This window comes from Rubritalea profundi, assembly GCF_002954445.1.
GTDB lineage: Bacteria > Verrucomicrobiota > Verrucomicrobiia > Verrucomicrobiales > Akkermansiaceae > Rubritalea > Rubritalea profundi.
Genome location: NZ_MQWA01000001.1, coordinates 2558620 through 2611640, shown reverse-complemented (window position 1 = coordinate 2611640; position 53021 = coordinate 2558620). Strand labels below are relative to the sequence as shown.

General features: G+C 47.3%; 52 protein-coding genes (1 of these 52 running past the window's edge). 18 read left to right on the top strand and 34 right to left on the bottom strand.

Going from position 1 to position 53021, the window contains the following annotated elements; translation table 11 throughout:
- Positions 1–20 precede the first annotated feature (20 nt).
- The 14 genes from BSZ32_RS11455 to BSZ32_RS11390 form a co-directional block, all read right to left on the bottom strand.
- Positions 21–233, bottom strand: a complete 213-nt coding sequence (locus BSZ32_RS11455) for a hypothetical protein (protein ID WP_105043537.1) — start codon at positions 231–233, stop codon at positions 21–23.
- Between the two features lie 19 nt (positions 234–252).
- A complete protein-coding gene (locus BSZ32_RS11450) occupies positions 253–1086 on the bottom strand; it encodes an urease accessory protein UreD (protein ID WP_105043536.1) in 834 nt (277 codons plus the stop codon).
- A gap of 9 nt (positions 1087–1095) precedes the next feature.
- The gene (gene ureG, locus BSZ32_RS11445) at positions 1096–1731 is read right to left on the bottom strand and encodes an urease accessory protein UreG (protein ID WP_105043535.1); all 636 of its coding nucleotides are present in this window, start codon (positions 1729–1731) and stop codon (positions 1096–1098) included.
- Positions 1731–2423, bottom strand: a complete 693-nt coding sequence (locus tag BSZ32_RS11440) for an urease accessory protein UreF (RefSeq protein ID WP_165788803.1) — start codon at positions 2421–2423, stop codon at positions 1731–1733. The genes ureG and BSZ32_RS11440 overlap by 1 nt, the downstream gene beginning before the upstream one ends.
- 4 nt (positions 2424–2427) lie before the next feature.
- Positions 2428–2868, bottom strand: a complete 441-nt coding sequence (locus tag BSZ32_RS11435) for a UreE family protein (protein ID WP_105043533.1) — start codon at positions 2866–2868, stop codon at positions 2428–2430.
- Between the two features lie 3 nt (positions 2869–2871).
- The gene (gene ureC / locus BSZ32_RS11430; protein ID WP_105043532.1) at positions 2872–4638 is read right to left on the bottom strand and encodes an urease subunit alpha; all 1767 of its coding nucleotides are present in this window, start codon (positions 4636–4638) and stop codon (positions 2872–2874) included.
- A gap of 4 nt (positions 4639–4642) precedes the next feature.
- On the bottom strand, positions 4643–4957 hold the full coding sequence (locus BSZ32_RS11425) for an urease subunit beta (protein WP_105043531.1): 315 nt from the start codon (positions 4955–4957) through the stop codon (positions 4643–4645).
- 1 nt (position 4958) lies between these two features.
- Positions 4959–5261 (bottom strand): urease subunit gamma, encoded by a 303-nt coding sequence (locus tag BSZ32_RS11420; protein ID WP_105043530.1) that lies wholly within the window; start codon positions 5259–5261, stop codon positions 4959–4961.
- 4 nt (positions 5262–5265) lie between these two features.
- Entirely contained in the window at positions 5266–5970 is a 705-nt protein-coding gene (urtE, locus tag BSZ32_RS11415) for an urea ABC transporter ATP-binding subunit UrtE (protein ID WP_105043529.1), read from the bottom strand.
- A gap of 9 nt (positions 5971–5979) precedes the next feature.
- Entirely contained in the window at positions 5980–6768 is a 789-nt protein-coding gene (gene urtD / locus BSZ32_RS11410) for an urea ABC transporter ATP-binding protein UrtD (RefSeq protein ID WP_105043528.1), read from the bottom strand.
- A 7-nt stretch (positions 6769–6775) separates the two neighbouring features.
- Positions 6776–7909 (bottom strand): urea ABC transporter permease subunit UrtC, encoded by a 1134-nt coding sequence (urtC, locus tag BSZ32_RS11405; protein ID WP_105043527.1) that lies wholly within the window; start codon positions 7907–7909, stop codon positions 6776–6778.
- A gap of 20 nt (positions 7910–7929) precedes the next feature.
- Complete coding sequence (gene urtB, locus BSZ32_RS11400; protein ID WP_105043526.1) at positions 7930–9543, bottom strand: urea ABC transporter permease subunit UrtB; 1614 nt, start codon at positions 9541–9543, stop codon at positions 7930–7932.
- 191 nt (positions 9544–9734) lie between these two features.
- Complete coding sequence (locus BSZ32_RS11395; RefSeq protein ID WP_105043525.1) at positions 9735–10997, bottom strand: transporter substrate-binding protein; 1263 nt, start codon at positions 10995–10997, stop codon at positions 9735–9737.
- A 100-nt stretch (positions 10998–11097) separates the two neighbouring features.
- Positions 11098–11877 (bottom strand): hypothetical protein, encoded by a 780-nt coding sequence (locus tag BSZ32_RS11390; protein ID WP_105043524.1) that lies wholly within the window; start codon positions 11875–11877, stop codon positions 11098–11100.
- 220 nt (positions 11878–12097) lie between these two features.
- On the opposite strand from BSZ32_RS11390, the gene BSZ32_RS11385 reads away from it, so the two are divergent.
- The gene (locus BSZ32_RS11385; protein ID WP_105043523.1) at positions 12098–12616 is read left to right on the top strand and encodes an NlpC/P60 family protein; all 519 of its coding nucleotides are present in this window, start codon (positions 12098–12100) and stop codon (positions 12614–12616) included.
- A gap of 16 nt (positions 12617–12632) precedes the next feature.
- Complete coding sequence (locus tag BSZ32_RS11380) at positions 12633–13130, top strand: hypothetical protein (RefSeq protein WP_240610622.1); 498 nt, start codon at positions 12633–12635, stop codon at positions 13128–13130.
- Between the two features lie 8 nt (positions 13131–13138).
- On the opposite strand, the gene BSZ32_RS11375 is transcribed toward BSZ32_RS11380, so the two are convergent.
- The 3 genes from BSZ32_RS11375 to rplU all read right to left on the bottom strand — a co-directional run bounded on the left by BSZ32_RS11375 (position 13139) and on the right by rplU (position 15371).
- The gene (locus BSZ32_RS11375) at positions 13139–14329 is read right to left on the bottom strand and encodes a hypothetical protein (protein ID WP_129589726.1); all 1191 of its coding nucleotides are present in this window, start codon (positions 14327–14329) and stop codon (positions 13139–13141) included.
- Positions 14330–14784: 455 nt separating this feature from the next.
- A complete protein-coding gene (gene rpmA, locus BSZ32_RS11370; RefSeq protein WP_105043521.1) occupies positions 14785–15036 on the bottom strand; it encodes a 50S ribosomal protein L27 in 252 nt (83 codons plus the stop codon).
- A gap of 23 nt (positions 15037–15059) precedes the next feature.
- Positions 15060–15371, bottom strand: a complete 312-nt coding sequence (gene rplU, locus BSZ32_RS11365) for a 50S ribosomal protein L21 (protein WP_105043520.1) — start codon at positions 15369–15371, stop codon at positions 15060–15062.
- 133 nt (positions 15372–15504) lie between these two features.
- Here rplU and tsaE point away from each other — a divergent pair, with 133 nt between their 5' ends.
- Positions 15505–15930 carry a tRNA (adenosine(37)-N6)-threonylcarbamoyltransferase complex ATPase subunit type 1 TsaE gene (gene tsaE, locus BSZ32_RS11360; protein WP_105044839.1) on the top strand — a complete coding sequence of 142 codons (426 nt, stop codon included), beginning with the start codon at positions 15505–15507 and terminating at the stop codon, positions 15928–15930.
- A gap of 183 nt (positions 15931–16113) precedes the next feature.
- Here tsaE and BSZ32_RS11355 read toward each other — a convergent pair whose 3' ends face one another.
- On the bottom strand, positions 16114–16632 hold the full coding sequence (locus tag BSZ32_RS11355; protein WP_165788802.1) for a phytanoyl-CoA dioxygenase family protein: 519 nt from the start codon (positions 16630–16632) through the stop codon (positions 16114–16116).
- A gap of 97 nt (positions 16633–16729) precedes the next feature.
- Between BSZ32_RS11355 and BSZ32_RS11350 the strand changes: the two genes are divergently transcribed.
- The 3 genes from BSZ32_RS11350 to BSZ32_RS11340 all read left to right on the top strand — a co-directional run bounded on the left by BSZ32_RS11350 (position 16730) and on the right by BSZ32_RS11340 (position 19703).
- Positions 16730–16957 carry a hypothetical protein gene (locus tag BSZ32_RS11350; protein ID WP_105043518.1) on the top strand — a complete coding sequence of 76 codons (228 nt, stop codon included), beginning with the start codon at positions 16730–16732 and terminating at the stop codon, positions 16955–16957.
- 351 nt (positions 16958–17308) lie between these two features.
- Entirely contained in the window at positions 17309–18223 is a 915-nt protein-coding gene (locus BSZ32_RS11345) for a sugar phosphate nucleotidyltransferase (protein ID WP_165788801.1), read from the top strand.
- A 286-nt stretch (positions 18224–18509) separates the two neighbouring features.
- A complete protein-coding gene (locus BSZ32_RS11340; protein ID WP_129589725.1) occupies positions 18510–19703 on the top strand; it encodes a leucine-rich repeat domain-containing protein in 1194 nt (397 codons plus the stop codon).
- Here the strand turns inward: BSZ32_RS11340 and ruvA are convergent.
- Complete coding sequence (ruvA, locus tag BSZ32_RS11335) at positions 19700–20296, bottom strand: Holliday junction branch migration protein RuvA (RefSeq protein ID WP_105043516.1); 597 nt, start codon at positions 20294–20296, stop codon at positions 19700–19702. The two genes, BSZ32_RS11340 and ruvA, sit on opposite strands and share 4 nt — an antisense overlap.
- A gap of 270 nt (positions 20297–20566) precedes the next feature.
- Here ruvA and BSZ32_RS11330 point away from each other — a divergent pair, with 270 nt between their 5' ends.
- The 3 genes from BSZ32_RS11330 to BSZ32_RS11320 all read left to right on the top strand — a co-directional run bounded on the left by BSZ32_RS11330 (position 20567) and on the right by BSZ32_RS11320 (position 24328).
- Positions 20567–20863 (top strand): hypothetical protein, encoded by a 297-nt coding sequence (locus BSZ32_RS11330; RefSeq protein ID WP_240610621.1) that lies wholly within the window; start codon positions 20567–20569, stop codon positions 20861–20863.
- A 144-nt stretch (positions 20864–21007) separates the two neighbouring features.
- Positions 21008–21379: an NADH-quinone oxidoreductase subunit A gene (locus tag BSZ32_RS11325; RefSeq protein WP_105043514.1), complete on the top strand. Its 372-nt coding sequence runs from the start codon at positions 21008–21010 to the stop codon at positions 21377–21379.
- Between the two features lie 195 nt (positions 21380–21574).
- On the top strand, positions 21575–24328 hold the full coding sequence (locus tag BSZ32_RS11320; RefSeq protein WP_105043513.1) for a phosphoenolpyruvate carboxylase: 2754 nt from the start codon (positions 21575–21577) through the stop codon (positions 24326–24328).
- Between the two features lie 535 nt (positions 24329–24863).
- Here BSZ32_RS11320 and BSZ32_RS11310 read toward each other — a convergent pair.
- The 5 genes from BSZ32_RS11310 to BSZ32_RS11290 form a co-directional block, all read right to left on the bottom strand.
- Positions 24864–25586 (bottom strand): metallophosphoesterase family protein, encoded by a 723-nt coding sequence (locus BSZ32_RS11310; protein WP_105043511.1) that lies wholly within the window; start codon positions 25584–25586, stop codon positions 24864–24866.
- A gap of 137 nt (positions 25587–25723) precedes the next feature.
- Entirely contained in the window at positions 25724–26623 is a 900-nt protein-coding gene (locus BSZ32_RS11305) for a hypothetical protein (RefSeq protein WP_105043510.1), read from the bottom strand.
- A complete protein-coding gene (locus BSZ32_RS11300) occupies positions 26623–27531 on the bottom strand; it encodes an ABC transporter permease subunit (RefSeq protein ID WP_105043509.1) in 909 nt (302 codons plus the stop codon). Before BSZ32_RS11300 ends, BSZ32_RS11305 begins: the two co-directional genes overlap by 1 nt.
- A 1-nt stretch (position 27532) precedes the next feature.
- Positions 27533–28402 (bottom strand): ABC transporter ATP-binding protein, encoded by an 870-nt coding sequence (locus tag BSZ32_RS11295; RefSeq protein ID WP_105043508.1) that lies wholly within the window; start codon positions 28400–28402, stop codon positions 27533–27535.
- A gap of 104 nt (positions 28403–28506) precedes the next feature.
- Positions 28507–28701 (bottom strand): hypothetical protein, encoded by a 195-nt coding sequence (locus tag BSZ32_RS11290; protein ID WP_105043507.1) that lies wholly within the window; start codon positions 28699–28701, stop codon positions 28507–28509.
- Between the two features lie 262 nt (positions 28702–28963).
- Here BSZ32_RS11290 and BSZ32_RS11285 point away from each other — a divergent pair, with 262 nt between their 5' ends.
- Both BSZ32_RS11285 and BSZ32_RS11280 read left to right on the top strand, forming a co-directional pair.
- Positions 28964–30052, top strand: a complete 1089-nt coding sequence (locus BSZ32_RS11285; RefSeq protein ID WP_105043506.1) for an alkene reductase — start codon at positions 28964–28966, stop codon at positions 30050–30052.
- 346 nt (positions 30053–30398) lie between these two features.
- Positions 30399–31373: an IS5 family transposase gene (locus tag BSZ32_RS11280; protein WP_105043505.1), complete on the top strand. Its 975-nt coding sequence runs from the start codon at positions 30399–30401 to the stop codon at positions 31371–31373.
- Between the two features lie 189 nt (positions 31374–31562).
- Here BSZ32_RS11280 and BSZ32_RS11275 read toward each other — a convergent pair whose 3' ends face one another.
- Both BSZ32_RS11275 and BSZ32_RS11270 read right to left on the bottom strand, forming a co-directional pair.
- The gene (locus BSZ32_RS11275; RefSeq protein WP_165788800.1) at positions 31563–34061 is read right to left on the bottom strand and encodes an ABC transporter permease; all 2499 of its coding nucleotides are present in this window, start codon (positions 34059–34061) and stop codon (positions 31563–31565) included.
- A 58-nt stretch (positions 34062–34119) separates the two neighbouring features.
- Positions 34120–34857, bottom strand: a complete 738-nt coding sequence (locus BSZ32_RS11270; RefSeq protein WP_105044837.1) for an ABC transporter ATP-binding protein — start codon at positions 34855–34857, stop codon at positions 34120–34122.
- Here BSZ32_RS11270 and BSZ32_RS11265 point away from each other — a divergent pair.
- A complete protein-coding gene (locus BSZ32_RS11265; protein ID WP_105043503.1) occupies positions 34845–35501 on the top strand; it encodes an arylesterase in 657 nt (218 codons plus the stop codon). The genes BSZ32_RS11270 and BSZ32_RS11265 overlap by 13 nt on opposite strands.
- A 29-nt stretch (positions 35502–35530) precedes the next feature.
- On the opposite strand, the gene BSZ32_RS11260 is transcribed toward BSZ32_RS11265, so the two are convergent.
- The 5 genes from BSZ32_RS11260 to BSZ32_RS20365 all read right to left on the bottom strand — a co-directional run bounded on the left by BSZ32_RS11260 (position 35531) and on the right by BSZ32_RS20365 (position 40627).
- Entirely contained in the window at positions 35531–35926 is a 396-nt protein-coding gene (locus tag BSZ32_RS11260; RefSeq protein WP_105043502.1) for a hypothetical protein, read from the bottom strand.
- 1118 nt (positions 35927–37044) lie between these two features.
- Positions 37045–38265, bottom strand: coding sequence for a C39 family peptidase (locus tag BSZ32_RS11255; RefSeq protein WP_165788799.1), 1221 nt, complete (start codon positions 38263–38265; stop codon positions 37045–37047).
- Positions 38266–38819: 554 nt separating this feature from the next.
- Entirely contained in the window at positions 38820–39224 is a 405-nt protein-coding gene (locus BSZ32_RS11245) for a class I SAM-dependent methyltransferase (RefSeq protein ID WP_105043499.1), read from the bottom strand.
- A gap of 459 nt (positions 39225–39683) precedes the next feature.
- A complete protein-coding gene (locus BSZ32_RS11240; RefSeq protein ID WP_105043498.1) occupies positions 39684–40298 on the bottom strand; it encodes a DUF2071 domain-containing protein in 615 nt (204 codons plus the stop codon).
- Positions 40295–40627 carry a DoxX-like family protein gene (locus BSZ32_RS20365; RefSeq protein ID WP_343125945.1) on the bottom strand — a complete coding sequence of 111 codons (333 nt, stop codon included), beginning with the start codon at positions 40625–40627 and terminating at the stop codon, positions 40295–40297. Before BSZ32_RS20365 ends, BSZ32_RS11240 begins: the two co-directional genes overlap by 4 nt.
- Positions 40628–40912: 285 nt before the next feature.
- On the opposite strand from BSZ32_RS20365, the gene BSZ32_RS11230 reads away from it, so the two are divergent.
- From BSZ32_RS11230 to BSZ32_RS18875, 5 genes are all read left to right on the top strand, one after another.
- Entirely contained in the window at positions 40913–42031 is a 1119-nt protein-coding gene (locus tag BSZ32_RS11230; RefSeq protein WP_105043496.1) for a phosphoserine transaminase, read from the top strand.
- Between the two features lie 287 nt (positions 42032–42318).
- The gene (gene hemN / locus BSZ32_RS11225; RefSeq protein WP_105043495.1) at positions 42319–43674 is read left to right on the top strand and encodes an oxygen-independent coproporphyrinogen III oxidase; all 1356 of its coding nucleotides are present in this window, start codon (positions 42319–42321) and stop codon (positions 43672–43674) included.
- Between the two features lie 240 nt (positions 43675–43914).
- On the top strand, positions 43915–45318 hold the full coding sequence (gene hemG / locus BSZ32_RS11220; RefSeq protein ID WP_165788798.1) for a protoporphyrinogen oxidase: 1404 nt from the start codon (positions 43915–43917) through the stop codon (positions 45316–45318).
- 88 nt (positions 45319–45406) lie between these two features.
- Positions 45407–46426, top strand: coding sequence for a ferrochelatase (gene hemH, locus BSZ32_RS11215; protein WP_105043493.1), 1020 nt, complete (start codon positions 45407–45409; stop codon positions 46424–46426).
- 121 nt (positions 46427–46547) lie between these two features.
- On the top strand, positions 46548–46934 hold the full coding sequence (locus BSZ32_RS18875) for a hypothetical protein (protein WP_165788797.1): 387 nt from the start codon (positions 46548–46550) through the stop codon (positions 46932–46934).
- A 398-nt stretch (positions 46935–47332) separates the two neighbouring features.
- Here BSZ32_RS18875 and BSZ32_RS11205 read toward each other — a convergent pair whose 3' ends face one another.
- Both BSZ32_RS11205 and BSZ32_RS11200 read right to left on the bottom strand, forming a co-directional pair.
- Complete coding sequence (locus BSZ32_RS11205) at positions 47333–49603, bottom strand: DUF7133 domain-containing protein (protein ID WP_105043491.1); 2271 nt, start codon at positions 49601–49603, stop codon at positions 47333–47335.
- 6 nt (positions 49604–49609) lie between these two features.
- Positions 49610–50368: a 3-keto-disaccharide hydrolase gene (locus tag BSZ32_RS11200; protein ID WP_105043490.1), complete on the bottom strand. Its 759-nt coding sequence runs from the start codon at positions 50366–50368 to the stop codon at positions 49610–49612.
- 436 nt (positions 50369–50804) lie between these two features.
- Between BSZ32_RS11200 and BSZ32_RS11195 the strand changes: the two genes are divergently transcribed.
- Positions 50805–52286 (top strand): sulfatase family protein, encoded by a 1482-nt coding sequence (locus BSZ32_RS11195; RefSeq protein ID WP_105044836.1) that lies wholly within the window; start codon positions 50805–50807, stop codon positions 52284–52286.
- Positions 52287–52409: 123 nt separating this feature from the next.
- Here BSZ32_RS11195 and BSZ32_RS11190 read toward each other — a convergent pair whose 3' ends face one another.
- Positions 52410–53021, bottom strand: the 3' portion of a protein-coding gene (locus BSZ32_RS11190) for an endonuclease/exonuclease/phosphatase family protein (protein ID WP_105043489.1). Its footprint extends 423 nt past the window's final position; 612 of the gene's 1035 nt are visible here — the last part of the coding sequence; the start codon falls outside the window, past its right edge; it ends in the stop codon at positions 52410–52412.

The window sequence follows — 53021 nt, the reverse complement described above, 5'->3', positions numbered from 1 at the left end:
CACATAAACAGTTGCTTGTCTCATTTTTCTAGATTTTTCTTATAGGCTAATCCAGCAAAGGCCAGTAGGGCGCAAACGCTTCCCGCTATAACCATTGGCCAGCTAAAATCTGGAAATGGCCATTCTTCAGTGCCACTATGCGTGTGACCTGGTGCTCCTGGGTGAGCGAGAACTGAACTGGTGCAAGCAAAGAAACTCGCAGCTGCTGTTGATAGTATTGTCTGTTTTTTCATCTATTTATGTGTTTTAATTTTAGATTTTTCTGAAGTTTATTTGATGAGCGGCGAGGCTATCGTAGACGATCGAGCGTAGCCCCTTTGAAAGTTTTTGAAAAATAATAGCGTCGGGTGCCAGTAGTCGAAAGACGCCTAAGCCTTCACCTAAATCAGAAAAAGCACAGAGCCCTCCGAGCTCTTCCTCCAAAGCTGAAACAAGCCTTGAAACCTCTGCTTCTGTAGATGTTGAGTTCGCTGAGTAGACCCATAATGTTGCCAGGTAACACGCGTCCCAATCCGGGACAAGCTTCCCCCAACTGCCACGCTTAGGTTCTAGCTTTAACCGCTCTCTCGCCTTGAGAGCCCCTCCGACGTAGACATCTATCGAGTTGAGATAAGATCTGTAAGCATTCACCTCATTATGTGCGACTCTGCCTGGTGCCACTGCATCAAAAAATAGGACACTACCGCCTCCATGAATCTGCAGCACTGTCTCTTGGACTGTAGATGAGCCACGCTGCGGAATCACCATTTCAGGCCAATACTCGAGAAATGCCTTATCCCCAATAGTGATGGACTGAGATAAGCAGGCTGACTCAGCGTCCTTCATCGTGTGAAAACGAGTGGCACTAGGAGAAGTGATTGCAACTTGAGCTCGAGCATCTAGCTCAATAGAAAGCTCTAGAGAATCTCCAGCAAACATTCCTGCTGTCGGATTGACCAACTGCAACATCACCATGCCGCCATCCCAGTATCCTTTACTCAAGTGACAAAGCCCTCCCAACGAGCGCTCGATTAGCTTCGTCTTAGCTTCGGCCTCACCCCACGAAAAACGTAGCCTTGCCTCAGAATGAATACTATTTGCGAGCATATTAGAATTCTACGACTCGAAGTTTAAATCAGAAAATAGAACTTCACGCTCGAACCATTTGAAGAATACTTCGAGGCCAATTTTATCCTTCATGTCCATCATTTCAAATGGCTTGCCATTACGTTTGCTTTCACAGTCTTCACGCATCTGATCCACATTGGCATCAACGTAGGGAGCCAATGACACTTTATTTACCACCAAGAAGTCTGAATGTGCGATAGCGGGTCCCCCTTTCCGCGGGATGTCATCGCCCTCGGTCACATCGATCACATAGATAAAAGCATCTGCTAACTCAGGAGAAAATGTCGCAGTCAGGTTATCTCCGCCACTTTCTATCAAAATAAACTCCAAGCCGTCGTGTCGTGACTCTAACTCATCCACAGCATCCAAATTCATTGAAATATCATCGCGGATAGCAGTGTGGGGACACCCTCCAGTTTCAACTCCAATGATGCGATCTTCGGGTAAAGCAGACTCACGCAATAACATTTTAGCATCTTCCTTAGTGTAAATATCATTGGTGATAACTGCCATATTTCGTGATTCCCCGTAGCGCTTGCATAAGGTGAGACAGAGAGTCGACTTTCCAGACCCTACTGGCCCACCAATACCGACTCTAATAGCGTGATTTTTTTCCGTATTCATTATGATAAAAACATTCTAGCTTTTGAATATGTGTGCTGCATAGCGGCAATATCCCAGAGTGGATTAGACGTCCCAATCTGTTCAGTGCGGACACCCTTTGCATTAGCTATGATTCCGCTGCTTGCAGCCAAAGCCTCTTTGAGGAGAAGTTGGTTCGCTCTCGGTCCTATTGGTAGCAATTTTAATGCCGACTGTAGTAATGCTGAAAAAGTTTGGTATGCAATCGACCATAATGCTCCCTGTAAAGGCACCCCCTCCCTCTCGAAAATAAGCCCTAAAACGACAGGACTCTGGCTGAACTTCCAGCTGAAATCATCCCAATCAGAAGAACCTCGATCCCATGTGTCTCTATAGATTTTCCACTGCTGTCTCCCAATTTTTGAAACGGCCTCGCGTAACTGCCGGGCCGGTCGCAGAGCCACGGACAATTGATCTAGCTCCATCAAACGCTCTCGATCACCCTCGCGACAGGCTTGCCATGCGCATGCGATCAATGGCAGATCCATATGCTCTAAAGCATCTAACACGTCATTTAACAAAAACTGGCGTAAAGTCTGGTGGTCATGAATAGTTCCTAGCTGAACTAATCCCTCAAGCCCCATAGAATGAGCATAAGCTCCCACAGGAAGCACCCCATCACTATAGTGCATCAACACCCTCAACCACTGTAATTGCTCTTCTACCTCTTTCATTTTTCTAGTGTGTGTGGCTGGAGTGTAACGCGCATAAAAAGACCTCATTCTTAATTTGGTAAGGGATTCCAATGCGATCTAAGGAACGCGTCAGCGTGTGGACTGACTCAAGTACGATTTCTTTCTCACGCACCTCTACAGCGAGGTGTTGGTTACCTAGATACCAACCAAGCTTAGCAGCCATGCCATAAGAACTAGGCATGGGGATCGTGACAACTTCTTCCTCGCCCTGCCGCACTTGGTAGCAATGTCCATCGGAGCCCAACCATAAACCTAAATGCTTGGTCGCAGCGCTTGACGCATAAACCAATTCCAAGTCAGCTGAAATACGAACTCTCCATCTGCGCTTCACTAACACATGACGGTCGACAAGTACCGAGCGCAGCTCCTCTGGTTCCTCTGCTGGCCATTCTCGCTCCAGTATCACTGTAATAGGCTCGGCCATCGATTAGAAAAGGAAATAGCGCTGAGCCAATGGGAGCTCACTAAGTGGCTCGCATGTAATCACCTCACCATCGACGGTTACCGTGTATGTCTCAGGGTCGATCTCAATCTCAGGCATCACATCATTATACAGCAAATCGGTTTTCGAGATCGAGCGCGTATTCTCAACGGGAGTTAAGGTCTTTTGAACTTTGAGTTTTGATTGTAGTCCATTTTCTAAGGATCGTTTACTGACGAATGTCAGTGATGTCGCGTACTTTGCCGCACCATATGAGCCGAACATCGGTCGATAATAGCAAGGCTGGGGAGTTGGGATAGAAGCATTCGGGTCTCCCATATTAGCCAGAGCTATCATTCCCCCCTTGATCACCATCTCAGGTTTCACCCCGAAAAACATCGGCTTCCACATGACTATGTCTGCCAGTTTCCCAACCATCAAAGACCCCACATCTTTCGAAATTCCATGGGCAATAGCTGGGTTGATCGTGTACTTCGAAATATAGCGGAGTGCTCTGAAATTATCTTCTGCTTGATGACTCTCAGACTCTAGCTTGCCTAATTGCAACTTCATCTTGTGAGCAGTCTGCCAAGTTCGCATTACCACTTCACCTACTCGCCCCATTGCTTGACTGTCCGACGAAATCATCGAAATGGCACCCATGTCATGCAGGATGTCCTCCGCCGCGATTGTTTGCGGCCGAATACGTGACTCAGCAAACGCCACGTCTTCAGGGATTTTAGAATCTAAATGATGACACACCATCAGCATATCCAAATGTTCATCAATCGTATTAGTCGTAAACGGACGCGTTGGATTCGTCGAAGAAGGTAGGACATTAGGGTGAGAGCACACTTTCATGATATCTGGTGCGTGCCCACCACCAGCACCTTCAGAATGGTAGGTATGAATAGTCCTTCCATCGAAGGCCTTCAAAGTATCTTCAAGATAACCAGCCTCATTCAAGGTGTCAGTATGGATAGCAACTTGTACATCCATCTCATCTGCAACACTCAAACAGGTATCAATAGCTGCTGGAGTAGTCCCCCAATCTTCATGAAGCTTCAAGCCAATTGCTCCAGCTAGAACCTGCTCTCTTAAAGGCTCCTTAGTTGCACAATTCCCTTTACCCATAAACCCTAAATTCATTGGGAATGCATCTGCGGCCTCTAACATCCTATGGATATTCCATGCTCCTGGAGTACACGTTGTGGCATTTGTCCCAGTAGCTGGACCAGTCCCTCCGCCTAACATAGTAGTCACACCACTACTCAGCGCTTCGTCAATTTGCTGAGGGCAAATGAAATGAATATGAGAGTCAATCCCACCTGCTGTAATAATATTCCCCTCACCAGCGAGCACCTCGGTGCCTGCACCAATCACCATCGAATCATATTCCCCACTTACTGGGTCAGCAACCAAAGAACCAATTCCATCTTGAATATCTGGGTTCCCTGCGTGGCCAACACCGACTATACGTCCAGATTTCACACCTAAGTCTGCCTTTATAACTCCCAGTTCGGCATCCAGAATCACAGCATTCGTGATCACTAAGTCTAAACATTCAGCATCCAATGCTTGGGATGATTGGCCCATGCCATCACGGATCACCTTTCCTCCACCAAATTTCACTTCGTTACCGTAGCCTCCGACCTGAGTCACATAATCTTCCTCAATCTCAATGAATAATTCGGTATCTCCCAACCTAACTTTATCACCCAAAGTCGGTCCATAATGCTCTGCGTATTGTTTTCTTGTTAAATTCAATGACATGATCCTAGCGTTGTAACTTTCCGTTTATTTTCCCCTGCAATCCCCACACACTTCGCTCACCCGCAAGAGCCACTAGATCTACCTCTCTAGTATCTCCGGGTTCAAACCGCACCGCAGTTCCCGCTGGAATATTTAGCCGGAAACCCAATGCGCTATCACGTTCAAAATGAAGAGCGTCATTTACCTCGTAAAAATGATAATGGCTACCTACTTGGATAGGCCTATCTCCCACATTACTCACAGTAATTGTCAGCACATCCAAGCCAGTGTTTGCCATCAATATTTCCCCCTCAGGGCATATAATTTCTCCAGGTATCATATTACTGTATTGGGTGATGCACTGTGACTAGTTTCGTTCCATCGGGGAAAGTTGCCTCCACCTGAACATCGTGAATCATTTCAGGGATTCCTGTCATTACATCATCTCGCGTGAGTATTCGGGTCCCTTCGTCCATCAATTGAGCCACAGTTTTGCCATCTCTAGCCCCCTCAACCACCTCGTAGGTGATGATCGCTATAGACTCCGGGTAATTGAGCTTTAACCCCCTCGATTGCCTTCTACGCGCTAGGTCAGCGGCCACAACGACCATTAGTTTATCTATTTCTCTCGGTGTTAAATGCATTATTTTAAACGGCTAAATACTGAGCTATCAATTCATCACTTAAATCAGAAATCTTTCCTGATTGCACTACTGAACCACGCTCCATGATACAAAAATAGTCCGAACACGCCTTTGCAAAATCCAAATACTGCTCCACTAGCAGGATACTAATCTGGTGATTTTTCTTAATATAAGTAATAGCATCCTCGATTTGATCAATGATAGAAGGTTGAATTCCTTCCGTTGGTTCATCTAACAAAAGCACCTTAGGATTAGTCAGCAATGCACGGCCAATAGCCAGCTGTTGTTGTTGGCCTCCAGAAAGGACCCCCCCCTTACGATCTTTCATGTCCTTAAGGACTGGGAACAAAGTATAGACCTCATCTAACTTTTCCCAAGCCTCCTTACCATGGACACTCAAACTCACTTTAAGATTCTCCCAGACCGTGAGATTTGCAAAAATATCTCGCCCTTGAGGCACGTAGCCAATTCCAGCACGTGAACGCTTCTCCGTAGATATTCCCTGAATTTCATTCCCTTCAAAAGTAATGACTCCTGAGCTAGATGGGGCAATCCCCATAATAGCCTTCAGTGTCGTTGTCTTGCCCACCCCGTTACGTCCAAGCAATGCCAGTACGGAATTCTCAGGAAGCTCAAACCCAACATTTCTCAAGATCAATGAACCATCATAGGAGACGTTCACTGAATCTAATTGTAATTTATTAGCCATATTCTCTTCTTATTCGTGCTTCTGCCTGCCTAGGTATACCTCTTTGACTGTCGGGTCATTCGCGACCTCTAAAAATTTTCCTTCTTTGATAACGTGTCCTTGATGCAAGACAGTCACTTTCCTTGCTATCTGACGGATGAACTCCATGTCGTGTTCGACCACAATGATACTGTGTTTCCCCTCCAAACTTAACAGCAACTCGCCTGTCCGCTCGGTCTCCTCATCGCTCATGCCTGCAGCCGGTTCGTCCACCAGTAGTATTCTAGGCTGCTGAGCTAACAACATACCAATTTCCAGCCACTGCTTCTGCCCATGAGATAACGAGCCCGCCAAGTTATTAATCATCCCCTTCAGCCGTATTGTCCCTAAAATCTCATCAATAAACTCTCTATCATCTGCACTCACTCTATAGAAAAGAGATTTAAGAACGGATCGATCCTTGTTCAAGGATAGCACAATATTATCATAGACAGTGTGCTGCTGATAGACACTTGGAGCCTGGAATTTACGAGAAATACCTAAACGGTTGATCTCGTACTCACGAAGCTTCGTCAGGTCCATATCATGCCCGTCATCTTGATGGTAAATGAGAGAACCTTCATCAGGCCTAGTTCTCCCTGTTATCAGATCCATGAACGTGCTTTTCCCTGCTCCGTTAGGCCCAATAATCGTTCGTAATTCGCCCTCGCCTAAATAAAAATTAAGATCATTTATGGCTCGGAAGCCATCAAATGACTTCATCACGGATTCAATCGAAAGTACCAAGTCCGTATCTTTATATAATGGTTTGTGAGACATCTGATTGCTAATTTGATTTTAAAATTTCATCACCCGGATCACTAGCTGATCTCTTTTTTGAAAAGCGTTCTTTTAATTGATCCCAAAGACCAACAACACCATTGGGCATGAATAACACGACAAACAAGAACACAAAACCAAGTATCAGCAACCAACTTTCAGGGTACTCACGGGTCGTATAACTTTTCAACAAGTTGATCAAAATGGCTCCTATAATGGGCCCAAATTTCGACCCCCTTCCACCGACTGCAACCCAGACCACAATATCCAGTCCCTTTGTTGGCCACATTTCGCTCGGATTTATAATTCCCGCTTGAGGCACATAAAGAGCTCCAGCTAAACCAGCAATCATCGCACTCAATACAAATATAAACACCTTGTAATGGGTCGTGGAGTACCCAGAAAACCTCACTCGATTTTCAGAATCACGAATAGCCCTCTGGACCAATCCAAACTTGCTCTTCAGCAACCACGCTAGCAACACATAAACTCCTAACAATAGAGCTCCAGAACCCCAAAATAAGCCTCTTGCTACAGACGGGTCATAGAACTCCTGTCCGAAAATAAACTTAAAGTCGGTAAACCCATTATTCCCTCCAAAGGTAAAATCATTACGGAAGAACAATAATGCAGCTGCATAAGTAAGAGCCTGAGTGAGGATAGAAAAGTACACCCCTTTTATACGAGATCGGAAAGCAAGTAAGCCAAATAAAAAGGCTACAAGCCCTGGCACCCACATCGCAGCAAACAATGCAAAATATGGACTGTAAAACGGTTTCCAATACATCGGAAGTTCTGAATATCCTAAGAAAATCATGAAATCCGGCAAACTACTTTTGTAGCCTCCTAAATCTCCAATCATCAGCATCAAATACATTCCAAAGGCGTACCCACCAAGGGCGAAAAATAGACACTGCCCTAGGCACAACAAACCAGTGTACCCCCATAAGAAGTTTAGACTCACAGCTAGAACCGCGTAGCATAAATATTTCCCCCAAACACTCAGCTGAAAACTGCTAACGTGTAAAAAACTCCCTTCTGGCGCCACCATATTCAAAATAGGCAACACCAATACAAAGGCCAACAGCGACCAAACTAATCCCAGTTCCGCTTTACTATCAAATAGTGAATTTCGATTCATCTTATTATGCTAAAAAATATTTAATCGTCTAGGCTGCGACTTCTTGCTGGGAATATCCCACCTGGCCTAAACTGTAAGAAAAGTATGATTCCGAATAGAACTGAGATCTTGCCCATTACGGGTCCAAGCAGCGGCTGTAATCCCTGATCTACTAAACCAATACCCAAGGATGAAATTGCTGTCCCCATCAGGTTGCCAACCCCTCCTACGACGACAACCATGAAGCTATCAACAATGTATGTCTGACCCATTGATGGTCCCACATTACCAATTTGCGCAATGAATGCTCCAGCTAAGCCAGCCAAGCCTGAACCAAATGCAAAAGTAAGCATATTCACCCGACTCGACGGAACTCCTAAGCTCGATGCCATCTGACGGTTTTGCATCGTAGCTCTCACATGGAGACCCCAATTCGTTTTACTCAGCAACAAACTAGTGACGATCACCACAAATATTGCAAATACGATGAGTGCTATTCTATTATAGGACATCATAACTCCACCGAAGTCATAACTACCAGACAGCCACTCGGGAGAAGACACTGAAACATTTGCAGCACCGAAATACAGCCTCAGAGCTTGCTGCATTATCATAGACACTGCCCATGTCGCCAACAAAGACTCTAAAGGCCTCTTGTACAGAAATTGAATCAAACCTTTTTCCAGTAAGCAACCAGCAAGGGCTGTCACACCAAAGGCGATTGGTAATGCTATAACGAAATACCATTCATACATAACAGACGACTCACCGAAATGCTTTAATACATAGTTCTGAACCAAATACACACTGTATCCTCCTAGAGCAATAAACTCACCGTGCGCCATATTTATCACACCCATTTGACCGAAAGTTATAGCTAATCCATAAGAAACCAATAAGAGCACCGAGCCTGTGCTCAGACCTCTAAATAGAGTACCTACGATATCTAATAGATCTTGGCGACCGTCGATACTGATCAAAGCCGATTTACAGCTAGAAACCAATTCTTCATCAACGGTTTCGCCGCTGGACGCATCTTTAAGTATTTTAGCTATATTGTCGCGAGCGGCAAAAACATACGTGTCACCAAGCAGCTTCACCGACTGAATTCGCTCATCTCTCGTTCCATTTTCAAGTAATGACATTGCGATTGACTCGCGAAAGGCTGCCGCAACTTCAGGGTCATCTTGCTTAGCCTCAAACTCCCTTAGTACTTCAATAAATTCAGGCTTCTGTGAGCTACCAAACTTACGAGAAGCAGCCATTCTTTTCTCTAAATCTGGTGACTTTAAATCCAAGAAATCAACAATTCTGCTTAACTTCTTGCGGAGCTTTCGGGATGGTCGATCAATTGCTCTATCTCCAGCTGGACTGATAACTGCACCTGTCAGAAGATCTTCATATGTTTCAAAACCAGAAACTATATATACTTTATCTTGTGACTTTGAATAACTAATTTCACCAACTCTCCAAGACGCCACAACATTTGCAATAATAGGATCACCAAGCTCAGTAAGATCCTCCACATACCTAGCCTCTTCAGATTTACTAGAGGAGGAAATCAGTGCTACCAACACCTCCCTCGCTTTAGTCTCGTCAGCTTTAACCACCCCCATCATCCCCAATATGCTAAATAACAAATAGAGGGTCTTCATAAAATTAAATTTGTTAGTAATCATCATTATTCACTCTTCTATCCACAATATAACGGGGCTCATATTCCTTGTGCATTTTACCGTACCAACCACCCTAAAAAAATAAACCCCACCATGCAGTGACATGATGGGGTGAGTAAAAATCCTGTAAATTTGTTAATGTGTTATGAATAACTAACTACATGGAATTATTACTTAAAAGTACCTTTAAGAAATGGCTCACCAACCACATCTTTTAATGTCTCAACGACCTCGAATTGACCATTCTCTAGAGTCTCACCAATGTACACAGTCTTAGTTAGGTGGTGATTCTTCTGAGAAGTAACTGTTCCACCAGGCCCATCAAAACTAACTCCAGATTTCAATGCTTCCATTACTTTTACTGGGTCAAATGTACCCGCTTTCTCTACAGCAGCTTTCCAGAGGTAGACTCCATTATATGACAGAACCATTGGTGAGCATGTCACACGCCCCTCCTTCACAATTCCTGGCACATTAGTCTTGGTTAACCAAGTTTGGAAATCAGCCTTGAATTTCTTGTTAGTAGGTGAGTCGATTGACATAAAATAAGTCCAGCAACCTAAGTGACCAACAAGATCTTTCGAAGGTAACGAACGAAACTCATCTTCAGAAATCGAGAAGGACACAACCGGGCAATCTTCTGACTTAAGACCAGATGCAGCGAATTCCTTGAAAAAAGGAACGTTAGAGTCACCATTGATTGTGTTGATTACGCACGCGTCGCCAGATGCTGCAAATTTGCTGATTTCAGAAATGATTTGCTGGAAATCACTATGCCCAAACGGCGTGTAGTTACCTGCGCTAATCACAGCCCCTTTAGAGTCCTTGCGTAGTCCACCACCGATATTCTGCACTGGAATACCTTTAGACTTCAAATACTCAAACAGCACCAAGTTAGTTGTCTGTGGATACACATAATCCGTTCCAATCAGATAGAATTTCTTATAACCCTCCTCCAGTAAGAAATCTACAGCGGGTATTGCCTGCTGGTTAACAGCCTCGGCTGTATAAAAAATGTTCGGTGACATCTCTTCACCTTCGTACTGAACTGGGTAAAAAAGTAAGCTGTTATGTTTTTCATAAACAGGGAGAACCGACTTGCGTGACACGGAGGTCCAACAACCAAAAGTCACAGACACATTGTCCTTCACTAAAAGTTGCTCGGCTTTCTCAGCAAACAGCGGCCAGTCAGATGCTCCATCCACAACTATTGGCTCAATTTTCTTGCCGAGAACACCGCCATTCGCGTTAATTTCATCGAATGTGAACAACAATACATCACGGAGTGATGTTTCAGATATAGCCATAGTACCACTCAGAGAGTGAAGAACGCCTACTTTTACTGATTCCTTAGCCTGCAAAGACTGAGAAGCGAGCACTGCTCCAACTCCTACAGCGAGTGTGTACCTTAAAATAGAAGATCTTTTTTTCATTATTTTATTGGGTAATGCTTTAAAAAGAGGTCTGGGTGCGATAAAAAGCCCTACGCTGTGTTCACAACACCCAGATCTCAATAATTTGATTTTTCGTAGATTAGAAATTGAGTGAAACACCAATATTTCCTGTCAGGAAATTCTCATCAACGTTACCGGGGATCACTTCATCATTTGTCATGTAGCCAGTAAGACCGCCATTGAGTGACCAACCATGGCTGAATGGATAACTCGCCTGAATCCCAGCGCTCGCGTAACCAAATCCGCTGTCTCCGCCGTGGAAATCATCGGGAGTGAAGGCTACAGCCACTGGGAAACTGAGAGAAAAACTTTCAAATTTCTTACCAGGCTCAACACCTAAGACAAAAAACACTCCGGTATTACCACCACTAGCACCTTCATCCACTCGGAAGTGAGCTAAAGCAGAGGGATTAAGCCAATGATCATAACCATAAGCCACGTCTACAATCTTCTCGGTGTCAGATGCGTATTCCCAAGCCTGGTAGGTCACACTCATGCTATGTGAACCCATTGCATATGCAGCTCCAAGCCAGAAATCAACTTCCTGAACATCCCCACCAATTGACGGCGGTGCATTGCCATTAACATCGAACCATACACCTGTACTAAGGGTAAGATTATCTGTCACAGCATAATCCAAATTGATAGATGGGTTGAAAGTGGCATCAGTACCAAAATCCGTACCGACTCCCCATACATCAGCACCGTATGAAACGAAGTGCGTGTTATAGGATAGATCTAAAGTACCGGATACGGGGCTCACTTCTGGAGTTGGTGTAACAATTGGCTGTATCTCGCCCGCATGAACGGATCCAGCAATCAACGCTGCTGAAACCACAGTTGTATTAATAATATTCATAGTATCGTATAATGTTTATTTTGAACCACGTTAAAGCAGCTCAAGTTAACCAAGTTAGAGCACTCAGCGTGCCAACTGTGGAATTTAAAATAGATAGTTATGAATGAAACTCATTGTGAGTTATTCATGAATGACATTCAATTCACCCAACAAATAAATACTCTCCACGAAACGACCACTAAACCTTTACTGAGTAGAACCTCCCGTTTATTTATAATCTATGCTCAGTCGACTAACAGCCATAGCCCTTTGTTGCTGCTTCCTCAATTCCTGCTCCTCGCAGATGAAGGCGAAGGAAACCGCGCTAAAGCATAATTTCGTATACGGCCGAACTGCCTACATTGGTGCGGATGGCAAAGCTCAAGCACCGCCAAGCGCTCCACGCAAAGTCCACAAGATGGTAGCCGCAGCCAACGAGCTCATCGATAAGCCCTATCTCTACGGAGGAGGGCACAAGAGTTTCATATGCAACGGATACGACTGTTCTGGAGCAACCTCCTACGTGCTCCACAAAGGCGGCAAGCTCGACAAACCACTCGTCTCTCAGCAATTCTTTGATTACGGAAAAAAGGGTTACGGTGACCATGTCACAATCTACGTCCGCAAAGGTCACGTCTTCATGGAGATCTGCGGCCTCCGCTTTGACACTGGTGGCACATGGAACTCGACCGGACCACGCTGGAAACCCCAGCGTCGAGGCCTGTTAGGCTATTACGTCCGCCACCCTAGCGGGCTTTAGGCAAATAGTTGCAAATTTGTCTCGCCCATCCTCGGGGAATCCTTATGAAAACCACCGCTTGAGTGCGGAATCTATCCGCCCCCAAGGAACCACCGCAACACCAACTAAAATCATGGGCATTTTTGACACAACGGAATTCAGCGATGAGATAGAAATTCTCGTCGATAAGCTTGAGCAAGACTCTAATGAGCGCCAACTCAATCGCGAGGAGCGCGCACTCATCGATGTTCTAGACACAGTAAAACTCATCGAAGAAGGTGAAGGGCTCAACGAATTCTGGCTCAGCTCAATTGACCACGCACGTATCAGTAACTCATTCGAATTAATTGGAGCGTCAACCATAGTGGACACTCTCAACTCTAGCCAATGGTGCCAGAGCTCTAGCTCTGACCGTAGCCAGTATTCAGAAACTGAATCGAACCACCTTTCAGGCATAGAAGAAGAATACTTTGAGGCTCTCACAGAGGTGCCCGAGCTCATCGAAGTCTTCATTGAAGAAGAGCTCGAGGCATAGCACACTGGTTATTTTCGTGGGAACTCCAGATTGATTCCACCTTTAGCACAGAATTTGCGAAATTCTTCCTGCAGTTGGGAATAGCTGCGATTACCGAGTAAGAGCTTCTGCGCCTCTCGTTCACTTTTCCCCTGTTGGACAGCCTTGATATACTGTTTGATTCTAGCGGCTTTGCCACGGCCATCATGGTGGTAAAAATAGTAAGTGAGTAGCAAACCTACTCCATAGTTCTTGCTAGCATCCTTGCCCTCAGTAAAACCAGCGTAGGGTAGGTTCATATAGCTCTCCAGAGATATCATTGAAATACGCGAACCCAGTCGCCGCCCCGATCCATCATCTAGGCCGTCTTTATTCCGCACGTAATCAAACACGCGCTGTTTTCCATTGTTAGAATGATAAACGCCGTGCGTGTAGCGAGTCGATGCCACATACTCAGCTCCTCCCTCAATATACCATGAAGAAAATGCAGGGCCCGCACACAGCTGGTGGGTGAGTTCATGGGACAACACTCGATTACTGCCACCTTTCTTATACTCCCATTTCCTGCCATCCCACTCTACTCCCAACACTGGCATCGGCACCAACACCGATTGATTTCCAGCTGTGTACACACCAGCAGAACCCTGCGGACCTCCAGCTCGATGGTAGGACGCATGGTCGCTAAAAAGGTAAATCGGAAACTTGCCTCCCTTTTCCATGTAATGCCCAGAAGCATTGATTGGCAGAGAGGAAACAAACTTGTGGGTGGTTTCAAAAAGCACAGCAAAGCGCTGGATCACTCGTGGCTCGACCTTGGTGTTGATCAAAAATCGGTAGTTAGCACTCTCGTAAATCAGCAGGTTTTTCTTCGATAGCGACTGGATCTTTTTAAGATGAATACTAGAGGGGCCGTAGACTGTTCTCGGCCACGATTTTGAAAATGACTGATTAGTTGTCCCAATCCATGAAGTATACGCCGAGCTCCCTCCACGCTCATGGATCCAACTCTTCACCATTTTTCTCCCAGATGGATTGAGTGCTGCCATTGGAATCTTCACCACTGAGCCATTCGTCTTTTGCAGATAGATCGCATCGTTACGAACAAACCTAATCACGCCCTCATGGATCTCCCCGCCCACTACTCGCAGCATCATAGGCTTTGACGAAACTGTCGCAACAAAGCTCAGAAGAGCTAAAATGCCAAATAGAACTTTCCTCATACCGCCTAAGCTCTCAAAGCTCCTCACTAATAACAAGCCTTCAGCCAAGTTTGAAACAACTCGGTAACTCAGATCAACTTGACCATTTAGCGACTCAAGGTATTTTTTTAAGAATCCCTCATCCGTGCTCTTTAAGACCAGTTTAGCTGTCAGCTCGAAAACTTTCTTAAAACCTTTTCAAGCTCCCTCGATAAAGAAAAGTCTATTCCTCTCCATTTTTAGGATGACCAAAGACGATGAAGCTCAAGATTTTTTCTCCACATCCATAGGAAAACGCAATTTATAAAGAAAGCGTCCAGTATCTACCTCCTCTGCGAAGCGCAAATTTCGAAGCCCTAGAAATAATCACATATTAAATCGATCTGCGCCTCGACCCAGCAAAAGCTTCGCTTTCACGACAAAAAAACGGCCTTAGGTAAAACCTAAGACCGTTTTTGAAAATGTATGATGCTGTATTAAGCTTCAACAGGAGCGACGTTCACACGGCGACCAGACTGGTCGAAGTAAACGGAACCGTCTACATAGGCGTGAACTGTGTGGTCTTTACCGAGGTAGACATTCTTGCCTGGTGTCCACTTAGTGCCACGCTGACGGATGATGATGTTACCTGCGGTAACAACTTCGCCACCGAACTTCTTAACACCAAGACGCTTGCTGCGTGAATCGCGGCCGTTCTTTACTGAACCTTGTCCTTTTTTATGAGCCATAGTAAGTGAGTAAGTTAAATGGTTTAAGCAACGCTTACGATCTCAAGCTTAGTGAGATGGCGGCGGTAGCCTTTAGTCTTGTGGTAACCTTTACGGCGCTTAAATTTGAAAGCTATACCTTTTTTGCCGCGGAACTGGTCCACAACCTTGGCTTTGACAGTTGCGCCTTCAACTACTGGCGCTCCCACTTTAGTGGTGCTGCCATCGTTGACGAGGAGAACTTCGTCAAAAGAAATTTCGGAATCAACATCAGCGACGAGTTTCTCGACGTCGATTTGATCACCTGCTTGAACGCGGTATTGCTTACCGCCTGTTTTGAAAACTGCGTATGCCATGATCTGACAAGTAAATGGTTAAATGGTTAATCCACCACAAGAGCGCGCTGGACTGGGGGCGGAATTGACCACAAATCTCATAAATCGGCAAGATTTTTTTGAACTTATCTCAAAAAAGTTCAAAATCATTCCCGTGCAACAACTTTTTCCAATAGAAATACACTCCGCAGAAGCAATGAAAGACTTTGGTTCGAGCCTCGCTAAGCAACTTCGCTCCGGTGACATCCTCGCGCTCATCGGTGATCTTGGCGCGGGAAAAACCCAGCTCACTCAGGGCATCGCCTCGGCTCTCGGTCGCACAGACGCCGTCACGAGCCCCACCTTTGCCCTCGTCAATGAATACAAAGACTGTGCCCCAGAGCTGATCCACTTCGACTGGTACCGCATGGAGCGGCCCGAGGAACTACTAGCAATCGGTTGGGAAGACTACCTAGAGCGCGATGCTATCCTCGTGATCGAATGGCCTGACCGCTTTCCTGAGATGATTCCAGCGGGCAGCCATTGTATCCACATCGAGCATCTTGAGAGTGGTCGCCGGCTAAGCTATGCCCAAGCGTAGTCCGCGGCTATTATCACCGACACCATTGCAGCTCTGGGTGGAGACAGTCTTTGTGGGCATATTCAAAATGCAATATCCGCCACCGATTAGGTTGCTTCGATCTCCGTGATGCATGTAGAATCAAGGGTGACATTTTTAGCACATCCCCCGGAGCACAAGCGCAGACGACCTCTTGTCCGAGCTCTACAGCTTCAGCCACGGATGACGCTTCATCTTGCCAGACTTATTTGAACTCCTAATCACACGCAAAGCACCATTACTCTCAGACGTGGGATCTATGTGCACGCGCAGCGTCAGCATCTGCTGTAGAACCTCCGATGTCGGCTGGACATGCACCACCCGGTCCTTAACAGACCAAGGACCGTAGCCTTCCACCTCTTTCTTCTCTCTCACCGCAATACTCAAATCTTGGTGCCAGGGCACTGGCCAGTTTTCCTCAGGCGTCTTATCAAACAAAATACTACGCACTAATAAATAGTCAGCTGGAAGGAATTGTCTGAGCGCGTTAGATTCAGCTAGTTCCAAAATTCCAGCTGATTTTGCTGCGATTCCTCGCACACATGCCTTTTTTTCTTCCGCCGCTAGCGCATCTGATATCACTCGAAATTTGTCGATTTCATCGGGATTGAACACCCCTTTATAAATCTCAAAACCTTCACTCTCAAATGCTTCTATCATTCCCAACCAACTAGACGGCATCATAGTCGGATGGCAAGTCAAAATCATTTCTACAATTGTTAGGTAACCTCGGTCTATTTAAAGTTTACAGCAAGCAAAGCTCGGCTATATCCTCACCTCAATGAAGCAAGACACCATCCTCCTCACTTTCGCCAGCCCTGATCAAAAAGAGGACTTCCTCAAGGACACAAAGATCGAAGCATCCTCTATTTTTTTGAACGAAGACCTCACTCTACAAGTTCCAGTCTACTTCACTGCTGAAGCAGAAGAGAGTGAGCATGTTCAGAATGTGGCCGACGGCGAGCCTGTTGAAGTAGAAGACGAAGACTTCGACCTCGGCGAAGTTTAAGCCAGCACGGCCTTAGCAAGTTTAGTCGACTCAAAGCTCCACTACACAGGCGATTGGAGATTTTTCTATTCAACGAGACCGTGACCTCAGATGAAAATAGAGATCATCGGTAACGCCCAATGTTTTACTTTTTTAGCTGTGCGTAAGTAAAAGCAGCTTAAAGGGTGTAGTGAAACCAAAATGGCTAGGAGTCTACATCAATGCTGACGAGATTGAAAAGTCTCTTCGATCTGAGGGTAGCCTTTTACCTTCTATAACTTTTTGGTTGTCGATGCCTAAAAACCTATTCATAAACCCGACAACTTCAACTGAAGCGCTAAACTATCCCGAAAATTACTCATTTAGCATAATATGAAACCTACTCTCCTCGTTCTAGCAGCTGGTATGGGAAGCCGATACGGTGGCCTCAAACAGATGGACCCAATGGGCCCTAACCGTGAGACTGTACTTGATTACTCAGTCTACGATGCGATTCGTGCTGGTTTTGGACGTGTGGTATTCATCATCCGCGAAGAGTTTGCTGACAGCTTTAAAACCCGGGTTGGCCACAAGTTCGCTGACAAAATCGAAGTGGACTATGTATTCCAAGACCTCAACGACTTACCAGAAGGCTTCAGCCTGCCACAAGGCCGAGTTAAACCATGGGGCACAACTCACGCGATTCTTGCGGCACGTAATGTAATGGCCGCCCCATTTGCTGTGATCAATGCCGATGATTTCTACGGTTCTGACTCCTTCCAGCAAATCTCTTCCTACTTCACTGAAACGGCGAACACCAGTGACGGCGTCGACCACTACTGCATGGTTGGCTATAAGCTAGGAAACACACTTTCCGATCACGGTAAGGTAAACCGTGGCATTTGCTCCGACACTGATGGCTTCCTCAGCAAGGTGGAAGAGCATCTCGACATCGAACTTGAATCCGACGGCATGTGCCGTGGTGAAAACCTCGCTGGCGACCGTGTAAAGCTCCCCATCGATTCTATCGCGTCCATGAACTTCTGGGGATTCCCCGCAAGCATTATGCAAGACCTTGAAAATAATTTCATTGAGTTTCTAAAGCAGCGCGGCACAGAAATGACATCTGAGTGCTACATTCCGACTGATGTCGATGCGATGATCAAGTCTGGTAAAGCGGATTGCAACATCCTCGAAACCTCTAGTCTCTGGTTCGGCGTCACCTATCCTCAGGATAAAGACATGTGCGTCGCTAGCATCACAAAACTCGTCGAGCAAGGCTGCTACCCAGCTAATCTCTGGAGTTAGCTGGAGACAAATACCCCAGTGATCAATTGATCTCTACGCAGCCTCTGAGCCCTCTTTCATTGGCTCATTAGGCTCTAATCAAGCACCATTGAATCCTGTCCTCTATTTTACAGCTTTACGAACACTTTACACTTTGTGTTTGGGAGAAACCTAGAAATGAAGGTAAATCTCTAGAATGATTTATTCACTTCGAAGTATCGTTTGGGGGATAGGCATAGGAGGATGCCTCTGCACGTCAGGATTGGCGCAGAATGCAGTGCCTAAGCTGAGGCCTAGCCAGCTGGGAGTGACTGATGAGAGTATTCATAAGCTTCTTGATGATCCGGAGTTAGTCTCACTCACCCTTCGAGGAGGCACCTTCTATGGATATGATCGTGTGACAGTTCAGGGGGTGAAGACCTTGGCGAAGCTGAAGAATTTGAAAAAGTTAGGGCTTTTGGGTATGGAGTTGACTGATGAGTCGCTCAAGTTGATCGGCACAATGACAGCTCTAGAGGAACTTGATTTGTCTGGATCTTCAGTTACTGATGATGGCTTGACGCATCTCAAAGGCTTAGTGAACTTAAAAATTTTAAGAGCTGATTTAACAGGGGCTGGGTTAGTTTATTTAGATCATTTATCCGGGATCGAGGAAGTTGATTTTACACACTCATTCAGAGCCACCCAGGAGCATACGAAGCATTTGGGTCGGTTCTCGAATTTGCGTCGACTTCATTTTCCTAGTCAGCCCCCGACAGATGACACGATGGCTGAGCTGAGCTCCCTCACTCGCCTAGAGAGTTTGGAGATTAATCACTGTTCCGACTATGGGTCGATTCGCGGGGGATTGAGTGCTGAAGGATTTTCCTATCTGGCCAGCTTCCGAGAATTGACTCATTTAAAATTAGGCGACGCCTATGGGATCACTCAGGCGTCGATCGAGGTGATCGCCAAGTTAGAAAACCTTAGTTCTTTATCATTAGTCGTGAGTAATCTTGATGCAACTGATTTCGAACAATTAGGAGCATTGGAAGAATTAGAGAAATTGATCTTGTGGGGCTGGATTGGCAATGAAAAGGGAGAGTTAAACTTTCTCTCTAGCCTGAAGGAGTTGAAGTATTTCCGATCAAATCTTGATTTCAATGATCGTCAATTTCAGTCCCTGTGTAAAGTGAGGAGCTTGACCGAGGTAATGATTCGAAGCACTCAGCTTTCAGATGATGCTCAAGGAAGACTCTCTCAATTTCCTCTTCTGACTAACCTTCAACTTGAAGGGAAAGGATTTGGCCAGTGCTCGCTTAAGTCTCTTAGACAGCTCCCTGAGCTTAGATCGTTAGGGATTCACCAAGGTCCTCTTCGAGAATTGACGGCGAATTTAGGGATGCTCAAGCAGCTAAAATCGCTACATCTGGGTTATGCTAGGAACCACAGCCTAACCAAAGTAGAGATTGATCAACTCAAATCTGACTTACCAGACTGTCAGGTGCATGTGAGCCCCTAAGAATTCAGCATCCTCAGCGCACCACGGAGGAGATCTTCGGCGGAGACGCTAGGGTCAGCAGCTGAGATAGCTTTGACCGCCTTACGAGCTTCCACCTGTTTGTAACCGAGACCGATGAGGGCCAGCTCAGCATCATTCGACGCACTTGGTGAGGCGTTTTCGCTCGCGACCTTCCAGCCATCGGCGACTCCCACTTTATCTTTAAGCTCTAACACTACTCGCTCAGCCGTCTTTTTTCCTAGGCCTTTAATCTTAGAAAGCATGGCCACATCATTGTTAACCACTGCCGCCTTGAAGTTTTCCACAGACATCCCACTGAGCACAGCCATGGCAATAGCCGGACCAATACCGCTCACCCGATCAATCAGTAAGAGAAACATGTCGCGTTCAGCATCCGAGGCAAATCCATACAAAGTCTGAGCAGTCTCACGGATATGCAGGTGAGTGCGCAGGTCGATAGGATCACCTTCTAGTGGATTCAAACGGTCATAAGTAGAGAGCGGGACGTGTACCAGGTAGCCAACACCATGAACATCAATTACCAAACGATTCGGCAAAGCCTCTAATACATTCCCTCTCAAGCGTGCGATCATATCCGAAGTTTATAGCCGCCCAACACCGTAGAATCCAGCGCTAAGACACGTAATTGTAAAAAAATTAAGCTCTGCGTAATGATTCCACAAAATATTTCACTCTGCCAATAAGTGGCTAGTACACCTGTAAATCATAGAAATACTATTGAATTGTCGACTATTAAGATCATTTCCTCACGGATTTAGCTTGGCAGATTCAACGTGAATTTATTAAATGATAAAATTTTGCAGTCGCCATCAACGTGCAAAAGTGCTATACCCCGCCTTGTTATGGCAATTACTAAAAGAACTCGCTTCTCCCGTCGCGTCCCTGATCATGTGACTGATGAGATTGTTTATGTCCTTGGAGCGGATGAACGCTTCTTTGGCTTCAACGACCTATTCGAGAGTGTTTTTGCACGTCTCAAGGCTCGCAATGCTGTTAGCGGTGGGGAAGAAATGCTTCGTCTACGCGCTTATGAGAAGCTCCAAAACCTCGTCACTCGTGGCATGGTTGAAAAACTAGGCAAGGAATATAAGGGCCTTGCACGACTTCCTGAAGCACACAGCACATTCGAAGCTGAATAAATTTGATCTTTCTGCTGGAATAGCAGGAATTCACACTTTAAGTATAACTCATGCTGATTCGTCAGCATGGGTTTTTTAGTGCCACTCAAGCAGCGAACTTAAGAACCTAACACACAATTTCCAACTACTTCACTTCACTCAATCATGCTCGAAAGTTACTTTCCAATTGTTCTTCAGGCGATCACCGCCATTGGATTCGCAGCCATCGCCTTAGGACTCAGCGTACTGCTAGGTAAGAAAGGTCGCCGCGATGGTGACAAAGACACCGTCTACGAATGTGGCATGCTCCCTATCAGCACTAGCTCACCACGCTTCTCAGTGAAGTTCTACATGGTTGCTATGCTGTTTGTATTGTTCGATATCGAAGTTGTATTCATGTACCCATGGGCGGTGCAGTTCAAAGAACTCATCCTGACTAACACAGCATCGCTCTACAGTATTCTAGGTTTTGTCAGCGTCCTCGCCGCCGCCTACATCTACGCCCTCAAAAAAGGTGCCCTCACTTGGAACGAGTAGTACTCAGAACCTCTTCCCGCCACCGGCCTGCGACAGGCTCCTCAGCCTATTTCTCCATCTAAAAGTGGCGTAAATAATTATCAGCGATCCCGATCCTGATCAGTTAGCTTATTTATTGATCAATCCTTCATTTATAAATGACTATCTGAACTGAATCTTGCTTGCTCGATTCATCGACATAGCCATACTCCCGGCGTGACTGATAAGAACCAGATACGCGATAATTTACGTAGCGAAGGCTTCGAACTCATCGACAGCACGCTGTCGTTGTTAGTTGATAGTCTAGCAGATGCGCTCACTAGCTTGGGCGAAGACGACCTTTTACCCTTCCTTCCATGGCGCGGTGAGACACCAAAGTCAGATCCACCAGAAGGCATCCAACAGCTTTACTCCATTGGCTTCCAGCTTCTCAACATGGTTGAAGAGCGCGTGTCGTCAGCAATCCGTCGCGAGCGCGAAAAAGAACTCGGCGCAGACTCCATCCGTGGACTTTGGGCTCGCTCACTAGGTGAGATGAAGAAGCTCGAAATGAGCGAAGACCAGATCGTCGAGGTACTCAAGAACGTGCATGTAGAGCCAGTTCTCACTGCGCACCCAACTGAAGCTAAGCGCGCTACCGTCCGTGAGCGTCATCGTGAGATTTACCAGAACCTCGTCACTAGCGAGTACCCAAAATTCACTAATCGCGAAAAGAGCCGCCTCAAAACAAAAATCACAGCGGCACTCGAAGCCCTCTGGCGCACTGGCGAAATTCACGTCACACGCCCAGATCTCAATATGGAGCTACGCAATGCGATCTACTACTTGCGCGAGATGTTCCCATCCGTGCTGAGCCGACTCGATGGCCACTTTAGTGAAGCTTGGCGTGATGCTGGTTTCTCCATGGAAAAGCTCCAAAAAGCTGACGCCACTCCACGTCTCACATTTGGCACCTGGATCGGCGGCGACCGCGATGGTCACCCACTCGTGACACCAGAAGTGACTGAGCGCACACTCGGGGATCTCCGCGACCACGCCTTTGTTCTCCTACGCAAGGAGTTGAAGGAACTCGCTTTCCACCTTACTATTTCTAGCCAATTCCAGGAAATTCCTGCGGAATTGAAGAAACGCATCGACCTACTCCGACTCGATCTTAAAGATCCAATTTGGGCAGGAAAAGTCATCGAACAAAATCGCGATGAGCCATGGCGTCAGCTCGTGTACTTGATGCGTGGCAAGTTATTTGAAACAGCTAACGCCACCGGTGGCTACCACGGCCCAGAACAACTGAGTGAAGACCTTGCTTTGCTAGAGTCGACTCTCAAAACCACAGGTTGCGATCACCTCATCGAGCAATACGTCACTCCACTTCGCCACAAGGTGAAGACTTTTGGCTTCCACCTTGCCACCATCGATATCCGTCAGAACTCTGAATACCACGATACGGCGCTGAGCCAACTTCTCTCTCGAGCTAACATCGAAGACGGCGAAAACTTTGCTGACTGGCCAGAAGACAAGCGTTGCGCATTCCTAACCAAGGAACTCGAGACGACACGTCCATTCATCCACAACCGCTGCAGCGCAGGCCCAGAGGCGGATTCCGTACTCAACAGCTACCGAGTCATTGCAAAGCAACTCCACGATTACGGCAACCACGGTATCGGAGCCTTCATCGTCTCCATGACTCGCTCGGTTTCCGACCTGCTGGTCGTTTACGTACTCATGCGCGAAGCGGGTCTCCTCATCAACACCGAGGACGGACTTGCTTCACCTATCGAAGTTGTCCCGCTTTACGAGACAAAAGAAGACCTTGATGCATCTGAAAGATTACTCACAGGCTTCCTCGATCACCCAGTCACGATCCGCAGCTTCAAGCTTCGCTTCCAAGGTGCACAAATATTCCAGCAAGTAATGCTCGGCTACTCAGACTCTAACAAAGACTGTGGCATCCTCACTGCTGCCTGGGCTCTCCACCGCGCTGAAAAAGCAATGGTAGACATCGCCGCTGAGCGCGACATCAAACTGGGGTACTTCCATGGCCGTGGCGGCACGATCTCACGCGGAGCAGGTCCTACGCAATGGTTCATGGCGGCACTTCCGCACGGTTCCATGTCTGGCCATTTCCGCATGACTGAGCAGGGTGAGACCATCGCTCAGAAATACGCGAACCTCTCTAACGCAACTTACAATGCTGAGCTACTAGTAGCATCCGCCGCCTCCACAGCGGCACAGCACCAATATGGAAAGAACACTGACGATCCGTGTGTCCAGTACGTGCCCCGTCTCGCTGAAGGTTCTGAAGACGCCTACAAGGACCTCCTCCGCACCGAAGGATTCATTCCCTTCTACCGTGAAGCCACCATCATTGATGCTTTGGAAAATTCACGTATCGGCTCGCGCCCAGCGCGCCGCACCGGAAAGAAAGACTTCTCGCTCGATGATCTACGCGCCATCCCGTGGGTTTTCTCATGGACCCAAGCCCGCTTCTACCTCCCTGGTTGGTTCGGTACTGGATCTGCCCTCAAGAGATTGAAAGACGAAAGTCCCCAGGATTTTGCTGATCTCAAAGAGAACCTCTCCCAGTCAGTCTTCCTCACCTACGTTCTCACCAACGTAGAAACCAACCTCGCCTCAGCAAACCGCGAGTTAATGGAAAGCTACGCTAATCTCGTCACTGACGAAGCGCTGCGTGAGAAATTCATGGGGATCATCCTCAACGAATTCGAGCTTACCCGCGAACTCCTCGCTGAGGTATTCAAAGGCTCGTTTGAGACCCGCCGTCCACGCATGAGCAAAACACTTGATATCCGTGAAGAACCACTCCAACTCCTCCACAAGCAACAAGTCAAACTCATCGCTGAGTGGCGCGCACTGAAGAAATTCAGCAAAGAAGAAGAAGCCGAAAAGCTCTTCCCTAGAATCCTGCTCTCTATCAATGCTATCTCTAGCGGCCTCCGCACCACAGGATAGGCCCAGCTAGATTTAACTCTTCCAAGAGCCCACAGCACCTTCGCAGCGGGCTCTTTTTGTGTCGAAAATTAGGCTCAATTCATGGCCAATGAAGCTGCAGTAACTTCTAACTGCGAGAGACACTAAAGCTTCGAAAGGCCGGTAGAATGAAATGGTTTCTAACCATAAATAGCAGGAATCACTACACGACAATAAATCAAGTAAGCTTACTTGCCGTCAATTTCTAGGAAAGAGCCTATGAATTCATACATAATTGCAGAATTTCTAAAAATGGACAGAATGAAGAAATTCAGAAGCATAGGTCCATTTTGTGAATCCTTAAAAAAAATCTGATAATTCTGCATAAAATGGGATTTATCTCTAGCTGGGTAGAAGCTCAAAAATTGTCGTCCAGTGTGAGCGGAAATTACAAAATGGTGCATCACAGCACTGGATCGTAAAATCTGACACTGCCAACGGAACAGCGTTTTAAAACCCAACAAAGCCGAGACTCGGATAGACTCGGCTTTATTTAAAAAAACTTGGATTCTCACTCTTAGCGCCCCTGTGAGAGACGGTCAGCGAGGACCTTAGGTAAACCTGCTGCTAGAATCTTCTTTTGAGTCGTCTCGATATCGTACTCTAGGCGGCGGAAGGTCACGGTCTTGTTGTCTGTATCGTAGATGCAGTAGGATGCTTTCCACTCTCCATCACGTGGCTGACCGACAGAGCCAGCATTGATGAAGTACTTCATGCCTGGCTCGATAGCTACGATGTCTGGAGTACCTTCCTGAACACGTGACCCGCGAACAAATACACGAGGAACGTGAGTGTGGCCGTGGAAACAGACCTGAGTGAACTGGTAAGAGAAGTTCGACATCGCATCGAACTTATTGGTGACGTAGTTCCACACATTTGGTTGATCCAAAGTGGAGTGCACGATCGTAAAATCTTCGATCTGACGGACCATGCGCATGCGGGCGAGCCACTCACGTTGTTCAGCATTCAGCTGGTCACGAGTCCATTGTAGAGCCTCTCCAGCAGTTGGGTTCATCATCTCGAGCGAATGCTCACCACCTGCGTCTTCATCGTGGTTCCCTTTAACTACTGGGCATCCCATCTCGCGAATTTTCTCGAGGCACTTCACGGGGTCCGCATTGTATCCAACAACGTCACCAAGACACACATAGCTATTACAGCCCTGCTCGTCGGCATCTGCCAAGACGGCCTCTAGTGCTTCCCAGTTTGCGTGGACGTCTCCAAATAAAGCGATTTTCATTATGAATAGGTGGTTTTCCTAGATTTGTCATCTAGGTAAACAAAGCAATGCACTTAAGTCGTACAAAGGAAAAGAAAAAAATGCTTCTAGCTACTCTAACTCATCAGAAAAATAGAAATTTGACCTCTCCTTAACCACTAGTGATCGACCGAACTCACTCTATCCAACAAATCTTGGACTCCGTAACGCGGTTTGTGGCTATCATTATCGTTCAAATAGTTGCCTAGATGCTTAATGGCATCGGTCCTTGAACTATAAAGTTGAGGAAGACTCAGTGGGTCATCCACCTTTACCCATGGATGCATCTGTAGAGCACAAAGCCCATTAAGCAATGACGGGAAATGGTTCTGAGCGGATTCCTCATAGAGCTCGCGCCCTAAAATGTAAGCCTCATTCACCCTCTGAGGGATTCTCAATAGAGTATAGAATAAGTCAGCTCGAATCCTCTGACGCTGCCTCAGACTCAGTTCACATTCTGAGAGAGTCGTTCTCAGGATCTGAGCAACCTTGGGGTAGTCCTCAATTTTATGTCGACTCGACCACAAGCGCGCGCGCTCCAACCTCAATTGAATGTCATTGGGGTTCGCCGCTATCCCCCTCGTATAGAGATTGTCGCCTTTATGGATATACTCTTCAAATAGCTGCTTCGCTTGGAGTGGCGCTAGTCCATCATTTTCCAAACTTGAGGTCGAAGCATTGTAAGCTAAGTGCCATGCCCCAAGATCCCAATAGTAACCATTGTAGGGGTCGAGCAAGACCGTGGTCTCGATCGCTTGCTCGAGGTTCTCCCAGTCATTATTCCCATGGTGTTTGGTGGTAGAGAGAGCTGTAAAAGCAGCCAGCATCGGCCTCAGACTACCGAAAGAAGCCACAAAACCTTTTTGGCTAAGGCTCGCACGAGATTCTCGATCAAACGATGGTGAGAGCAAGTGTGCTTCGGTCAAGTCCAGGCTGAGCCTTTGCTCAAACGGCATGCGCAGCCAGCCAACACAAGCGAGTACAGCTAGCACGACTAGGAATTTAAGTGCCGACTTCATTACAATTCCTTTCGTCTAAAGACAAACCAAGAGAGAACCGTATAGATCGCCGCATAGAGGACTCCAGCGAGACTCACTCGGCCTAATAAGGACCAGCTGACTCGCTCACCATTGATCACACCATCTTCGATTCCCAATAATTTAAAGTCAGGGAATAACAAAGAGATCCACCGGGTCATTTCTAACATTGGCGAACTCATCCCCAAACTTTGTTGCTGGAGGAAGTAATCTCTGGCCTCGGCCTGAATAAGCCCAATGAGAACCACCACCACAGTGATAATAATCGTGAAAATAGTAGAGGTGGAAAAGGTGGAAACTAGCAAAGCGATTGAAGCCACCACTATCGCCTTTAGAAGCACGGCAATAACCCCAGCCTGCAGACTCCAGGTCACGCCTTGTTCACGAATTGCAGCCGCATGAGACTCTATCACTTCAGCCGAGCGCCCCATCCTAGTTAGTAGATCAGCCTGCTCCGCCACCATCGCCTCAACACGGATATTAAGAATCAAACAGAACAGCCCATCCATCACTAACAAGCCAACGGTCACCAAAGCCACCACCCCCAACAACTTACCAATCAAGTAGTCGAGCCGAGGTACCGGCTTGCATAAAATCGTGTAGAGCGTCCGGTCTTCAATATCCTTGGGCAACAACAACGCCGTAGCTGAAAGCGCTAAAATCACCGAGAACATATTCATGGCGAAGAACCCAGCCCCCTTCATCACCCGTAGGTTTTGCTCCACAGCTTTCACCGCACCGAGCGTGCTCATGTCCACAAATTGGCTCGCAAGAACGATCACCGCAAACACCACGAGAAAGTAAAACACCTTCATCCGTACTAACTGAGTAAAGGTGTGGCCAGCGATCACCGAAATCCGCGTAGCTGAGATAAATCCTATTTTTGACATCTTATCGGGCCTCCTCTCCACATTGATTTGCTATCTCAATAAATAAATTTTCCAAGCTTCTACGTGGTGCTCCGGAGGCTAGAAGTTCGCCTCCGCCTTGTTCGATCACCTCTCGCACTTTTGCTAATGTGGCTTCATCCATATCCTCGACCAAAATCTCCGTATGGCTATCCACAGAAGTCAGCTCCGAAAGGCTTCCCTGCTGCACCATTTTACCATTAAAGATAATACCCACTGTATCGCAAACCTCTTGCACCTGCTCTAGCAGATGTGAGCACAAGAACACAGTCACACCTTGCTCCTTCAACTGAAATATCAGATTGCGAATCTGTCTCGACCCGACGGGATCAACCCCCGCAGTCGGTTCATCCAGCACCAGCAATTGAGGTTCCTGGATCATCGCCTGCGCTAAGCCCACCCGCTGAAGCATCCCTTTGGAATACCCACCGAGTCGCCGCTTGCGAGCGTCCTGCAGCGACACCAGCTCGATCAAAGCATCGATCCGCATTGCCAACTGCTTGCCGCGCATCCCACACAGCCTGCCGTAAAACTTCAAAGTCTCCTCAGCCGTCTGGTGTTTATAAAAATAAGGGTTCTCTGGCAGAAAGCCAACGTGCTGTCGCGCATCCACCTTCATTGAATCACAACCGAAAACCTTACACAGCCCACTGGTTGGAGCCACTAGGCCTAATAGAGCTTTCATGGTCGTCGATTTCCCCGAGCCATTGGGCCCGATCAGCCCATAGACTTCACCTTGCTCAATGCGCAACGAAACCTCGTCGACGGCTCGATACATCTTACGCCGGAATGACGAAGGATATTCCTTCACCAAATCAACAATCTCAACTGCAGCTACTTCCTTACCGGCCATAAAATCTAAAGCATACGTCCAGCAGTGTCGATGACAACCCAAATGCTCCCACTCTTACTCTATGGTTGCCAAACTCTACCCGGCTCCGCGGATCACCTTAAAATCTACGGGTTCCCTTTTCCTTGGTCTACAGGATTGGCATTTCTGGCATTGAACACCTTGCGTTCTTTCTTTGTCATGAGGTCACATCCGCAACTACCGCAGCAGGAATAACGTTTCAGAGCGATGTAGCACCGCCAGAGAATGAAAAGGATGGCTAGGCTTAGTAATACGCTGACGATGATGGTTTGTTTGTCCATTTTTGATCTAGATGAAAATTAGGTTACCCAGAATAGCCTAATCCCATTTTTCAATAATTCAAGGCTTGAGGACTAGTGAAATTTGCCCCCAATAAGGTGGCGGAGGATAAGTCCAAGACTCAGCCTCAGCAATTCATCGTTTGACACATCTTTGAGCCAGCATAAGCGGTACAATTGAAAATGCATCCACCATCGATTTCATTGGTATCTGAATCCGCCCGTCGGCCAATCAATAGTCACTCATAAAAAACAAAAGCAAGCCATGTCCAACTCACCCAATCTGCTCTCAGAATACTCATTCCTAGGAACCACACTATCGAACAGGGTAGCAATGGCTCCACTCACTCGTGGACGCTCTGGATCAGACCGGATTCCAAATAGTCTCATGAGCGAATATTACGTGCAACGCGAATCCGCAGGAGTCGTCATTGCTGAAGCCACCGTGGTAAACAAGCAAGGAATTGGTTGGGTTGACTCCCCCGCAATCTACAACGATGCGCAAACTCAAGGCTGGAAAAAGATTTGCTCAGCACTCCACCAGCACAACACCCCGGTCGTCCTTCAGCTTTGGCACTGTGGCCGCGCATCTCACTCCAGCTTTCACGCTGGTGAGCCGCCAGTATCAGCCTCAGCAATCAAAATAAATGGCGATGAAATCCACACACCAGAGGGGAAAAAAGACTACGAAACGCCACGAGCTCTCAGTCCAGCTGAAGTCACGCAAACTATCCAAGATTATAAGCAAGCAGCCATTCGCGCCAAAGAAGCTGGTTTCGATGGTATAGAAATCCACTCAGCAAATGGATACCTACTCAATCAATTTCTAGAATCCAAGACCAACCAACGTAACGACAACTACGGCGGGTCACTAGAAAACAGGCTGAGGCTTTTAAAAGAGATCACCGAGGCAATCCTCGAGGTTTGGCCTGCGAACAAAGTAGGTGTGCGTCTCTCACCGAATGGCGTCTTTAATGATATGGGCAGCCCCGACTACATCGAAACCTACACTGCCGCCGCGAAATTGCTCAATCAGCTCAATATCGGCTTCCTCCACGTTATGGACGGACTTGCCTTCGGCTTCCACGAACTAGGTGAGCCTATGACTCTCGCTGACTTCCGCAAGGTCTTCAAAAATACCATCATCGGCAACTGTGGCTACACTGAGGAAACCGCAGAACAAGCGATAGCTAACGGTGATGCTGACATCATTACATTTGGTCGCCCCTTCATATCCAATCCTGACCTGCCCACACGATTCAGTAAAAAACTACCCCTAGCAGACGACGCTGACACGTCATTTTGGTCATCTGCAGGACCAGAGGGATACACCAGTTTCCCACCACATCCATAATCATAAGCCATAGATGGAGTAATCGACTCACCAAAGAAGCTAACTACCGAAGACTGACTCAACAGCCTTGTAGCTGAAATACTTACCACACATAACCCAATGGAAATCATTCCATTGGGTTAGTTAGAGTGGTGTGGTAGTTGCACAAGTCGGAAGTAAAATGGATACCGTGCTGTGTAATTAACAACGCGCATAATGCTGCGAAGCCTCTTAAGATGACCCCCGGCAGCCGTTTTGTAAAATATGACATTCTCTAACAGCCGTCATCAGTGCACAATCGGCTATGAAGCTTCGTAACCATAGCTAGGGAGGTAACCTGTTCTCATCCATTGGTCATCAACAAAAGATGGCTAAGCTTCAGCGGGGGGTGCTGAAACTCAAAAAGGCCATAGACTGGAATTCTTTTAGACCTGTTCTTGAAGAGGTCACAGGCTACAAAACTAAAGATTGGAGCAAAGGGGGCAACCTGCCTTTTGACCCACTGCTGATGGTTAAAATTCTAATCCTGCAAAGCTTTCACGGACTAAGTGATGAAGCCACTGAATTTCATATCGGTGACAGAATCAGCTTCATAAACTTTCTCGATATTGAGATGGGCGACGACATTCCTGATGCCAACACGATTTGGGATTTCAAGGAACTCATCGAGCGTGACCAACGCGATGGAAGCAATAAACTATTTACCTGTTTTCGTGAGCTTCTCGATGCCCAAGGCTTAGTAGCCAAAGAAGGCAGCATCATCGACGCCAGCTTTGTTGAAACTCCGAAGCAAAGGAATACAAGAGATCAAAATAAGCAGATCAAAGAAGGGAATCGTCCCGAAGGCTTTGAAAAAGACACACCCAAGGGCGCTCAAAAAGACTGCGATGCTCGCTGGACAAAAAAGAATAATAAAACTCACTTTGGCTACAAGAATCACGCCAAGGTTTATGCTAAAAGTAAACTTATCGACTCTTATGCGACAACGACCGCAAGCGTTCACGACAGCCAAGTTTTTGAGGTTCTTTTAGATGAAAAGGATAAAGCCGTCCTAAGTGATAGCGCCTATAAATCTCAGACCAACGAAGACATCCTACTCAAGCGCAATCTCGAAGATTTCACGATGCTCAAAGCGAATAGAAACTCGCCATTGAGTGATGAAGATCAGATTTACAACAAGAAGGTCAGCCGTATTCGAGTGCGGGTAGAGCACGTGTTTGGCAGGATGAAACACATGAAGTCAGACCTCTTTCGGCGAATAGGAATCAAAAGAGCGAGTCAGCACAACGCCCTATGCAATTTGACTTACAATATGGATAGGTATGCCTCCTTGCAGGGATAATCCCGTGAAACCCCGATCAATTGGGCTCCGACGCCCAGAATAAACAAAAACCCCACACACCATAGACTGCCTCTCCGCCTAAAATCGCCAAACCTTGACCGATAAAGACAACTAGAAATGCAAAAAACTAGTAGCTCCACTCAAATGACGGCTGAGCGGAGGTTGCCTTAACTGAGTGCAGTAGCCTGCTTAACCACCCCGTAAAACCTCTAGCGGTGGATTATTCGTTACCCCACGGCTCACCAGCAGCCCACCTAGCACAGAGATTCCTGTCACAATTCCTACGGCGCCTAAAACGAGCCCAGCATCTGGCCACGGATCAGCCTTGAATACGAAAATTGCCAAGGCTGCATTCGCCACAACTGCGAGCAACACGCCAGTCAGCGCTGAGAGCACACCGAGCGTGGTGTACTCGATCAGTAAAATCATTCTGACCTGCCTCCCCGAAGCCCCTAGGGTCCGCAGCAGCATGCTTTCCTTCAGTCGCACATCGCGACCATTCAGCAGCGTTCCAATCAAAATTGGCAACCCTGCCAGCACGGTAAATCCAGCTAGCACCGAGACCACCGCAGAAATCTTCCCTAGAATATCTCGGATAGATTCTAGAATCTGGGTCAGGTCAATCGCCGTCACATTAGCATAACTGTCAGCTAAATGCCGTTGCAAATCGCCGGAAGCTGAAGGAGAAGGCGTGCGTGTAGTCACCACATGAAACCCCGGTGCATCTTCAAGAACTCCCGGAGGAAAGATCATGAAAAAGTTTAGGTTAAACTGACTCCAATCTACCTGCCGCAGGCTTGTCACCTGAGTCCGAATAGAAACCCCCTGAATATCTAACGTCATTTCATCGCCGATCCCCACGCCCATATCCATCGCAATTTTTTCCTCTAGAGATATTGGCACAAGTTCGTCAGCATTTGCTCGATCTGTAGCGAGCTTTCCAGCCACCAGAGTTTCGGTAGGGTTCAAATAGTCACGATAGCTCGAACGAAACTCCCTGCGAGCCACCCATTTTGGTACGCCTATAGCCTCGGCCACTGGCACCCCACGTATCGACTCGATCCGCATCGTCACCATTGGTGAACTTTCCAATACCGGCAGCCCATCATTTTTTAGCACCTCGCGGACACCCAGCTCTTGATCTGGCTGAACATCGATCAAATACAAGTTCGGACTATTCCCAGCATGATCAAGCGTGAGTCGATCATTCAAGATATTTCCAACTGAAAGCACCGTCACCAAAAGAAATGTCCCGAGTCCCAGAGAAAGTAAAAAAAGCAATGTTTGATTCCCCGGCCGATAGAGATTCGAGATTCCCTGGCGCAGTAGATATGGCCAGTGCTTTCCTACCAATTTGCGCGCCAACCACATCAGTAACTTCGCCACTACGAGCAAGGATAAAAAGGCTATCAGCATGCCCCCGACAAGCGCCAGCACACTCTTCCATCTGGGGTCATTGCTGTAAGCCACCGCAAGAAGCAGCGCCACCAAAAATCCATAGACCGGCAATCTCCGCAGCACACTGCCTTTGAGGCGAGCCCCATTTCTAAGCGTCACCGCCGGTGAAATTTCACGAATCCTTAGTAAGGGTAGAAGGGCAAACCCACAGCAAACAGCAAAACCCATCGCAGCCGTTTGCCCCGCAATCTTCCACTCAGTAACAGCAGCTACTGAGACAGGAAGTTGATCCTGAAAGGCTACGATCAAGCCCAGCTGCATCCCAATTCCTAACCCAGCGCCTAGCAAAGCTCCGAACAATCCAAGCGCAAGCGCCTGCGCTAAATAAATGCCAAATGCAAGATGGCCGGGACATCCCAGACAACGTAAAATAGCAATCGTTGTAATACGTCTAGTAATGTGTGCATGCACAGCTCCAGCAACACCTATTGCCCCCAATGCTAGCGAAGCCAGAGCTATCAGACCCAGAAATTGTTGGAAGTTATCCAGCGCATCCCCCAAGTTTTCGCTCCGATCCTCTGGCGTTTCTATCCGCCAAAATGATTCAGGAAAGCCCTCCTGGATCGCCTCTTTCAACTCATCTGCTGAACCAGCTCCAGCCATCTGCAAATGCACGGTAAAGTTCGCCATACTTTTGGCCCCCAGCAACCCAGCACTTTCTAAATCCGCCAAGCGAACATAAGCCTCGGGCGCAAATCCGCTAAACCGACTGCCACGTGGTGCAGGCTTATCGACCACCCCAATAATTCTCAAACGGATTTCCCCAATCTGAATTTCATCACCCACTTTAACTCCAAATTGATCTAGCACCGCGGGCTCTAGCAACACTCCGCTTTCAGCACCTCCGGCTAGGAGTTTATCCCAGGCATCCACCGGCCGAGTCTCCACCTTTCCATAAAACGGGTATCCTTCCTCGACCCCACGCATCTGCATCAAACGGCTCCCGCCGCCATCCAGCTTTGGCTGGAAACGCATCATCGTCGGGAAACTGGTTTCTCTGCTAAACTCCTCAGCGCTCTCAGTCAGCCCAGCCAACTCACCCTCGACAAAAGCCTTCTTCGAGGAGATTTTAAGATCTGAACCTAGAAGCGACTTAGCCTCAGCGGAAATCCCTCTTTCAACACTCTCCTTGAGTGAGTGAATTGCAGTGAGAGCTGCAACCCCTGCAACTATCGCCAGCGAAAAAACCAACAACCGCAATCGCTGCGACCGGCTATCTCTCCAAGCCATCCGCCAGACCCACGGATGAAACAATGCCGTCCACAGACTACGAGGTAACCGCTTGGTATTAGACCTTTCCATTCACCTCCTCTTTAATGATTTCTCCGCCATTCATTGTCACCACTCGTCGGGCTTTCGCCGCCAAGGATAGATCATGAGTCACCAGCACCAACGCCGTCCCAGCCTCTCGGTTTAGACGGAAAAGCATCTCCACTATCGGCTCGCTGGTCGCGGAATCCAAATTGCCAGTCGGTTCATCTGCAAATAAAATTTTTGGGCTATGAATGAATGCACGGGCCAATGCCACCCTCTGCTGTTCCCCGCCAGAAAGCTGCAATGGATAATGATCTAGCCGGTCACCCAGCCCAACTTCAGTCAGTAACTCCTCGGCCTCCTTTTGTTTGCCAGTTTCGCCACGTAGCTCGAGCGGCACCAACACATTCTCAATCGCCGTCAGCGTTGGGATCAACTGGAAACTCTGAAAAACAAAACCCACTAGCCGATTTCTCAAAGCAGCCCGCTCGTCCTGACTCATTGCCTCAATCGCCATCCCGTCAAGTTCCACTGAGCCAGCACTGGCATCATCCAGCCCCGCACAAAGCCCCAGTAAGGTCGTCTTACCACTCCCCGATGGCCCCACAATTGCCATCGTATCGCCAGCATCCAAACTCAGGCTCACATCCTTCAAAACCGTCAGCTCGTGATCTGCTGTTTTATGCACCTTCCGCAGCCCCGAAACTTTAAGAATGGGTCGTTTGACAACCTCAGGCGCGGAATCTAGACTAATTTTAGATGGAGAATACATTTTTGAGAACTTTGTGGATCAGCCTACTACTGGCTGCAGGCAGTTTACTACTAGCCGAAGAACCCTCGAATGCAAACGAGTTAAACAAACGCATCGTCGTCCTCGGCGATAGCATTACCGCTGGCTACGGTCTCGACCCGAAACTCGCCTACCCGGCATTTCTTCAAAAAAAAATCGATGAGGTCAAACTCCCCTACACGGTATCCAACGCCGGAGTCAGCGGAGACACCACCGCCGGAGGACTCAGGCGGGTCGCTTGGGCCATGGGAAAGGGAGCCGATATACTCATCATCGCTCTGGGCGGTAACGATGGTCTCCGAGGAATCCCACCCGCAGAAACGAAAAAGAACCTGCTCGGCATCGCCTGCAAAGCCCGCAGTAAAAACCCCGAAGTCCTGATCCTCATTGCCGGCATGGAAATGCCCGACAACATGGGCCAAGAATTCGTAGAAGCCTTCAAAACTACCTTCCCCGATGCCGCAAAAGAATCCAAATCAGCTCTCATCCCCTTTCTTCTAAAAGGAGTCGGCGGAGTAGAAAAACTCAATCAAGACGATCGCATTCACCCCACTGCAGAAGGCCAAGCTCTAGTCGCAGAAAATGTCTGGGAAATTCTAAAACCAGCCATTGAAAGTTGTGAATAAAGGCACACGAGCATGACCATCCAGCAAAACTACGTCATTGCTCCAAGTGCGAAGATCACAGTCATGGCTGACCACAAGAAGATGAAAACAATATGAACTAGCGTCTCTAGATGCTTACCCTGCCATAATTTTGGTGAATACCCAAACAGCTGGGTGATGAGTCGTGCCAACCAGAAGAACGATAGCCCCCAAAGTATTTTTCTCCCCAACGCGCTATACAGCAGCAATTCCGCAGAACTCACAAAGAGCAGGCCCATCAAAAACACCATGAGTGCTATGAAAAATGTGTGCACAGTCATGAGCTGACGGTTAACTAGGCTGAGCAATGGCAACTCGCGCTTCCAATCGAATACTTTTGGAAACACCGCATGAATCAGAGCCAAAGCCACTAAACCGCAACCGATCAATGGTATTAAAAATAGCATCCTTTTGTTAGAATAAAGGTTGTTACAAATGGTGTCGTTTTCACCTCAGTTTTAACCACCAATTTGCTTTCTCTAAATTATTCAGCCATTCTTTTTTGAGTAAAAATGCAATGCACCTAGCGCATAGGCAGCAAAATTCGACACATCTCGGAGATGCTCCGTAATATAAATTTCACCCTCTTCAGTTAGTACACGGTGAAGTTCTCTCAACATCGTTATTCGCTACCCTCTATCCCGGATTTCATGGAGAGAAAACATGGCGATGATTCTATCTATAGAAACATCAGCAGCAGGTAGCGAGTGGTACGAAATTTTCTCAGTTTCCTCGGGCTGCGGATAAATTGCACGAGCTCGGGCTATCGACGCCTCAGTGTGTTTAAGAGGATCATAGAAATCCATCGCTCTCAGTCTAGCATGCGGAAAATGATTCCTAAGTATAGGAGTGCTTTCATCAAAGCCTGCATTGATATTTAGCCATGTAGACTCTCGGTCTGAAGGGGTATCTCTGACCCATGGTAGTTTATAAATATTTGATAAATCATAAATCCAATGTGAAACAGCTAACGAGACGACCAACGAGTATAGTAGAGCCACCAGACATAGGCCTAATAAAATAGAGAGCCTGCCTGAAAAGGTCCATATCGCGGTGGAAATTAGTAACCCTGCTACTAATGCTGTGATGAAAAAGTAGGGGTTAAATCTTACAATATTTAAGACGCCCTGATAACGAGTTCTTTTCGTAAACAAGATTCTGATACGCCTTTTTTCCACTCAAACTATAGTTTTGATTAGTGTTCTTTTCATGTTCAATACTCCTTCGTCCTTGATGATTATTGAAAGTTACCCCTATACACGAATCCTGTACAGATTACTTTCAGCACATAAAAGTCACCACGAGGGACAGCTCTTTCAACTAATTACTCAGGTAGACCAATCAGGCTATATAAATGCTGAGCGTGCTGCTTAAGGAAGGTTCCTACTGCTTTCTCTCCATACACCTAGTAGTTACGTCCCTGCACAGTCCCATACAATACTTTGCTGAAACGACGGCTGGGGGAGAATTTCCAGATGCACATTAATCAATACTCAAGTAATTTGAGGAGCAAGGAAATCAGCTTTTAGTTAGTCGTCGGCTTCATCAGAAAAACCCCTTGAGTCACCTTGTAAATATCTTTCGATCCTATCGTTTTAAATTCATGTCCAGCACCCCACGAATCCGTAAAAATGATTCTTTCGGTCTCATCATTGTATCCGATAATCATTCTCATATGACCACCGCTGGTTTGAGGATTTAAGTTAGGCTCTTCCTCAGCCACACCGAGCATTAACGACCAAAGTAAAGGAATGCCATCGTCTATATTCGTGCGAATGAGTTTATGAAACTTTTTTTCGTCCACTGGTTTACCTACATATTTCTCATCTTTGAGCTGAAATAAACCGTTATTATGACGGACAGCGAGACAGGTGAACCTTGTTTTAAAAAGGTAATCAATTGCGCCTAGTTGTTGGTTAATAAGTAAGGTGCTCGTTCCCTGCCTTGGATCTGATTGAGCAAGCACCGCTAGCTGATGCATGTCACAAGCAATACCATAGTACTCGAACAGGCGCTGTGCTGATGCTACCACACAGTAACCTTTAGCGCCTTGATCCACCATTGGAATTCCTTCAATATATACATTACCACCTTCTTTCACTACATTCCTAGTAAGACTAGACTTCCTCACTGTTGCTTGTGAACGCTCTTTCATAGCGGCGGCATAAATTCCTTTAGATGCTTTTGTAGCGAGTCGTACCCGAACGAATTCAATCCTACCTGGAGCCCCTAAATTATACTCTAGTATCGCCTTACCTCGTGGGGACTCCCACACGTAACCGCTTGTCATAATACCCTTTTTGATATTACCAACTCTCTTCTTGGGCTTCGTATCTAACTGTTCACTAAGGTGCTTACCTATAAGATCACAGCGCCTCTGGAACTCTGTTTGGACAATCGATCCACCATCTCCCCAGTTAAAAACAGAAATTGTAATTCCTAGAAACTTACCTTTCTCAAAATCAAGCACGGCCTCATCTATAGGAACCTCACCAGCTAACATCGTGAGATCGATTTTAAAACTTTGAGATCTATTCCTCTTAAATATAGCTCGGTCTTTTTTCAAAGTGAGCCATTCAAAGTACGGATTTTTTCTATAGTTACCTTTATCAAATAAACTTTCTAAATCGTCAGATGCAACCTGGTATGCTGCGGGAAGATAAACTAATTTATCAATGCTGCATTTGAGTTTTACTGTATTCTTAGCCTCAGAAGCCCCAAGCATCAATAGAGTAGCGAAACACATGCAGCAAAATAATCTCATGCGTTAGACTTTATCTCTCTGCGCTTACTCACTACAACTTAAATCTAAAAATGAACTGGCCTCTTTCATCCAAAATTCAACCGGATCATTTGAGCTACTCCAAGTGTCGTCGGAATTGATCGTAGGCAGGGGTGTCAACCCTCTCTACTTCATCGCGCCGAATGCAAAGATAGCTGTGATTACTGACCACAAAATGATTAAAATAATATGCACGAGCGTTTCTAGGCATTTCCCTTTCCATAACTGAGGAGAATACCGGAATAGCTGCGTGATGAGTCTTGTGAACCAGAAGAAAGATAGCCCCCACAGAATTCTTCTACCCAGTTCTGTATGCAGCAGTAATTCCGCAGAGCTAACACAGAGCAAGCCCATTAGAAACACAGTGAACGCTATGAAAAATGTGTGCACGGTCATGAGCTGACGGTTAACTAGGCTTAGCAATGGCAGCTCACGCTTCCAGTCAAAAATTTTTGGAAACACCGCGTGAATGAAAGCTAGAACGACTAATCCGTATCCTATCAGCTATATTAAAAATATCATAATTTGGTGAGGATAAAGGTTGTTACATATGGTGTCGTTTTTATTTCCTGCTTAACCACAAATTTGCTTTCGCGGAAATTACTCAGCCACTCTTTTTTAGAATGAAAATGAATTGCTCCTAGCGAATAAACTGTAAAATTCTGTATGTCACACAGATGCTCTGTGATGTATATTTCACCATCTTCAGCCAGCGCACGATGAAGCTCGCTTAGCATGGTTATTCGCTCTTCTCTGTCCCGGATTTCATGGAGAGAAAACATGGCGATGATCCTATCCACAGAAACGTCCTCAGCTGGTATCGAGTGAGACGCAATTTTTTCGGTCTCCTCCGGCTGCGGATAAATGGCCCTAGCTCGGGCTAGCGACGCCTCAGTGTGTTTAACAGGATCATAGAAATCCATCGCTCTCAGTCTAGCATGCGGAAAATGATTCCTAAGTATAGGAGTGCTTTCATCAAAGCCTACATTGATATTTAGCCATGTAGACTCTCGGTCTGAAGGGGTATCTCTGACCCATGGTAGTTTATAAAATTTTTTGATAAATCATAAATCCAATGTGAAACAGCTAACGAGACGACCAACGAGTATAGCAGCGCCACCAGACATAGGCCTAATAAAATAGAGAGCCAGCCTGAAAAGATCCATATTGAGGTGAAAATTAGTAACCCTGCTACTAATGCTGTGATGAAAAAGTAAGGGTTAAATCTTACAATATTTAAGACGCCCTGATAACGAGTTCTTTTCATAAAAAAGATTCTGATACGCCTTTTTTCCACTCATAAGGAACATCCCTAACGACAAAGGCATTGGCTAGCTTTATGGAACTAAAACAATATCCCTCAAGAAATGGCACCTCGTGTTCTAGGATTTCAACAGGCGCTGGAGTCCAGTTGTTTCTAACGCCTTCCACGGTAACCATGGTTTGCGTTTCGGCATCATAGCTAAATGTAAATGCATAGGACCCGCAAACCTACGAGCTTGTCGCCAGTCTGGAAATGGTGATTCCCTGGGGAGCTGAGCATTTTCTGACAGACCGCCAACTTTGATCTTAAGCCCCATGTTAGTGGATATTTTCTGCTGTCCATTGGCGAGCTTCAGCCAGTCAATATCGACATGTGAATAGCAATATCGTGTCACTAGATTACCAGTCCTCACCATGAAGTGGGAGTCCGTTTCAGACCCTAGTATATATAAGCCTCTACGCCTTCTACCATCCTCGCCTCTATAACGTACAAATACCCGATACCCTAACAGAGTGGATTTCCTCCCGAGAAATGAGGGGAACAATCGAGGGCGCATTGCTCTAGTTTCTACTAATGCGACAGCTAAGAAGGCAGTTTTCCCCTGATAAAGATCTAGCTCTAGCTGCGCTGGCACTAGCTTGCGAACTTGATCAGCGGGCACGGCATAAGTCAAAACCAGCGACTGATCAAAGTGAGCTTTTACGCCGAATGGGTGTTCTTTTAAGATACTCATATTCGTTTAGATACTCGATGATTGAAATATACGATCGAGATAAACACCCCAGCCCAAACTAGATTCCATCTCGACCACAGCAGCAGATCTTGAGCGATTAAAGACTCCAGTGTGTTCATCACAGCTACGAGTGTGATTTGCGTCCAGACATTCAACTTTTTCCATTTCCCCGACCAGACCCAGGCTGCCATCACCATTTCTGACAGACCTATCATGATCATAAGGTGATGCGCATAATCATGATCTAGAATACGTGCTACAATAGCTTCATGACGTGGAACAGCACCTAGAACTTTACACACAAGTCCGTTTACAAACCAAACGACCAATAACGGCTGTGACAGACTGATATGCGATCGGGGTTCTCAATTTAAAAATGAGTGCTTGGGCTCGAGGCCTTAGTTTGGGAGCAACTCAAAAACTAAGCTCTGTTAGGTGACTCGTTAGACTTAGGTTATCTAGCGTAAATACTCAAGATTGAATTCAGAGTATGATCCTCTGAGAAAAGCTCCCCAATAACTCAATGCTGCCAGAACCCAATGTTGACGCACCTTCACTCAGAGAGTAGCAATTCTTTAGCGCTATAAAATTTTCACTCTTTAACATTCAAGAAAATGTCAAAACCAACTACCAAACCAGAACGCCCATTTTTTTCCTCAGGTCCTTGTGCCAAAAGACCTGGCTATAACTTAGCTAATCTGAACACAGAATGCCTCGGTCGTTCACACCGCTCAGCCATCGGCAAGGCTGTGCTGAAAGAGGCAATCGATAAAACCCGCAAGATCCTCAACATTCCTGATGACTACCTCATCGGCCTGGTCCCTGCATCTGACACTGGCGCCGTGGAAATGATCCTTTGGCACACTCTCGGTGAGCGCGCAGTCGACGTCTGCCACTGGGAATCCTTCGGTAAAGGCTGGCTCACTGACATCACCAAGCAACTCAAGCTCCCCGAAGTAAACGAAATCACAGCGGACTACGGAGTTCTTCCAGACCTCTCTCAGGTCAACCCAGCGAACGACGTCGTATTCACCTACAATGGCACGACCTCAGGTGTGCGCGTTCCCAATGCAGACTGGATCTCAGATAACCGCGAAGGCATCACCATCTGTGACGCCACTTCTGCAGCCTTCGCCATGGATCTCCCATGGGCAAAGCTCGATGTCACCACCTATTCTTGGCAGAAAGTTCTCGGCGGAGAAGGTGGTCACGGCATGATCATCCTCAGCCCGAAAGCAGTCGCTAGACTCGAGTCCTTCAAGCCAGATCGTCCGCTTCCAAAAATCTTCCGTCTCCTCAAAGGCGACTCAATCAATGCTGGCATCTTCCGTGGTGAAACCATCAACACACCATCCATGCTCGCCGTCGTCGACTACATCGACGCACTCGACTGGGCTGAGTCCATTGGTGGACTTCCTGCCATGATCGCTCGTGCAGATGCAAACACAACAGTCATCGATAAGTTCGTGGCTGAGCGCGACTGGGCCAACAACCTAGCTGTGGACCCAGCCACCGCGTCCACCACCTCTGTCTGCCTCACCCTCGATCTCGCTGCCGACAAGGTCAAAGCGATGATCAAGCTCCTCGCCGCAGAGGACGCAGCCTATGACATCGGCGCTTACCGTGACGCCCCAGCTGGACTCCGCATCTGGTGTGGAGCTACCGTCAACAGCGAAGACCTAGAGGCACTCATCCCATGGCTCGACTGGGCCTACGCTGAAGTCCAAAAATAACTTCACGCCCATAAATATTTCCACCAAAGAGGCTTCGTCGATCATGACGAAGCCTCTTTTTTACTCGGATTAAAATGGAATAGAAACAGGGATAGCTTTGCCAAAAACTAGTGCTACGAAGCGTGCCACCATTCTAAAATTATCTCTGAGTGCTGGAGATAGATGACCACAACTTCGCTGCTGGCTCGTAATTTGACTAAGATCACAACTATCACCCTTGCATATCTTGTTCTAGCCAGCACAGGATATGCGAAGCGATATACCCGCTACTGGCACAAATTCCTCGCATGCTGAAACCTGACCTCGGACTCGTTAAAAAATACAACAAACCTGGCCCGCGCTACACATCCTACCCGACAGCGCCACAGTTCTCCGACGCGGTTGACCTCGAAGATCTGCGCCATGAGGCGAGTCTCGAAACAGGCCCACTGTCGCTCTATTTCCATATCCCCTTTTGCCAATCGCTTTGTAACTTCTGTGGCTGCACCAAGATCATCAGCCGTGGCCGCGAGCCAGCTGACGCCTACCTCGACCAGCTAGAGCAAGAGATCGACGTCTACCTAGAAACCTCTCAGCCTGGACGACTCGTCCAGCAACTCCATTTCGGTGGTGGCACGCCGAACTACCTAACTCCCGATCAGATCGACAGGTTCTCCGATTACCTGCACAAGAATTTCACCTTTGCCGACGATGCTGAAATCAGTGCCGAGCTAGACCCGCGCCGCCTCACTAAAGAGCACATTTCAGCCTTCCGCCGTCTCGGAGTCAACCGAGTCTCCTTCGGCATGCAAGACATCCTGCTCAAGACGCAAGAAGCAGTCAACCGCGTGCAAAGCGACGAGCAAAATCGCCAAGCCATCCAATGGGCTCGCGAGGCGGACATCAACTCTCTCAACATCGACCTCATCTACGGGCTCCCCTATCAAACACCCGAAACAATTCGCACCACCATCCGTCACGTCCTCCAATACGATCCAGACAGGCTAGCAATTTTCTCCTACGCCCACGTTCCTTGGATTGCAACTGCTCAGAAAATTCTCGACCGCCACGGGCTCCCCTCTGCCGAGGCTAAAATCAAGATGCTCGGCGTGATCATTCAGGAACTCACCTCCAGCGGCTACCAATATATCGGAATGGATCACTTCGCTAAAGTCGACGACTCTCTCGCAGTCGCTCAGCGCAACAAAACGATGCAGCGCGACTTCCAAGGCTACTCGACATTCAAAGATGTCGAAATCTGCGCATTCGGAATTTCCTCCATTTCTCAGACAGCCAACAGCTACCGGCAAAATGTCAAAGACCTCGAGCAATACACCGCGAAACTGAGCGTCGATCAGTTTCCCACCGAAAAGGGCTACATCCTCACCGAGGACGATCGCATCCGTCGCACCACCATTATGAGACTGATGTGCGACCACTCGCTCGACTACACCCAACTTTCAAGCGATCTAGCAATCGACTTCAAAGAGTACTTCGCGGACGAGCTCCATAGCTTCACTGAAATGGAACGAGACGGGCTCCTAACGACTTCAGACAACAAACTCCAAGTGACTCCACAAGGAACGCTCTTCATCCGCAACATCGCGATGCACTTTGATGCGCATCTGGCCCAATCCTCAGCCCGACACTCGCGTACTGTATGAGGTAAACTAGTAGTAAATTCACCTTTCCGAGCTTTTCACCCCTCTGAGAGAGGCTTATAAAATTCACAGTTTCGTAGGATCAATTAATAAAGCAGGCTGGCATGGGCCGTAGATCTCAACTAACGAGCAAGATTATTAAGAATTGAAGGTAGAGAGGTAGAGAAGTTTAGGTTGCGTAAATGATCGTACTTGAATATGTACTCTCTATCACGCATGCAATATGCAGCGAATTTCCCCATAATGGAACAAAACACAGAACGTAAGCATGTTGCTATCATTGGAGCCGGAATCACCGGGCTCAGTGCCGCATATCATTTACAGCAAGCTGGGCACAGCGTCGTCGTCTTCGAGAATTCCTCCAGAATTGGTGGTGTAATTCAGAGCTCTACTAAGGATGGCTTTCTTTATGAGCATGGACCAAATTCACTGATGGTGAATGACAGAAGGGTTGAAAACCTCATTCAGAAAACAAACTTAAGCTCTGAAGTCCTCGTCGCCAATAAGGCTGCCAACAAACGCTTTGTCATACACCAGGGAAAACTCAACACCTTGCCCAGTTCCCCCGCGAGCTTCCTCACCTGCTCACTCTTTTCTTTCAAGGCTAAGCTCCGCCTTGCCAAGGAGCCCTTCATCGCCAAGCGCCCCGCCGAAGCTGGCGGCGAATCTTTTGCGGACTTTGTCCGGCGCCGGCTGGGACCAGAAATGCTAGAAAAAGCCGCTGGCCCCTTCGTCAATGGCATCTATGCCGGCGACCCTAACAGGCTTTCTACCAATTACGCCTTCCCTCGTCTATTTGCTCTAGAGCAAGAGCATGGATCACTTTTCAAAGGGATGCTCAAGACAGCTCGTGAAATAAAAACAGGCAAGGGCGACACCAATCGACTAGCAAAGCGCGAAATCATTTCCTTCAAGAATGGCATGGAATCTCTGCCCAAGGGGATTGCCGCTCTTCTCGAAGAAGGCACTCTCTTCCTCGACACCAAGCTCGGTGGCATTTCTTACAACAAGAAAACCAAGCGCTGGCACATCGACTGGAAGGGTAAAAATGGAACTATCGGCCAAGGTAGCTTCAGCGATGTCATCATCACCGTGCCAGCCCACAAGTTAGAAGAGCTACCGCTTGAGGAGAAAGTCCTAGATGCCATCTCGCGCGTCCCCCATCTCGACTACCCACCAGTAGCCTCCATGATGTTAGGCTTCAAACGTAGCCAGGTTAAGCACCCGCTAGACGGCTTCGGCATGCTCAATGCTCTCAACGAGAAATCAAAGATCCTCGGAGCGCTCTTCACCTCCACGCTCTTCCCTGGTAGAGCTCCAGACGACTGTGTCACCATCAACATCATGCTCGGAGGCTCACGCACTCCAGAACATGGAAAAATGAGTGAGAGTGCGATGAAAGCCTCAGCCATGGATGAACTTCGCCGCCTCCTTGGCATCCAAGGCAGTCCCGTTTTCAGCAGCCTAGTCCGCTGGGAGAAAGCGATCCCTCAGATCAACATCGGATACAGCTCGATCCTTGAGCAACTCAAACAATGCGAACGCAAGTTCTCAGGTATCCATTTTTCTGGAAACTACCGCGGAGGCATCTCCGTTGGCGACTGCATTATCAGCGGGATCAAACTCACCGAGAAAATTTCTTCCTAACAATTTGCGAATTAGTAAATTCAACCGTAGAACATAGCAGCTAACAAAACTAAAAGGCGTTCAACACTCTTAAAATCACTCACATATTATGGCAAAAAAAGGCGTCATTCTTCTCAATTTAGGTTCCCCAGACTCGACTAGCTTCGAGGATGTTCGAACCTACCTAGACCAATTTCTCTCAGACGATCGCGTACTCGATCTGAATCCGATTTTTCGTAAACTCTTGCTTAAGCTTATCATCTTGCCAAGACGCCCGAAGCAAGCTGGCGAGGCCTACGACAAGGTCTGGACCGATGAAGGATCACCTCTCGTCGTCACCAGTGTCGCACAGCAAAAACTGGTACAGGAGAACACGGACACACCCATCTACCTTGGCATGCGCTACGGTAATCCATCGACCGAGTCGATCGTCGCCGAAATGAAAAAAGATGACATTGACGACCTCATGATCATCCCACTGTACCCACAGTATGCTATGTCCAGCTACGAATCCGCAGTGGTCGAACTAATGGAACAGCTGCGTGCGCAAGGAATGGCAGAGATCAACACTGTCCTCGTTCAGCCATTTTACAAAGACCCTCAGTACATCGACGCTCTCTGGGAATCCATCCGACCTAGCTATGAAGGATCTGGAGCGCATCTGATGATGTCCTTCCACGGCATCCCCCAGCGCCACGTCCAGAAAACTGACCCGTCTCACGACCATTGCCTCAAGACAAAGGACTGCTGCAACACTCCGCACCCAGCGCATGCTACTTGCTATAGCCACCAATGCTATGCTGCTGCCTACGCGCTGATGGCTAAGGGCGGCCTGCACCATGACGATGTCACGATCTCGTTCCAATCTCGTCTACTCAAAGATCCATGGCTCAAACCCTACACTGATTTTGAAATCGAGCGCCTCGCTAAAGAAGGGGTCAAAAAGCTTAAAGTCATCTGTCCTGCATTCATCACAGATTGCCTAGAAACTCTCGAAGAAATTGCGATGGAAGGCAAAGAGCAATTTCTTAGCCTTGGTGGTGAAGAATACGAGCTTATCCCATGCCTCAACACCCACCCTGCGTGGATCAAGTGGCTCAACGATAAGATCGAGCGCTGGGAGACTTGATCCTCAAATTTTGCAGATAATCAGAAATACCTTCTCTTTCTCGGTTTGTGGGGTTATGGCTGTACCTCTAGCGAGTGTGGCAACCACAATCAAGTGAGCCACCTCAAAACTACACACAACTATGAAACTCAAATCTATCCTCCTCTGTGCTGCATCTGCTGCTGTAATGGTTTCTTGCGAAGAAGCTAAGAAAACTGTTTCCGATACTGCTGAAAAGACAACAGTAGCTGCTGAAAAATCAGTTAATACTAAAACTGAAGTCATCGTTACTGACACTGCTGCACCTGCTGCACCTGCTGCACCTGCTGCACCTGCTGCACCTGCTGCAACTGCTGCAACTGCTGCAACTGCTGCAACTGCAAATATAGCTAAGTCTGCCGCTACTGATGCAGTCAATAGCGTAACTAAAGCAACTAAAGACACAGTAGATTCAACTACAGAATCTGCAAAAAAGTCCGTTGATGACGCTGTGAAAAAGGCAGCTGGTTCACCCATTCCAGTTAAGTAACTCTCTCTCTCAGAGAACTCTTTAAAGTAAAGCCCACATTGCCATCTCCCGGCATTGTGGGCTTTTCTATACCCCGCTGGACATGGTAAAAGGTATAGCCAGTCATTCAGCTACCCATCAGAGCGTACTCGCCTTTGATTTTTTCTGTGGTCCAGCTTATACCATTTGAATAGTTAGAGTGGATCAATAGCGAAACAAGATGGTGAGAGTATCGAGGCAGGAGGAGGAGGACGCATAGCGAGCTATGCAACTGACTACTAACGAAGCTAATATAGCTAGATTGTTTCGCGCTCTCAAAATCAGCTCCGCTGCAATTACAAAGAATTAGAACAACTCTATTGATCCAGTATAACTGTGAAGATGGTATTAGCTAAGTTGCTCACTCGGAAGCTGGGCAATTATTTCATCAACTCGGCTTGCGTATAATTCTTGGTACGGCCTTTTGTCTCAGCTCTCACTTTTTTGACTAGCTCTGCTTTCACGACGCCGCCTTTGTTGCCTTTCATATAACGAAGGTAGGTCATAACACACGCTAAGTCTTCATCCGTCAGGTCAGAGCGCTGGACAAACTTCGGCATAGCTTGCGCAGCTTTGAAGGGAACTCCATTTACTTTGATTGGGCCTTCGAGACCGTGCAGAATGACTTTCGCTAGCCTGCTAGGGTCACCATTGACCCAATCTGATGGAGCAAGGGGTGGGAACAAGTCAGCTTGCCCTTGGCCCTCCATGCCGTGGCAGGCCATGCATGTAGCACTTCCTAGGTAGAGCTTCTTTCCGTGATCGTATCTTGCTTGGGCAGACTTCGGCACTTTCGGTGCCTTTGCCACGTTTGATTTGTCTAGAGATCCTCTAGCGAGCTCTAATAGCTTCGTCAGGTTCTTATCCTTTGGTTCACTCCAATCTTTCGATAGCTGGAGCTTGCTGCCGAGCCCACTGACATAGGCTGCGGCTAACAAACCGACTTGTTTCGAGAATTGAGCGATCAGTTCTTGAGCTCTGACGTAGCCTTGCTCAGATCCAAGTCGGCCTAGAGCATAGACTACTGAAAGAGCAGATTGTGATTTGGGCTGGAAGGCTAAAATTTCTTTATCGATTGGGCTGTCAGCGAGATGAGCTAGCTCAAGCGCCGCGGCATTCAGCTCAAAATCATCGGCCTCAAGGCAATGCTTAAGAAAGCTTACTGAGATTGATCCAGTGGACTCATACACCCAAAGGGCGTGGAGTTTGGCATGTTCTCCAGAAAGCTTCGAAAGGGCCGCCTCGGTAAACGCCTTTTGCTGAGCTGGATCTTGCACTAGGCCAACTAGTAACCTCTGAGCGGTATCTCGCACTGTGCCGTTTTCATGTGATAAATAAGGGATCAGCTCATCGACAGATTTACCAGAAAGTTTTGGCGCTTTATTCAGTGGATTCTTAGCATATCGAATACGGTACAACCTCCCATTGTTAGACATTGACTTGTCGAGCTTTCGACTGGCGTACTGCTTCCTGAGATAAGACGTCATGTACGCTTTATGCTGAAGTAGGCCAAAATACATATCGATAATCCATAGCGAGCCATCTGGCGCGGTATAGACGTTGACTGGCCGAAACCATTCGTCAGTGGATGCGAGAAACTCACTCTCCTCGTAACGAAACTTTCCTTGCAATTTATTATCAGCACCACGGTCTAGATCGATCAATTTAACCAAGAAAGCACCGGGCTCAGTCGTGATCCCTGAACCATAATAAGATTCTGGAAAGTTTTCACCTCTGTAAATGGCCATACCTGCAGCCGCTGTCGCGTTGACTAACTTTCCGTCTTTATCCAAGGTTCCCTTTTGGTAGGCTCTGTTCAAACCTGGTGTCATCCGAATAGGAAACACTTTGTTCGATGTCGCCCGATTAGACATTCTGTACTTAGGCGTGAAGCTTGGTATATTTCTAAAAAGGTTTGGCCGGTACTGATCACCGACCAGCAAGGTGCTGTTGTTGTTGTGAAATAGTCTACCAAAGTCATCTTGAGCAATGCCCCACTGCCCACGAAAGGCAGTTTTCTGCATCACCCATTTGCCATTGATTCTACGGAACCGCTTATCAGACTTCGCGCTGTAGTACCAGTTATCACGTGCTAGGAGTAGGCCGTTTGCTTGGTGTTCAGCATTGCCTCCCACTGCGTAACTAGCGTCGATCACCTCAGGTTCACCGATAGGCTTGAGCCCATTACGTTTGATAAATTGTAGCTTTCCGGAGCTAGCAAATAGTACTCCATCGGTGGTTACCGCGACAGCGCGCGGCATGACTAACTTATCTAGAAAGACGGTAGATTTATCTAACTTCCCATCTCCCGTAGTATCTTCGAAGACTTTGATTTTTCCCGTTGCCAACTCCTCATGGTTACCGTCGAGATCCACCATGTATTGAGTCATTTCCACCACCCAAGCTCGGCTACCTGCATCAAAGGCCAAAGCGACGGGCATATTGATTTTTGCATCCTCAATGATCGGTTCTATCACAAATCCATCAGCCAATTGGAATGACTTGAGCGCATCAGCTTGATTCAGTAGTGGTGAAGGTGGAATCTTCGATGCCGGTATTGGATCGTGCTGGACTTGTCCTTTTTTGTCCCCTTGCTGGGCATAACAAAAGGAACTACCAGCCAATAGAATGGAAATGATTCTGCTAAACATCAAAGTCTATTTTCCTTTGGTGGTCGATTGAATCGGCTTTAGCTGGATGTTTTTCCAACGCACGTTACAGGATTTCCCACTGTGCACTTGAAGTCCGAAGAAGCCTTCGCGTGTGTCGTTCTTCTTGTCTTCATCGATGAGGTCGACGCGCTTTTCACCATTGAGCCAGGTCTGAATATGGTTTCCCTCACAACGAACCACGATGGTGTTCCAATCATCCCACTTAAAAAGTTTCTGCCCTTGCTTAGTGAATGCTTCGCGCTTTTTGGCTTCCTCATCGCCACCCTTTTTCACTGGGAAAAGCCAGCCACGACGGGCTTCATCATAGATCCCCGCTGTCCAGCTACGGCCAGTGTTATCTCCTTCACATTGGTAGCCGAACACGCGACCATTGCCATCGTCCGATGGTTTTTGATTCGCCCGAAACATCAAACCAGAATTACCTGTCCAATCGTCGAATTTGAACTCAAAAGTGAGTTCGAAATCCGTGTATGTCTTCTCAGTGCGTAGAAACGTATTGCCTTTGACATTCTCACCAAATCCGACAATGCAGCCATCCTCTACTTTAAATTGGCCATTACCACCGACAATTTTCCAGCCACTCAAGTCTTTGCCGTTAAATAGCGCGATTGCTTCATCGAGCTGTGTCGCCTTTTGCTCAGTTGGAGCCTTTGATTCTGCGAATGCAGTAGAGCTCGATGCTGCGACAAATAGAACAGCACTAAAGGCGAAGCCTACTTTGTGATTGAGTGAGGATATGGTCATTACTCAGTATACTTAACCCATAAAGAATTTATAGCAAACACTTCGCATTCCTGCTTCACGTTTTACGACAACCCAGAATTTTTCATGCAGCCGCATTCCTCCCTCTCAGCCCAGAGGATTTTTTCTTAAATGTCGAAGCTGAACATTTTGGCCTAACCTGCATGCCTCCTCGCACCGGTCGTTCGCTTCTGATGCAATTCGAGTCGCCCTTCTTTTATTTTATAGAAATATCCCACAAAGCTATAATCCACCTCACTCCCCCCTGCTTGAGAGCAAGTTTATTAGCCAGATGTAGAGGAATGCGCTTGCTGAGCTGAGTGAGTACAGACAGTTTGAATTTAGCTGGTTTATTTATCACCTGGCCGTTCCTCAGTGGGGCGGCCGCCAGCTACTTCCTAAAAATTAAATAGCCTATGGAATGGCTGTGATATATTTCATGAAATTTATACCTTTATTGACGATAGCTAGTGCGGTGGGATTAGTTTCTCTACGAGCAGCAGACAAACCTAACATCATCTTCATCTTTGCCGATGACATGGGGGTGGGCGATGTGTCACATACCACTGGAAAAGCAGCAACTCCTGCGTTGGACCGTTTAGCTAAAGAGGGCATGCGCTTCACTGACGCACACACGACAGCATCGGTTTGTACACCATCGCGTTACGGCTTGATCACTGGTCGCTATAATTGGAGAACTCGACTGCAGAAGTCGGTTTTCTTCACTCCACATGATAAGCCCCTTATCAAAAAAGGAGAGTCAACCGTGGCGTCATTGCTCAAAGAGAATGGCTACAACACTGGGGTGGTAGGGAAGTGGCACATGGGGATTGGCTGGCAATTCAAGCCCGAGAGCAACCCAAAATCTGAAGACGGATGGGATGTTGATTATTCCAAACCCGCAGTCACCCCCACCGCGAATGGATTTGATTATTTCTATGGAATCCAAGCCTCTCTCGATATGGCCCCCTACGTCTACATTGAGAATGATAAAGCGGTGGCTATTCCCACAGTGACCAAAGCTTTTTTCCGAAAAGGCGCCGCCACGCAGGACTTCGAAGCCAACCAGTGTCTGAAAGTATTTGCGGGAAAGTCTGTTGATTTCATCAATCAGAAAGCAAAAGAGGATAAGCCCTTTTTTCTCTACCTTCCACTGACCTCGCCACACACACCCATTGTTCCAAGTAAAGCTTGGTTAGGTAAGTCGAGCATCGGCAAGTATGGCGATTTCCTAATGGAAACTGACTGGGTAGTTGGCCAGGTGTTAGAGGCTTTAGATGAAAATAAAATCTCAGAAAACACGCTGGTTATATTCTCAACAGACAACGGATGTTCGCCAGCAGCGAAAATTGGGGAGCTTGTGAAAATGGGGCACAAGCCGAATGGCGACCTGCGCGGTCACAAGGCTGACATCTACGAAGGCGGACACCGTGTTCCTACTATCGCCCGTTGGCCAAAGGTGGTGAAGGCTGGTTCAAAAACTCAAAGAATCACCTCACTCGTAGACTTTTATGCGACCTGTGCCGATATCGTAGGAGCTGAGCAAAAGGTTACAGAAGGAGTTGATTCAGTTTCATTTTATCCAACTCTAGAAGATCCAGCCAAAGTAGACCGTGCTCCTATCGTGATGCACTCTATTGGAGGCATGTTTGCTATCCGCCAAGGCCTGTGGAAGCTTTGCTTCTGTGGTGGATCTGGTGGTTGGAGTACTCCGAGAAAAGCTAAAAAGGGTGATCCAAAGTGGCAGTTGTTCGATCTAGAAGCTGATCCTGCTGAGACGACTAATCTGTACACAGAAAACCCAGAAAAAGTAGAACAGCTCCACGCCTTGATGAAGCAGTACATCCAACAAGGAAGAAGCACTCCGGGTGCGGCTCAAAAGAACGATGCCGAAATCGTTCTCATTAAAGAGAAGGGGTAATGTTCGGCTTCCGTGAACTGCTATTTAAATGCCGAACATGACATAGATCTTCTGATCCAGAACCTTCACCACTCAGTTCCAGGGGCGGGACTCTGAGCGGGTAAACTCGCGTGTTTCATCGCTTCATTTGAGATCCATAAAAACTGGCAGATGGTCTATTTTTTCATGGCGGCCTTCTCGGCTTAACAGTATGGCCTCTCGCTCGACTCCATACTGAGCTAGGGTTTTCTCCGGAAGAATCAGGCTATTGAATATAAAAGTCTGTTGAAGCTCCATAAAGCCCTTGGGTGCCAGGATGTGGTCAATTGTTCTGGTCGGTGGTTGAGGAGTCGATGTGCCGACTGTCCCGGACCAAGCGACCTCACCATAGGTCCCTCTGGCCTTGGAGCTCAACTGTCGTGGCCTTGGGTTGTGGAAATGGCTGAGCTTGCCGTCTCCCTCCACTGCATCCCGGGCCAATTTAGCGAGGATGTTGTAGGGTCTTTCGCTAGGAAGGCTGTTAAAATCACCACAGATCATAATTGGGGTTTGCTTGGGAATCTCAGGGTGCTCGCCCTGGCGAACCGAATCGATGAAGTCCAAGGTCCGTGTCGCCTGCTTGATTTGCACTTCCTTGGGTTTCGTGAAGAAGTGTAAATTGATCATCAAGAGATCGGCACCCACATCGTCTGGTAGATTGATCAACGCGGCCATCCCTCGGGCGTTTCGGATCGACCCGGACCAGAGGATCGGGTA

Coding starts and splice junctions, on each gene's coding strand:
- BSZ32_RS11285 (WP_105043506.1), top strand. CDS start 28,964: ATGTCCAACTCACCCAATCTGCTCTCAGAATACTCATTCCTAGGAACC.
- urtE (WP_105043529.1), bottom strand. CDS start 5,970: ATGGCTAATAAATTACAATTAGATTCAGTGAACGTCTCCTATGATGGT.
- BSZ32_RS11260 (WP_105043502.1), bottom strand. CDS start 35,926: ATGCTATTTTTAATACCATTGATCGGTTGCGGTTTAGTGGCTTTGGCT.
- BSZ32_RS11240 (WP_105043498.1), bottom strand. CDS start 40,298: ATGAGTATCTTAAAAGAACACCCATTCGGCGTAAAAGCTCACTTTGAT.
- BSZ32_RS11395 (WP_105043525.1), bottom strand. CDS start 10,997: ATGAAAAAAAGATCTTCTATTTTAAGGTACACACTCGCTGTAGGAGTT.
- BSZ32_RS11200 (WP_105043490.1), bottom strand. CDS start 50,368: ATGACCATATCCTCACTCAATCACAAAGTAGGCTTCGCCTTTAGTGCT.
- BSZ32_RS11300 (WP_105043509.1), bottom strand. CDS start 27,531: ATGTCAAAAATAGGATTTATCTCAGCTACGCGGATTTCGGTGATCGCT.
- BSZ32_RS11440 (WP_165788803.1), bottom strand. CDS start 2,423: ATGAAAGAGGTAGAAGAGCAATTACAGTGGTTGAGGGTGTTGATGCAC.
- hemH (WP_105043493.1), top strand. CDS start 45,407: ATGGCAAAAAAAGGCGTCATTCTTCTCAATTTAGGTTCCCCAGACTCG.
- BSZ32_RS11290 (WP_105043507.1), bottom strand. CDS start 28,701: ATGGACAAACAAACCATCATCGTCAGCGTATTACTAAGCCTAGCCATC.
- ureG (WP_105043535.1), bottom strand. CDS start 1,731: ATGAATACGGAAAAAAATCACGCTATTAGAGTCGGTATTGGTGGGCCA.
- BSZ32_RS11350 (WP_105043518.1), top strand. CDS start 16,730: ATGAAGCAAGACACCATCCTCCTCACTTTCGCCAGCCCTGATCAAAAA.
- BSZ32_RS11390 (WP_105043524.1), bottom strand. CDS start 11,877: ATGAATATTATTAATACAACTGTGGTTTCAGCAGCGTTGATTGCTGGA.
- hemN (WP_105043495.1), top strand. CDS start 42,319: ATGCTGAAACCTGACCTCGGACTCGTTAAAAAATACAACAAACCTGGC.
- BSZ32_RS11450 (WP_105043536.1), bottom strand. CDS start 1,086: ATGCTCGCAAATAGTATTCATTCTGAGGCAAGGCTACGTTTTTCGTGG.
- BSZ32_RS11265 (WP_105043503.1), top strand. CDS start 34,845: ATGGAGAATACATTTTTGAGAACTTTGTGGATCAGCCTACTACTGGCT.
- BSZ32_RS11230 (WP_105043496.1), top strand. CDS start 40,913: ATGTCAAAACCAACTACCAAACCAGAACGCCCATTTTTTTCCTCAGGT.
- BSZ32_RS11245 (WP_105043499.1), bottom strand. CDS start 39,224: ATGGATTTCTATGATCCTGTTAAACACACTGAGGCGTCGCTAGCCCGA.
- urtB (WP_105043526.1), bottom strand. CDS start 9,543: ATGAAGACCCTCTATTTGTTATTTAGCATATTGGGGATGATGGGGGTG.
- urtC (WP_105043527.1), bottom strand. CDS start 7,909: ATGAATCGAAATTCACTATTTGATAGTAAAGCGGAACTGGGATTAGTT.
- BSZ32_RS11255 (WP_165788799.1), bottom strand. CDS start 38,265: ATGTGTTTCGCTACTCTATTGATGCTTGGGGCTTCTGAGGCTAAGAAT.
- BSZ32_RS11310 (WP_105043511.1), bottom strand. CDS start 25,586: ATGAAAATCGCTTTATTTGGAGACGTCCACGCAAACTGGGAAGCACTA.
- BSZ32_RS11385 (WP_105043523.1), top strand. CDS start 12,098: ATGCTCAGTCGACTAACAGCCATAGCCCTTTGTTGCTGCTTCCTCAAT.
- BSZ32_RS11455 (WP_105043537.1), bottom strand. CDS start 233: ATGAAAAAACAGACAATACTATCAACAGCAGCTGCGAGTTTCTTTGCT.
- BSZ32_RS11305 (WP_105043510.1), bottom strand. CDS start 26,623: ATGAAGTCGGCACTTAAATTCCTAGTCGTGCTAGCTGTACTCGCTTGT.
- BSZ32_RS11325 (WP_105043514.1), top strand. CDS start 21,008: ATGCTCGAAAGTTACTTTCCAATTGTTCTTCAGGCGATCACCGCCATT.
- ruvA (WP_105043516.1), bottom strand. CDS start 20,296: ATGATCGCACGCTTGAGAGGGAATGTATTAGAGGCTTTGCCGAATCGT.
- BSZ32_RS11420 (WP_105043530.1), bottom strand. CDS start 5,261: ATGCATTTAACACCGAGAGAAATAGATAAACTAATGGTCGTTGTGGCC.
- BSZ32_RS11275 (WP_165788800.1), bottom strand. CDS start 34,061: ATGGCTTGGAGAGATAGCCGGTCGCAGCGATTGCGGTTGTTGGTTTTT.
- hemG (WP_165788798.1), top strand. CDS start 43,915: ATGGAACAAAACACAGAACGTAAGCATGTTGCTATCATTGGAGCCGGA.
- urtD (WP_105043528.1), bottom strand. CDS start 6,768: ATGTCTCACAAACCATTATATAAAGATACGGACTTGGTACTTTCGATT.
- BSZ32_RS11425 (WP_105043531.1), bottom strand. CDS start 4,957: ATGATACCTGGAGAAATTATATGCCCTGAGGGGGAAATATTGATGGCA.
- BSZ32_RS11270 (WP_105044837.1), bottom strand. CDS start 34,857: ATGTATTCTCCATCTAAAATTAGTCTAGATTCCGCGCCTGAGGTTGTC.
- BSZ32_RS11295 (WP_105043508.1), bottom strand. CDS start 28,402: ATGGCCGGTAAGGAAGTAGCTGCAGTTGAGATTGTTGATTTGGTGAAG.
- BSZ32_RS11195 (WP_105044836.1), top strand. CDS start 50,805: ATGAAATTTATACCTTTATTGACGATAGCTAGTGCGGTGGGATTAGTT.
- BSZ32_RS11355 (WP_165788802.1), bottom strand. CDS start 16,632: ATGATGCCGTCTAGTTGGTTGGGAATGATAGAAGCATTTGAGAGTGAA.
- BSZ32_RS11330 (WP_240610621.1), top strand. CDS start 20,567: ATGGCAATTACTAAAAGAACTCGCTTCTCCCGTCGCGTCCCTGATCAT.
- rpmA (WP_105043521.1), bottom strand. CDS start 15,036: ATGGCTCATAAAAAAGGACAAGGTTCAGTAAAGAACGGCCGCGATTCA.
- BSZ32_RS11435 (WP_105043533.1), bottom strand. CDS start 2,868: ATGGCCGAGCCTATTACAGTGATACTGGAGCGAGAATGGCCAGCAGAG.
- rplU (WP_105043520.1), bottom strand. CDS start 15,371: ATGGCATACGCAGTTTTCAAAACAGGCGGTAAGCAATACCGCGTTCAA.
- ureC (WP_105043532.1), bottom strand. CDS start 4,638: ATGTCATTGAATTTAACAAGAAAACAATACGCAGAGCATTATGGACCG.
- BSZ32_RS11375 (WP_129589726.1), bottom strand. CDS start 14,329: ATGAGGAAAGTTCTATTTGGCATTTTAGCTCTTCTGAGCTTTGTTGCG.
- BSZ32_RS11205 (WP_105043491.1), bottom strand. CDS start 49,603: ATGTTTAGCAGAATCATTTCCATTCTATTGGCTGGTAGTTCCTTTTGT.
- BSZ32_RS11345 (WP_165788801.1), top strand. CDS start 17,309: ATGAAACCTACTCTCCTCGTTCTAGCAGCTGGTATGGGAAGCCGATAC.
- BSZ32_RS18875 (WP_165788797.1), top strand. CDS start 46,548: ATGAAACTCAAATCTATCCTCCTCTGTGCTGCATCTGCTGCTGTAATG.
- BSZ32_RS11280 (WP_105043505.1), top strand. CDS start 30,399: ATGGCTAAGCTTCAGCGGGGGGTGCTGAAACTCAAAAAGGCCATAGAC.